This window comes from Brevibacillus sp. AF8 (genome assembly GCF_021270385.1).
GTDB lineage: Bacteria > Bacillota > Bacilli > Brevibacillales > Brevibacillaceae > Brevibacillus.
On sequence record NZ_JAGQDN010000011.1, the window covers coordinates 115,343 to 173,013 of the forward strand.

General features: G+C 48.7%; 48 protein-coding genes (2 of these 48 running past the window's edge). 9 read left to right on the top strand and 39 right to left on the bottom strand.

Annotated features, from left to right (window positions below; all coding sequences use genetic code 11):
- The 3 genes from KB186_RS16005 to KB186_RS16015 all read right to left on the bottom strand — a co-directional run.
- Positions 1–1,002: the 5' portion of an ABC-three component system protein gene (locus KB186_RS16005; protein WP_232773970.1), read on the bottom strand. The gene continues 102 nt to the left of window position 1, outside the view; 1,002 of the gene's 1,104 nt are visible here — the first part of the coding sequence; its start codon is at positions 1,000–1,002; the stop codon falls past the left edge of the window.
- Between the two features lie 186 nt (positions 1,003–1,188).
- On the bottom strand, positions 1,189–2,622 hold the full coding sequence (gene rlmD / locus KB186_RS16010) for a 23S rRNA (uracil(1939)-C(5))-methyltransferase RlmD (RefSeq protein ID WP_232773971.1): 1,434 nt from the start codon (positions 2,620–2,622) through the stop codon (positions 1,189–1,191).
- A gap of 118 nt (positions 2,623–2,740) precedes the next feature.
- Positions 2,741–3,631, bottom strand: a complete 891-nt coding sequence (locus KB186_RS16015; RefSeq protein WP_221866834.1) for a diacylglycerol kinase — start codon at positions 3,629–3,631, stop codon at positions 2,741–2,743.
- 142 nt (positions 3,632–3,773) lie between these two features.
- Between KB186_RS16015 and KB186_RS16020 the strand changes: the two genes are divergently transcribed.
- The gene (locus tag KB186_RS16020) at positions 3,774–4,748 is read left to right on the top strand and encodes an ROK family glucokinase (protein WP_232773972.1); all 975 of its coding nucleotides are present in this window, start codon (positions 3,774–3,776) and stop codon (positions 4,746–4,748) included.
- 72 nt (positions 4,749–4,820) lie between these two features.
- On the opposite strand, the gene KB186_RS16025 is transcribed toward KB186_RS16020, so the two are convergent.
- The 5 genes from KB186_RS16025 to KB186_RS16045 form a co-directional block, all read right to left on the bottom strand.
- Entirely contained in the window at positions 4,821–5,723 is a 903-nt protein-coding gene (locus KB186_RS16025) for a DMT family transporter (RefSeq protein ID WP_232773973.1), read from the bottom strand.
- A 68-nt stretch (positions 5,724–5,791) separates the two neighbouring features.
- Positions 5,792–6,973, bottom strand: a complete 1,182-nt coding sequence (locus KB186_RS16030) for an ABC transporter permease (protein WP_173610603.1) — start codon at positions 6,971–6,973, stop codon at positions 5,792–5,794.
- Complete coding sequence (locus KB186_RS16035; protein ID WP_173610604.1) at positions 6,973–7,701, bottom strand: ABC transporter ATP-binding protein; 729 nt, start codon at positions 7,699–7,701, stop codon at positions 6,973–6,975. The genes KB186_RS16030 and KB186_RS16035 overlap by 1 nt, the downstream gene beginning before the upstream one ends.
- A 27-nt stretch (positions 7,702–7,728) precedes the next feature.
- A complete protein-coding gene (locus KB186_RS16040; RefSeq protein WP_173610605.1) occupies positions 7,729–8,199 on the bottom strand; it encodes a hypothetical protein in 471 nt (156 codons plus the stop codon).
- A gap of 111 nt (positions 8,200–8,310) precedes the next feature.
- Entirely contained in the window at positions 8,311–8,649 is a 339-nt protein-coding gene (locus tag KB186_RS16045; RefSeq protein ID WP_221866830.1) for a hypothetical protein, read from the bottom strand.
- 224 nt (positions 8,650–8,873) lie between these two features.
- Here KB186_RS16045 and KB186_RS16050 point away from each other — a divergent pair, with 224 nt between their 5' ends.
- A complete protein-coding gene (locus KB186_RS16050; RefSeq protein ID WP_232773974.1) occupies positions 8,874–10,634 on the top strand; it encodes an RNA polymerase sigma factor in 1,761 nt (586 codons plus the stop codon).
- 53 nt (positions 10,635–10,687) lie between these two features.
- Here the strand turns inward: KB186_RS16050 and KB186_RS16055 are convergent, their stop codons facing one another.
- The 6 genes from KB186_RS16055 to asd form a co-directional block, all read right to left on the bottom strand.
- On the bottom strand, positions 10,688–12,346 hold the full coding sequence (locus tag KB186_RS16055) for a YcdB/YcdC domain-containing protein (RefSeq protein WP_232773975.1): 1,659 nt from the start codon (positions 12,344–12,346) through the stop codon (positions 10,688–10,690).
- A gap of 19 nt (positions 12,347–12,365) precedes the next feature.
- On the bottom strand, positions 12,366–13,937 hold the full coding sequence (locus tag KB186_RS16060) for a YcdB/YcdC domain-containing protein (RefSeq protein ID WP_232773976.1): 1,572 nt from the start codon (positions 13,935–13,937) through the stop codon (positions 12,366–12,368).
- Between the two features lie 133 nt (positions 13,938–14,070).
- On the bottom strand, positions 14,071–15,507 hold the full coding sequence (gene gatB, locus KB186_RS16065; RefSeq protein ID WP_016741203.1) for an Asp-tRNA(Asn)/Glu-tRNA(Gln) amidotransferase subunit GatB: 1,437 nt from the start codon (positions 15,505–15,507) through the stop codon (positions 14,071–14,073).
- A 4-nt stretch (positions 15,508–15,511) separates the two neighbouring features.
- A complete protein-coding gene (gatA, locus tag KB186_RS16070; protein WP_173610611.1) occupies positions 15,512–16,984 on the bottom strand; it encodes an Asp-tRNA(Asn)/Glu-tRNA(Gln) amidotransferase subunit GatA in 1,473 nt (490 codons plus the stop codon).
- 32 nt (positions 16,985–17,016) lie between these two features.
- On the bottom strand, positions 17,017–17,307 hold the full coding sequence (gene gatC / locus KB186_RS16075) for an Asp-tRNA(Asn)/Glu-tRNA(Gln) amidotransferase subunit GatC (RefSeq protein ID WP_007717539.1): 291 nt from the start codon (positions 17,305–17,307) through the stop codon (positions 17,017–17,019).
- Between the two features lie 719 nt (positions 17,308–18,026).
- Positions 18,027–18,872, bottom strand: coding sequence for an archaetidylserine decarboxylase (gene asd, locus KB186_RS16080; RefSeq protein WP_173610612.1), 846 nt, complete (start codon positions 18,870–18,872; stop codon positions 18,027–18,029).
- A gap of 156 nt (positions 18,873–19,028) precedes the next feature.
- Here asd and KB186_RS16085 point away from each other — a divergent pair, with 156 nt between their 5' ends.
- On the top strand, positions 19,029–19,949 hold the full coding sequence (locus KB186_RS16085; RefSeq protein WP_173610613.1) for a diguanylate cyclase domain-containing protein: 921 nt from the start codon (positions 19,029–19,031) through the stop codon (positions 19,947–19,949).
- Here KB186_RS16085 and KB186_RS16090 read toward each other — a convergent pair whose 3' ends face one another.
- From KB186_RS16090 to KB186_RS16120, 7 genes are all read right to left on the bottom strand, one after another.
- On the bottom strand, positions 19,950–20,855 hold the full coding sequence (locus KB186_RS16090; RefSeq protein WP_232773977.1) for an MraY family glycosyltransferase: 906 nt from the start codon (positions 20,853–20,855) through the stop codon (positions 19,950–19,952). It abuts the gene before it with no gap.
- 155 nt (positions 20,856–21,010) lie between these two features.
- Positions 21,011–22,558 carry an L-glutamate gamma-semialdehyde dehydrogenase gene (gene pruA / locus KB186_RS16095; protein WP_047072228.1) on the bottom strand — a complete coding sequence of 516 codons (1,548 nt, stop codon included), beginning with the start codon at positions 22,556–22,558 and terminating at the stop codon, positions 21,011–21,013.
- Positions 22,559–22,833: 275 nt separating this feature from the next.
- Entirely contained in the window at positions 22,834–23,901 is a 1,068-nt protein-coding gene (locus tag KB186_RS16100; RefSeq protein ID WP_221866826.1) for a CamS family sex pheromone protein, read from the bottom strand.
- Positions 23,902–23,942: 41 nt separating this feature from the next.
- Positions 23,943–24,872 carry a WD40/YVTN/BNR-like repeat-containing protein gene (locus KB186_RS16105; protein WP_173610615.1) on the bottom strand — a complete coding sequence of 310 codons (930 nt, stop codon included), beginning with the start codon at positions 24,870–24,872 and terminating at the stop codon, positions 23,943–23,945.
- A 20-nt stretch (positions 24,873–24,892) separates the two neighbouring features.
- Positions 24,893–26,908: an NAD-dependent DNA ligase LigA gene (ligA, locus tag KB186_RS16110; RefSeq protein WP_232773978.1), complete on the bottom strand. Its 2,016-nt coding sequence runs from the start codon at positions 26,906–26,908 to the stop codon at positions 24,893–24,895.
- 48 nt (positions 26,909–26,956) lie between these two features.
- Complete coding sequence (pcrA, locus tag KB186_RS16115) at positions 26,957–29,302, bottom strand: DNA helicase PcrA (RefSeq protein ID WP_221866825.1); 2,346 nt, start codon at positions 29,300–29,302, stop codon at positions 26,957–26,959.
- Between the two features lie 101 nt (positions 29,303–29,403).
- Positions 29,404–30,204 carry a VanW family protein gene (locus tag KB186_RS16120; protein WP_173610618.1) on the bottom strand — a complete coding sequence of 267 codons (801 nt, stop codon included), beginning with the start codon at positions 30,202–30,204 and terminating at the stop codon, positions 29,404–29,406.
- 195 nt (positions 30,205–30,399) lie between these two features.
- Between KB186_RS16120 and KB186_RS16125 the strand changes: the two genes are divergently transcribed.
- Positions 30,400–31,449, top strand: a complete 1,050-nt coding sequence (locus KB186_RS16125) for a DUF418 domain-containing protein (protein WP_173610755.1) — start codon at positions 30,400–30,402, stop codon at positions 31,447–31,449.
- 54 nt (positions 31,450–31,503) lie between these two features.
- Here the strand turns inward: KB186_RS16125 and mglC are convergent, their stop codons facing one another.
- The 9 genes from mglC to KB186_RS16170 all read right to left on the bottom strand — a co-directional run bounded on the left by mglC (position 31,504) and on the right by KB186_RS16170 (position 42,732).
- On the bottom strand, positions 31,504–32,523 hold the full coding sequence (gene mglC / locus KB186_RS16130; RefSeq protein WP_232773979.1) for a galactose/methyl galactoside ABC transporter permease MglC: 1,020 nt from the start codon (positions 32,521–32,523) through the stop codon (positions 31,504–31,506).
- Between the two features lie 18 nt (positions 32,524–32,541).
- Positions 32,542–34,059 carry a sugar ABC transporter ATP-binding protein gene (locus KB186_RS16135; RefSeq protein WP_232773980.1) on the bottom strand — a complete coding sequence of 506 codons (1,518 nt, stop codon included), beginning with the start codon at positions 34,057–34,059 and terminating at the stop codon, positions 32,542–32,544.
- A gap of 83 nt (positions 34,060–34,142) precedes the next feature.
- Positions 34,143–35,189: a galactose ABC transporter substrate-binding protein gene (locus KB186_RS16140; RefSeq protein ID WP_232773981.1), complete on the bottom strand. Its 1,047-nt coding sequence runs from the start codon at positions 35,187–35,189 to the stop codon at positions 34,143–34,145.
- 125 nt (positions 35,190–35,314) lie between these two features.
- Positions 35,315–36,286 (bottom strand): substrate-binding domain-containing protein, encoded by a 972-nt coding sequence (locus tag KB186_RS16145; RefSeq protein ID WP_232773982.1) that lies wholly within the window; start codon positions 36,284–36,286, stop codon positions 35,315–35,317.
- An 8-nt stretch (positions 36,287–36,294) separates the two neighbouring features.
- Positions 36,295–38,058, bottom strand: coding sequence for a cache domain-containing sensor histidine kinase (locus tag KB186_RS16150; protein ID WP_232773983.1), 1,764 nt, complete (start codon positions 38,056–38,058; stop codon positions 36,295–36,297).
- Positions 38,059–38,061: 3 nt separating this feature from the next.
- A complete protein-coding gene (locus tag KB186_RS16155) occupies positions 38,062–39,666 on the bottom strand; it encodes a response regulator (protein WP_232773984.1) in 1,605 nt (534 codons plus the stop codon).
- Positions 39,667–39,736: 70 nt separating this feature from the next.
- Positions 39,737–40,222, bottom strand: a complete 486-nt coding sequence (locus KB186_RS16160) for a tetratricopeptide repeat protein (protein WP_232773985.1) — start codon at positions 40,220–40,222, stop codon at positions 39,737–39,739.
- Between the two features lie 80 nt (positions 40,223–40,302).
- Entirely contained in the window at positions 40,303–41,541 is a 1,239-nt protein-coding gene (locus KB186_RS16165) for a PqqD family protein (RefSeq protein WP_232773986.1), read from the bottom strand.
- A gap of 36 nt (positions 41,542–41,577) precedes the next feature.
- Complete coding sequence (locus KB186_RS16170; RefSeq protein WP_232773987.1) at positions 41,578–42,732, bottom strand: HesA/MoeB/ThiF family protein; 1,155 nt, start codon at positions 42,730–42,732, stop codon at positions 41,578–41,580.
- 501 nt (positions 42,733–43,233) lie between these two features.
- On the opposite strand from KB186_RS16170, the gene KB186_RS16175 reads away from it, so the two are divergent.
- The gene (locus KB186_RS16175) at positions 43,234–43,791 is read left to right on the top strand and encodes an RNA polymerase sigma factor (RefSeq protein WP_172141814.1); all 558 of its coding nucleotides are present in this window, start codon (positions 43,234–43,236) and stop codon (positions 43,789–43,791) included.
- Complete coding sequence (locus KB186_RS16180) at positions 43,788–45,497, top strand: DUF4179 domain-containing protein (protein WP_173610627.1); 1,710 nt, start codon at positions 43,788–43,790, stop codon at positions 45,495–45,497. The genes KB186_RS16175 and KB186_RS16180 overlap by 4 nt, the downstream gene beginning before the upstream one ends.
- A gap of 61 nt (positions 45,498–45,558) precedes the next feature.
- Here KB186_RS16180 and pcrB read toward each other — a convergent pair whose 3' ends face one another.
- The 3 genes from pcrB to KB186_RS16195 form a co-directional block, all read right to left on the bottom strand.
- Positions 45,559–46,254: a heptaprenylglyceryl phosphate synthase gene (gene pcrB, locus KB186_RS16185; protein ID WP_173610628.1), complete on the bottom strand. Its 696-nt coding sequence runs from the start codon at positions 46,252–46,254 to the stop codon at positions 45,559–45,561.
- A gap of 17 nt (positions 46,255–46,271) precedes the next feature.
- Positions 46,272–46,562: a YerC/YecD family TrpR-related protein gene (locus KB186_RS16190; RefSeq protein ID WP_007717484.1), complete on the bottom strand. Its 291-nt coding sequence runs from the start codon at positions 46,560–46,562 to the stop codon at positions 46,272–46,274.
- Between the two features lie 120 nt (positions 46,563–46,682).
- Entirely contained in the window at positions 46,683–47,738 is a 1,056-nt protein-coding gene (locus KB186_RS16195; protein ID WP_173610629.1) for a DUF3048 domain-containing protein, read from the bottom strand.
- Between the two features lie 179 nt (positions 47,739–47,917).
- Here KB186_RS16195 and KB186_RS16200 point away from each other — a divergent pair, with 179 nt between their 5' ends.
- From KB186_RS16200 to KB186_RS16210, 3 genes are all read left to right on the top strand, one after another.
- Positions 47,918–48,619 carry a response regulator transcription factor gene (locus KB186_RS16200; RefSeq protein ID WP_173610630.1) on the top strand — a complete coding sequence of 234 codons (702 nt, stop codon included), beginning with the start codon at positions 47,918–47,920 and terminating at the stop codon, positions 48,617–48,619.
- Positions 48,616–50,025 (top strand): sensor histidine kinase, encoded by a 1,410-nt coding sequence (locus KB186_RS16205; RefSeq protein WP_173610631.1) that lies wholly within the window; start codon positions 48,616–48,618, stop codon positions 50,023–50,025. Before KB186_RS16200 ends, KB186_RS16205 begins: the two co-directional genes overlap by 4 nt.
- A gap of 279 nt (positions 50,026–50,304) precedes the next feature.
- The gene (locus KB186_RS16210; RefSeq protein ID WP_173610632.1) at positions 50,305–51,804 is read left to right on the top strand and encodes an IMP dehydrogenase; all 1,500 of its coding nucleotides are present in this window, start codon (positions 50,305–50,307) and stop codon (positions 51,802–51,804) included.
- 46 nt (positions 51,805–51,850) lie between these two features.
- Here the strand turns inward: KB186_RS16210 and KB186_RS16215 are convergent, their stop codons facing one another.
- The 6 genes from KB186_RS16215 to KB186_RS16240 all read right to left on the bottom strand — a co-directional run.
- Positions 51,851–52,942: a GerAB/ArcD/ProY family transporter gene (locus KB186_RS16215; protein ID WP_173610633.1), complete on the bottom strand. Its 1,092-nt coding sequence runs from the start codon at positions 52,940–52,942 to the stop codon at positions 51,851–51,853.
- A 36-nt stretch (positions 52,943–52,978) separates the two neighbouring features.
- On the bottom strand, positions 52,979–53,212 hold the full coding sequence (locus tag KB186_RS16220) for a hypothetical protein (protein ID WP_173610634.1): 234 nt from the start codon (positions 53,210–53,212) through the stop codon (positions 52,979–52,981).
- A gap of 68 nt (positions 53,213–53,280) precedes the next feature.
- Positions 53,281–54,483: a Ger(x)C family spore germination protein gene (locus KB186_RS16225; RefSeq protein WP_221866810.1), complete on the bottom strand. Its 1,203-nt coding sequence runs from the start codon at positions 54,481–54,483 to the stop codon at positions 53,281–53,283.
- A gap of 16 nt (positions 54,484–54,499) precedes the next feature.
- Complete coding sequence (locus tag KB186_RS16230) at positions 54,500–56,011, bottom strand: spore germination protein (protein ID WP_173610636.1); 1,512 nt, start codon at positions 56,009–56,011, stop codon at positions 54,500–54,502.
- A 137-nt stretch (positions 56,012–56,148) separates the two neighbouring features.
- Positions 56,149–57,123, bottom strand: coding sequence for an aldo/keto reductase (locus KB186_RS16235; protein ID WP_221866809.1), 975 nt, complete (start codon positions 57,121–57,123; stop codon positions 56,149–56,151).
- A gap of 75 nt (positions 57,124–57,198) precedes the next feature.
- Positions 57,199–57,671 carry the 3' portion of a sigma-70 family RNA polymerase sigma factor gene (locus KB186_RS16240; protein WP_173610638.1) on the bottom strand. Its footprint extends 334 nt past the window's final position, so only the last 473 of its 807 coding nucleotides appear in the window; its start codon lies beyond the right edge, outside the window — the gene reads right to left on this strand; the stop codon is at positions 57,199–57,201.

A 57,671-nucleotide genomic window follows, 5' to 3' on the forward strand; every position in this document is an offset into this window, starting at 1 on the left:
AAGATTTCTGGCAACCTTGCAAGCCTCCTTAACTCTTTCAAATCCATCAGGATGTTGAGACTCAATAACATCGATAATCCCGTCATAGACTTCTTGTTTTAAATCCTCAAAAGCATTTACACCGGGTGGAAGAGTATCTCTCTCAAACTTCATCAAAGACTCAGCAGAGTAAAAACATTTTCGCTGCCTATTAAAATGACTAATATATTTAAAATGAACTGATAGTTGAGAAATATCATCGATAGAAGACTTATGGTTGTCAGAATATGCTTCGAGTAATTTCTTAACGTAAAGTAATTCATTAGGAGAGATTCTGTCTGGAGGCTCAACAGGTTCAGGGCGTGTTTTATGAATGCCTCCGAATCTATAGTAGTAGTATTTAGTTTTTGAATGTTGTTCGATTAATTCTTGTGGATCTATATCATCAAAGATTGAAAAGTCAAAGTTCTCAACATAAGTGAGGAACTCACCAACTAACTCTATATTTTTCCCGCTTGTTATTTGTTTCCGACATTTATCATTCCATTCTTCAATTAACCCTTCTTTTAATTTCTCGGGATTATCAATAAAGTTGGAAAGTTTTGTCGAAATACCTTTAGGTGTTACGAAATAATACTTTCTCGGCACCGGGTATTCTTTTATAAAAGTGTAGTAACACAATTTTCCAAGCTCAATCCAAACCGTACTGGGAGATAAAGAAGCGTTATAGTGTTTACATTGGTAATTATCCCAAATTAAATCCATGCCTTTATCCTCACTTACATAAGCAATAACATCTCTGCCCATATCCCCCGCTCCGCCACACCTTCTTACTTTTACATATTTATGTTTTAAATAGCCACATGACCATTCTCTAACAAGGTCTTCAAAATCAGTGTCAGAAATAACCTGGAGTCTTTTGATAGGTTCAATAGGTTTCCCCAACAATAAATCAGTATTCGACAATTTGACTTTGACTACTGGTTCATCAATTTCAATTATATTTCTCTCTAATTCTATCAATGTGACCACCCGCACCTAATCATTTGATATCCAAATAATAACATAAAAGTAATCTGCTATAATGACAAATTGGAAGTTTTGCTTTTAGTATTTGAAACACGAGAATAATAGATAAGATTAAATACTATGTACGCACAAAGTTGAAATCAACTACAGCCACTTAAAAAGGGGCATAGCCTTATTTGGCTAGCCCCTTCTTTCCATCAATACAACACTCTCCACATGCCCCGTATGCGGAAACATATCCACCGGCTGCACTTCCTTCACCTCATACCTCTCAGCAAGCACCTTCAAATCCCTCGCCAACGTAGAAGGATTACAAGAAACATAAACCACTCTCTCCGGCTGCATCTCCAAAATCGTCGTCAACAACGCCTCATCACAGCCTTTGCGCGGCGGGTCAACGACAATCACATCCGCCCGTATGCCCTTCTCTTTCCAAGCAGGAATGACAACCTCCGCAGGACCTGCCTCAAACGTCGCATTCTCCACGCCATTCAACTGCGCATTTCGATTCGCATCCGCAATCGCTTCCGGCACAATCTCTACACCGTACACATGCTTTGACTTCTGCGCCAAAAACAGAGAAATCGTCCCAATACCGCAATACGCATCAATAACCGTCTCCGTACCAGTCGCACCCGCATACTCCAACGTCTTGTTATACAGCACCTCTGTCTGAGCAGGATTGACCTGATAAAACGAACGCGCCGAAATGGCAAACTTGATCGGACCGATATAATCGTAAATCACATCGCTGCCCCATAGCGTCACGGTCTTTTTGCCAAAAATAACATTGGTCTTGTCCGGGTTGATGTTCTGCACGATACTCGTCACGCCTGCGACTTGTGCACGAATCGCTTCCATTAGCTCATCGCGCTGCGGAATCTGCTCCTCCGTCGTCACGAGCACAACCATGACTTCCCCCGTCTTGACGCCAACCTTAACAACAACATGACGTAGCAAGCCTGAATGGCGCACCTCGTCATATGCCGTGATTTTCAGCTTGGTCGCCGCCTGCTTCACGGCTGCCACTGCTTCATCATTCACCTGATGTTGAATGAGGCATTCGTTCATGTCGATGATCGAGTGGGATTTCTCCGCGTAAAAACCGCCGACCAAAGCCCCGTTTTCCTCGCCGATTGGTACCTGTGCTTTGTTGCGATAACGCCACGGATCACTCATGCCAAGTGTCGGATGAACGGTAATCGCGCCTTCCCCTTCGACTTGGAAACCTCCAATGCGCCGCAGGTTGTCCCGCACGATTTGCTGCTTGTGTCGCAGCTGCTCCTCGTATGCGAGATGCTGCAACGAACATCCTCCGCAACGGTCGTACAGCGGACAGGGCGGCTGGAAGCGATGGGTACTTGCTTCTACTACTTCCGTCATCTTTGCAAAGCCGAAGTTTTTCTTCACATGATCGACACGCGCATGAACCCGCTCTCCTGCAAGTGCGCCATCCACGAACAGCGTATATCCTTCAATCCGGCCGACTCCTGCTCCTTCGTGGTTCAGTCCGGTTATCTCCACTTCCACGGTTTGTCCGACACGTACAGGGACGTCCAGCTCCACTTTGGCTGTCGGGTGCGGACCACGCCGCTTCTTTGTTGTCTTCGCCACTATCTATTGCTCCTTTTATCTTGCTCTATAGGTTTTCGTTTTCGCTCCAGGAAACATGCAGGGATGCACTGCGAAAAGCGGCATCCCCACGGCTATTGCTATTCATTTTACTATCTTCTTACGGGACGAACAACTCGATATGCCCCGGCAATGCTTCCACCACGCAAGGCAGCTGTCCGCCCAGCTCACCGTCCAGATTGAGCTGAACCTTCTCTCCGCCCGGCGAAGTGGCTTTGATATAATCTGCCTGGAAATACAGGATGTTCGGGTCCTTTAGGTGCTCGCCTCGAACCGCCTGTGTCGCCAAGCGAATAAACTCCGCGATATTCGTCTTTTTCACAACGATGACATCCAGCTTGCCGTCTGACAAGTCCGCATCTGGGGCAAGCCAGTCGAACCCGCCTACGGATCGGCTATTGGCGATGAGGAACACCATGATTTCTTCATCCAACAGCACCTCTTTGCGGCTCTCCAGACGAACACGGATCGGGTGTAGCGACGGCAGCTTCTCCAAGCCTTTGACGTAATACGCCATTTGTCCGATCAGCGTTTTCAGCTTGCTCGGGACCTCGTAGGTCAGGTTCGTCAGCGACCCGCCACCCGCGATATTCATAAAATAGCGGTTGTTGATGCGCCCCAGGTCAATGCGTTTCTTCTTGCCCTTGGCGACAATCTCCGTTGCACGCGTGATCGATTTTGGTATACCGACCGCCCGGGCAAAATCATTGCTCGTTCCGCAGGGGATTATTCCAAGAGATGGACGCGCTTTATGCTCTGCCATCCCATTGACTACTTCGTATATGGTTCCATCTCCGCCAGCTGCCAGGATGACGTCAAAACCGCGAGCTACTGCACGAGCAGCTTCTTCTGTCGCATCATCTTCCCCTCTGGTCGCATAGCATGAAGTTTCATATCCGGCCGATTCCATTAAATCGAGGATTTCCGGCAACCGCCGACGCACGATCTCCCGGCCGGAGCTTGGATTGTAGATTAATCTGGCTCGTTTCAAGGCAGATCCCTTCTTCCTTCCCTCGCTCACGGGGGTACTCTCTTCCATCATATCCTGTATAGCCATTTTTGGGAATCGCTATGCTCCATATAGCGTGATAAGATAGAAAAAGATGGAAAACAAGGAGATAGGGGAGACGCTTGTGAAGAAGATCATCGTGGGAGTAGATGTGGGTGGCACTGCAATCAAGATGGCTTTGATTACGCCAGACGGCGAGCTGGTTACAAAAATGCAAGAACCTACGCCTGTTGCAGACGGCGAGGATGGCATTTTGCAAAAAATCGTAGACATGTCTCATGATCTTCTTGCGCAGCATGACTATTCTCTTCCACAAGTCTGCGGAATCGGTGTAGGCGTACCCGGCCCCGTTGATGGTGGGAAGGGGATCGTCTTTCAAGCGGTGAATCTTCACTGGCGCCAACCCGTTTTACTAAAAGAAAAATTGGAAGCCCTTACAGGGTTGCCAGTCGCGGTCGACAACGATGCCAATGTCGCAGCCCTCGGGGAAATGTGGCAAGGAGCAGGCCAAGGTGCACACGACCTCGTTCTCATTACACTCGGCACAGGTGTAGGTGGAGGCGTCATCTTGAATGGAAAGGTCATCCATGGCATTAACGGTGTGGGCGGCGAAATCGGTCACATCACCATGACTCCGGATAGCGGTGCCCCCTGCAATTGCGGCAAAACAGGTTGTCTCGAAACATACACGTCTGCGACTGCCATCATTCGTGAAGGGCGTTTTGCCGCTGCGAACGGATCAAGCCCGGCGCTTGCCGCTGTACTCGCCACCAAAGGAAACATTGCAGCGAAAGATGTCCTCGAGGCAGCCGTAGCAGGAGACGCAGCTGCTCTCGCGATTATCGATCAAGTGGCGCTCTATCTCGGCCTCGCTCTTTCTCATTTGGCGAATGTGCTCAATCCCGCGAAGTTTATGATTGGTGGAGGCGTGGCCGCGGCAGGTGACTTCCTCTTTTCCCGAATCCGCGAATCATTCAAACGCTTTGTTCCATTCACCTACGTCGTCGAGTCCACAGAGATCGTTCCGGCCAAACTCGGCAATGATGCGGGTGTGTACGGTGCGGGCTGGCTAATCCGCTCACAGATGCACGAATCCTGATCGGTCCACATAAAAAGAATGGACGCTCCTGCACGTGAAGCCTCACAGCAAGAGCGTCTTTTTGGTATGACCTTATGAGGAAGCCTGCTTGTGTGCCAGCTCTGGCTCTCCGCCTTTCCCCGAAACAATCAGCGCAGCACCGACGAGCACTGCACATCCTCCCAACAATTGGAGAGGACTAAACGCTTCGCCAAACAACAACGCCGAAAACCCAAAAGTGACAACAGGCTCCAGTGTGCTTAGTACCGACGCTTTGGTTGAGCCAATCAGTTGCAAGCCGCGGAAGAAAAAACTGATGGCGACCACCGTAGAAAAAACGACGATCCCCAGCAGTGCCCACCACCCTTGTGCCGCAAAAGACAGGTCAACACCTCCGTCTTTTAGCGTAATGAAAAAGGTGGAAATGGCAGCAAACAGGGCGATGTACGCAGACGTTACATAAGACGAAACGCCTTTTACCACTCGATTCCCTACCACAATATAAACGGAATAAAACAACGCCGCAGCAAGAGCCAACAATACGCCAATCGGCTGAATCCCGCCAAATGACAAACCAAGCACCAGTCCAAGACCGACGAGTGTAATCAGCATGGCGATGACGGTCTTTTTCGTCAACCGCTCCTTCTCGACGAAGTAGCTCAGTATAGCAACAAACACAGGAAATGTGTACAGAAGCAAGGCCGCCATGGAGGTCGGGATGTACTGTACCGCAGAGAAAAAGCTAAGGGATTGCAGCGTGTACAAAATCCCGCCGAGACAAAACATCGCCAGCACCTGTCTTTTGTCCAAGCGAAGCGACTCCTTGCGCCAGAGCAACAAACCAAAAAACAGGGCAGTCGCCAATAAAAATCGCAAAAACAAAAGCGTCGAAACAGACACACCCGCTTCGTAGGCGTACACAGCAAAAATAGACATGACGCCAAAGCCAGCAGCCGATCCGAAAATATATAAGACTCCGACATACAGCGGATTCACAACATTTCACCAGCTTTCTCGAAATGACAGCGACGAGTGACGCGACAGGTCTGGGAAAAATTTTACGATCAGTGCTTTAACCCCGCTCCTTCTCTGCGGAATATGCGCGACGCGAGAAAAATAGTGAAAACCACATAGACAAGCAAGGAACCAATCCCCAGAAGCGCATGCATCGGGTCGACCTTGCCATAAAACACTTCCTTGGACAATGCGACACCGTTGAAAACAGGCATCACGTAGTAATGCGTGGGGATGTCGACCGGACTGATTGGCATCAACATGTACGACGGGACCATCGCCAAAAATATGACCGCACTCATGTACGTCTGCCCCTCTTTAAAAGACTTGGCAATCGTACTCAAAAGAAGTTCCAACCCTGCAAAGAGCGCCGCCAACAACAAAATGGTCACGATAAGCACCAACAAAGTGACAGGCGAGAAGAAGGCGAGTGTAAAATGATCTCCTTCCGTCCCCATTGGTCCAAGACGCATGGCCAGTGTGACAGAAATCAGTGACGCTACTGCCCCCATGGTACTCATGATCATCACAGCCAACAGCTTTGCCGTGAGGATGTGCTGGGCTGCAATCGGTGCCGTCAACAGCGATTCGAGCGTTCCCCGCTCTTTCTCACCAGCGACGAGATCATTCGCTGCGGCCATTCCCGCGGATGCGAGCGAGACAACCAACATCAACGGAATGATGCCCGCCAGCATCCCCCCCGACTTCCTTTCCTCAGAGGCTGTATTTTGAAAGGTGGAGACAATCGGTTGAATCGTCTGCTCGGACAAACCTGCTTGGTTCAACCTTTTCGCTACGACGTCTTTGCTGTAAGCCTCTACTGTCTGCTCGATCAGCGTACGGGCATAGACAGATTTTTGATTGGTCGAGTCATAGTCAACCGATAACTGCGCTGTTTTTCCCGCCGTGATCTCTTCATCGAAGCCAGCAGGAATTGTCAAAATAGCGCGTAGCTGACCTGCTTGCAGTGCCAGTTTCGGATCGGGCGGCTCCAGGATTTGAACAGCAGGATTTTTTTGCAAAACAGCAATCAATGAAGATGATCCTTGTACAGCTATCGGGATGTACTCCCTTGCCTCTTTTTCCACATTACTATACGACGTCCCGAGCAAAAAGAAGACGAACGGAATGACGAGCAATGGCACCAGGAGCGTTCCTATCCACGCCTTGCGATCGCGAAACAAGTCCATTAGCTCTTTTTTGAATACGGTCCACACGACATGTGAGCCCATCAGCCCTCGCTCCCTTCCACGACAGCCATGAAAATGTCGTCCAGATCCTCTGTCCCAAACTGCTCGCGCAGCGCATCCAATCCCCCGGCGAACCGCAGCTTACCCTTGTGCATGAGCGCAACTCTTTTGCACAGCTTGTTAATCTCGCCCATGTTGTGACTGGAAAACAGAATCGTCTTCCCCTCTTCCTGCAACTTTCTGACCATTCTTCGAAAGATTGTGGCAGCCGTTACATCCAATCCTGTCGTCGGTTCATCCAACAAAATGACATCGGGATCATGTACGAGCGTCCGGGCAATCGCTACCTTTTGCTTCATTCCCCGGGAAAAGGCATCCACTCGCCTGTCTAAAAAAACGTCCATCTCAAGCAGCCGACTCAGACTGTCAATCCGCTCCTCAATCCTCGCTTGCTCCAAACCGTATAGACGACCGAAATACGCGATATTTTCCCGCGCTGTCAAACGGCTGTAAAGACCCACATCTCCCCCGAACAAAATGCCGATTCTGCGGCGCACTTCAAGCGGTTGCTGTCGAACGGAAAACCCACTAATCTCGATGTCTCCCTCGGTCGGGGTCAAAACCGTCGCCATCATGCGCATCGTCGTTGTCTTACCCGCACCGTTTTCGCCGAGAAGTCCGTATACCTCGCCTGCCTCGACCCGAAACGATACATGTTGGACCGCTGCGATCTCCTTGAATCGCTTGCTGACATCCTTGACTTCAATCAACAGCAGCCCCTCCTCTCCCGTATTTTCCTAGAATCGTACCTTCAGCAAGTACGACGCCCGCTTTTCTCCCGTAAACGTCACCTGTACGACACCCGTCCGCCCGCGCAAAACTCGCGGTATAACGCCCGTGACATGAAATTCCCTTCGCTTCTCATCGACTCGCGCGATAGACACGGAGCCTGGGGGCGAAAAGACCTTGTCGCCTTCCAGTGTGTAAAACGAAAGGGTGATTTCCCCCGCTTGCCCGTGGGCTTCTCCCGAAAACCGGATGATCTCCATCATTCCTGACACCGCTGACACTCCCGTGAGGTCAAAAAGCGGGTGACGCAGATTCGCAAGCGTCTGTCCTTTTTTCCAGTCCTGCAAAAACGCGTCAAACTCCTGCACAGCAACCATCCACGCCGTCGAGGATGTCGTAGTCGTAGGGACATGCGAAGACATTGTACCAAACACAAGCGAAGAAGACGTCATCACCAGTGGCAACCAAATAGAAAACATGCTAATTCCCTCCAATAATTGGTTGCTCTTAGCATGCCCTCATAAAAGTTACCCGTATGTGCCTTTGGCGAATCAGAATCTTTTGACTTCAAGAACGGTAACTCTCGTATCCTACAGCGGATACCGCTCTTTCCATTTGGTCAGGGAAAAGCCTTCAAACAGCGCGACGAAAGCTTCCGTATCGTTAATATAATGACGGGTTTCTTTTACCTCTGGATGCTTTTCAAGAAACAGAGTCGCTACTAAATGGCTGACAGGAACACCTTCTGCCTCTTGATCGTAAATGCCCCGCTCAGCAAGCACTTTGCCAAAATAACGCACGTAGGTGACGGTTATTGTTTTTTCTTGACCGTTTTCTTGCCACGTAGCAATGGAACGATCAAATGTATCAGACGGTGAACCACCTTTTCCAGGTGCCACACTTTCTCCTGCAACAGAAATGAGCTTCATGTACTTCCATCCTCCTTTTTCTTCTTGTACGTTCATTATAGGGGAGAGTGGAAATTGTTACAAATTGCTTTGTCATCTGCCATTGGAGAATCCCTTCGTTTACTTGTCTGATACACTAAATAGAACGGTTAAAAAACTCCAAAATTTTTTTCGCATCCCGTGTCAGAAAATCCGTGAACCCGAAGTCTACACAGTATATCAACAAATCACGAGGAGTTATTGCGATGGATCACTTGATAATCAGCCCCAAGACTCATGAGGAACACACCCAGATAGAAGACGAAACTTTGGTAGAACAGGCAAAAGCCGGAGATCAGGAGGCGTTTAGCGAGCTGGTCAGGCGTCATCGCTCCAAAGTATACGGCTATGCTCGGTCGTACACACAAGAAGCCTTTCTTGCCGAAGACATCGTTCAGGATGCTCTCATTCGCGCCTTTTTGCACCTGGGAACATTGGTGGACAGCCGACGTTTCCTTCCTTGGCTGCATCGGATTGTACGCAATCAGGCGTACACACGGCTTTCGAAGGGTTCGCAAAAAAGAGAAACCCTCTTCTCGAGTCTGGGCAAACAAACGCCTGAGCAGGAACCGACTGACTGGGAGGACCTCGATAGTATTCTGCACAGACTGGGACGGTCTTGGTCACACTCTGCGCAGAACACCAATCCCGAAGAGGTCATGGTGCGGCGTGAACTGTTTGAGACGATCAGGAGCCTGCTGTACTGCCTCAATCCTCGGGAGAGACGCATTGTGGAATCTCATTTTTTTGATCATTTGGCCCCTCAGGAGATTGCCCACATGTTCCAGATGTCCCAGGCGAATGTCTACCAAGTGCTATCGCGTTCTCGCAAAAAACTGATTCAAGAAAAAACTCGTGTCGTTGTTGATCAATACGTGAAGACGAGAAAGGTTGCGGGGAATATGAAACAAGCCGTATTGAAAAAACCAGAAGCATTCACGATGCCTACTTGGATTACTTGCGCAGCGGCACTATACGGATTGGTAGAATCGACCGAACGCAAAATGTCTTTGCCGATGATACTTGGCCTGAGCGGCCATGCCTTTCGCCTGACAATCGTGCCTGAAAATATCCACATTGCGGGCCCGACGATGTTTCACTTTCAACGGGTCTTACAGCAGGGTTTGAAAAACATGGGCTTTGAATCTCGTGCCGTCACCTCGTATCATCTTTCCTGCGAACCAAGCATGAATGCCAATCAAGTTGCTCCCTCACTATTGAGCCAAGAGGCCCGCGAAAAACGCCAGCTGTCTGTCCTCTTGCCGGAAGCGTTGGAACTGGTTCACCGCTCCATCGACAAAGGGCATCCTGTGCTTGCTTGGGACCTGTTCATGCCAGAGTTCGGATTAATCTACGGCTATGATGATGAAAAAAGAATGTTTTACGCAGGAGACAACTGCCGAAACGACAGTACCATTCCTTATGAAAACTTGGGGCGGGGTATCATCGAGGAGTTGTTTGTCCTTGCCATCGACCGTGCGTTTCCGATCGACCAACGCACGATGCTCGCAAATGCTCTCCACACTGCACTCGTTCATTATCGTGGAGAAGAACCGCAGGACGCGAGCTGCGTCAATGGTTTAGCGGCCTATGCTGCTTGGCAGGAAGCCTATGAAAAGGGAACGGTTGAGCCGAATGGCAACGCGTATACGACCGTGGTGAACGGGGATGCACGTCGCTACGCCTCTCTTTTCTGGAGCGAAATCGTTGATACGTGGACAGATTCTGTGTTTGATGAGGTTCGTCCGCTGATGAAAGAAGCGGCTAGCTTGTACGGGGCGATTGCCGATGACTTTGACACGTTAAGCAAGCTCTTTCCGTTCCCGGCTGGAGGCGAGCCGAACGATGCGGAGCAGGGCAAGCAGGCAGTTGCGTTGTTGCAGGCGATTGAGCGAAATGAGCGTGCTGCCGTATCGGTACTGGAACAAATACAGGCGGAACTCACTGCAAATCAGGCATCCACATAAAAGGGATAGAAAAAAGAACGCAGTCAGAAAAGCTGCGTTCTTTTTCGTTCGAATTATTCCTCGTATTCGCCCCATTCAAGTGTGCCTTTTACAGCATCTACGTAAGGCCAGCTCTTGCTCTTGTCAACCGTATAGACAAGGGTGAGAAAAGGAGCTTGTTTGCCTTTGTAGGTTGGCCAGAAGTAGGACAGCTTTACAGGGAGATTTTTGGCTACGATTTCAGCAGCTTGCTGCTCCGTTACGGATGGCTTCAAGATGGGAAGAGTACCCTCTTTTTCCGGCAAATTCACAATGAAAGTAAATACTTGTCCACTCTCTATATCAACCTTCATCCAATAGTAACGGTCGAACACAGGCAACCCATCGTGCAATTCATAAAAAATGAAGGTATACGTTCCTGTTCCTGTGTACTCCTCCTCTTCACCCTCTCCTTCATTCAACTCGATCATCCAATCAGCCAATTTCGGCTGTTTATATGGATCAAATATCTCAACCTGCCATTCAGTAGAGGATTTAGCAGCATATGGCTCGATGAAGGAAATTGCTTTTTTCAAGGCTTCTTCTTTCGATAAGGGAACAGGCAAGCTTTTTGTTTCCATAAAAATATCCGCACTAGTGACCGCTCCCGTAGAAGCATCCACCGAAATGGACACGTCTTCATACCCAAACTCATCGCTCCAGGAATGTATGATCTCACCATCAACTTCTCCTGTGTAGTATTCTGTGAACATCACCTTCGTATCCACGTCAAACAAGCCCGCGACGACTTTTTCTCCATCTGCCCTGCTTTTGACAATAAGCGGCTCTCCTTTTGGCGATAGCGTAATATTCTTCAGGTTGCCAGGATTTCTTTTTCCATTCCCGGCTAATTCAGTTCCATGAGTGAAGTCAATCTGCTTTCCTGTCACGGCATCGATGTAAGCGTTATTCATCCATAAGTATTGCATGCCCGGCTTGGCATCTTTCCCTTCCAGCATATAGCCCAACTCAAGACGATCAGGTGTGAAAAACTGCTTTTTGACAGCTTCAGGTGTCAGTGCCGTTTTCGGATCGGGGACCTTGGTCTCTTTCAAATCAAGTAGCTCACTGGATACACCCAAGATATGACCAGCATAATCCGTCGACACATATATGCCCATCCTATTCCCCAATATCTCCAGCCCATTTAGTTCAACTGGATAATAAACGGAGCGGTATATTGTTGAGTTATCAGTCAAATCTTCGGAGTCTTCCTTGTTAACAGCTTTGGATAATGTAGGCGAGCCTACTTGTTTTCTTTTGTCTGCACCTAATAACTCAAGCACTGCTTTTTCTGCCCGTTGCAAAATAATCTCGTCTGTCGCAATTTCCCCTTGTTTCCAAATATGCAAACTGGCGCTGTACATGATCAACTCACCTGTTTTTCTGTCAAAGACAACAATGGCACTCATGTCATTGGATTCGGGACTTTCCAGATTGAGGTTTAACAGATTTTCATCCATCTCACTTTTCACAATCGTTCGTTTCGTCAACGTTTTCAATGCAGGCTCCAGCTTTTCTAAAGCAGCTACGATCTGAGTGGACCGCTCCGGGAGCTTTTCCTCACTTTTTGTAACAGATGCAATGTGGCTAGGATGGATTTCAGGACTTGCAGCCAAGGCTGTTCCACTTGTTGCTGGCAACATCATTGCTATTGTCAATGCGATTGCTGTGCGTTTTCCATTTCGTTTCATTAAATCTCCTCCTTCTTTCTTAATCCTCGTACTCTCCCCATTTAAACGATCCGTTTACGGCATCGACGGTTGGCCAGCCTTTGCTGGTATCGAGCTTGTAAACGAGAATGGGTGCATTCTTCTCTCCTGACCTCGGCCAGATATAGGTCAACTTGACCGGTACCTGTTTGGAAACAATATCTGCTGCCTGTTGGGCCGTTACAGATGGTTTGAGCACAGGATATTTACGATCCTCTGCTGGAACTGATGCCACGAATTCAACGACTTTTCCCTTATTTGGATCAATTGCTACTCCGTAGGAATACTCCATGAGTGGTATCCCATTTTGTTTTTCGAGAAATAAAAAGCCATACTGCTCAACGGATTTCTTGTCCTCTTGTTTGATTTCCTCATACATCTCGACTTGCCACTCGGCTTTTTTAGCATAAGGCTCCAGGAACGTAATCGCCTTTTGCAAGGATTGCTCCTTTGTTAGGGGCACTGAGAGATTTTCGATATGTGCCCAATTTACGTATCCGCCGATATCGCCAGTCACTTCGTTCACCACAATAGATGCCCGATTATAATCGATAGTGTTCGACCAGTCATAAGTGATTTCACCCTGCTGTTCGTCTTTTCGATAGGTTGTATACAGCTTCTTGGTATCAACCCCAAACAAGTTCTCTAAAATTTGCTGATCCGTTGCGCCTTTTGCAATGAATGGCTTTCCTTGGGGTTTCAAAGAGATGTCCTTGATATCAGATGCATGGAGATTTCCATCCCCTTCGTCTGCTCCCCATTCCATTTCGATCTGCTTTCCCGTCAATGCATCAAATATTGGTGACGTCCTCATGGTGTATTCAATACCGGGTTTCCCATCCATTCCTTCCCATACATAGCCATAACGAAGGCGTTCGGGCGTAAATATTTGCTTCTGGATCTCTTCTTTTGCCACAGCTTTTTTCGGATCAGCAACCTGTATCCCCGTCAAATCGAGCGGTTGAAAAGATAGGCTTAACAAATGCCCGCCTGAATCCATTTCCACATCGATACCAAAGCGCGTTTCGTCTATTTCCAGACCATTTAGCAGAATCGGAAAGTACACATTCGGGTATATAAACAACTCTTCTTCACCGTATACCGTTTTCGACAATTGAGGCGCATCTGTCATTTTTCGCTTCTTTTCTCCGAACAACTCTTTCACAGCTTTCTCAGCCTTTTGCACGATGGCTTCGTCTGTTACTTTTTCATTCTCTTCCCAAATGAATGGGGAAGCCTCGTAACCAAGTAATTCACCGCTATGGCGATCAAAAAGCAGATATGCACTCATTTCAGTATCGTCAGGATGGCTCATATACAAATCCACTTGATTTTCATCGTAATCAGAAATAACGACCTCTCGGAACGTCAGAGCTTTTAAGGCAGGCTCCAGCTTCTCCAGCGCAGCGACAATCTCTAGTGCACGAGCAGGCAGCTTGACTTGTTCTTTGGATGGGTTTTCAGCATTTTTCAAAATCAATTCCGGACTTGCAGCAAATGCTTGGGCACCCGTTCCCAGCAGCATGGTTGTCACTGCAAAAGCAGCCGTCGCACTTTTCCAATTTGGTGTCATGAACATTTCTCCTAATCAATTATGATGATAGCTATGCATTCTATCTTACTTTTTTCCCACTATTTAGCATAGATCCCCGCACAAAAAAACAGCACTTTCCCTTTACAGAGAAAGTGCTGTCGTATGTTTTGCCCTACAGGCTGTTCAATACTTCCTGAATCAACTTGTTTACCATTCCCGGGTTTGCCTTACCTTTGGTTTGCTTCATGACTTGGCCTACAAAGAAAGCAGCTGCTTTTTCGTTTCCGGACTTGAAGTCTGCCACGGCTTGCGGGTTGGAATTGACCGCATCAACGACGATTTGACGCAGAGCGCCTTCATCACTGATTTGGACGAGTCCTTTTTCTTCGACGATCTGCTTCGGCTCTTTGCCGGTCTCGACCATCTCTTTGAAGACGGTTTTGGCGATTTTGGAGGAAATGGTTCCGTCCTCGATCAGCTTGATCATCTCACCCAAGCCTTTTGGTGTCATTTTTACATCAGCAAACACCAGGTTGTTGGCGTTGAGGTGTGCCAACAGGTCAACCATCAGCCAGTTTGCTACTGACTTCGGCTCTGCTCCTGTTTTCACAGTCTCATCAAAGAAATCAGCCGTCTCTTTGGAGATCGTAATGACTCCGGCATCATCCTTAGACAAGCCAAACTCGTTCACATAGCGAGCCTGACGAGCATCTGGCAGCTCTGGAATGGTTGCGCGAACCGCTTCAATCCACTCCTCGGAAATCTGCATGCGAACCAGATCCGGGTCTGGGAAGTAACGATAGTCGTGCGCTTCCTCTTTGGAACGCATCGTCAACGTCTTCTTGTTTGCTTCATCCCAACGGCGCGTTTCCTGAACGACCTTGCCACCGGAAGAAACTACCTCCGTTTGACGCTGCACCTCGTACTCCAAGCCCATTTGCACGTTGCGGAAGGAGTTCATGTTTTTCAACTCAGCCTTGGTTCCGAATTCTTCTTGACCATACGGGCGGATGGAAACGTTGGCATCGCAACGCAGGGAGCCTTGTTCCATGCGAACGTCAGATACTTCGGTGTACTGGATGATCGCTTTCAGCTTTTCCAGATACGCACGTGCTTCCTCCGGTGTGCGGATGTCCGGCTCGGAAACAATCTCGACGAGCGGTACCCCGACACGGTTGAAGTCTACCAGAGACTCTCCGCCAAAATCGCTGTGCGTCAGCTTGCCCGCATCCTCTTCCAAATGCAGACGAGTGATCCCAATGCGCTTCGTCTCACCGTTTACTTCGATGTCGATCCAGCCATTGTAGCCGATCGGTTGGTCAAACTGCGAGATTTGGTACGCTTTTGGCGAGTCTGGATAAAAGTAGTTCTTGCGGTCGAACTTGGTCTCGCGGGAAATCTCGCAGTTGAGGGCGAGCGCTGCTTTCATCGCGAACTCTACCGCTTGCTTGTTCGTTACAGGCAGTACACCTGGATGTCCCAAGCAGATCGGGCATGTATGTGTATTCGGCGGTGCACCAAATTCAGTCGGGCAGCCGCAAAAGATTTTACTGTTGGTCGATAGCTCGGCGTGAACCTCCAAGCCGATGACGGTTTCGTACTTGCTCATGCTCTTACCCCCTCACCCATTCCGGTTTGCGACCGTAGAAGCCTGCTGTTTGCTCATACGCATGGGCTACGCGCAATACGGTGGATTCGTCAAATGCACGACCTACGATCTGCAAACCGATCGGCAGACCGTTTTTGGAGAATCCGCACGGCACACTGATTGCTGGCAGACCAGCCAGGTTTACAGGAACGGTACAAATATCCTCCAGATACATTTTCACCGGATCATCTACGTTTTCGCCTACTTTGAAAGCCGTAGAAGGCGTGGTTGGATGCAGGATGACATCGTAGTCAGCAAAAATGTTGTTGAAGTCCTGGATGATCAAGGTACGCACCTGCTGCGCCTTTTTGTAGTAAGCATCGTAATAACCAGACGAGAGCGCGTAGGTTCCGAGCATGATGCGGCGCTTCACTTCTGGGCCAAAGCCTTGGCTGCGAGATTCCTTGTACAGCTCGATCAGGTTTGCCGCATTATCTGCACGCACACCATAGCGAACGCCGTCAAAACGAGCCAGGTTGGACGAAGCTTCAGACGAAGACAAGAGGTAGTAAGCTGGCACTGCATATTCTGTGTGCGGCATGGAAACCTCGCTCCATGTAGCACCCATGCTCTCCAACTGCTTCAATGCTGCCAGAACCGCATCGCGAACCTCAGGGTCAATCCCTTCTCCGATCAACTCTTTCGGTACCCCGATACGCAGTCCTTTTACATCTCCAGTCAATGCAGACAAGTAATCCGGTACGTCCACATTGGCAGAGGTAGAGTCGTATTCATCATGTCCCGCAATCGCTTGCAACACATAGGCAGAATCCTCAACGTTTTTCGTCACAGGCCCGATTTGATCCAGTGAGGACGCGAAAGCAACCAGCCCGAAACGGGATACGCGTCCATACGTAGGCTTCAAGCCGACAACGCCACAAAAAGCAGCAGGCTGACGGATGGAACCGCCTGTATCAGAACCAAGGGTGAAATAAAAATGACGCGCAGCCATTGCCGCCGCTGAGCCACCGGAGGAGCCGCCCGGAACGTAGTCGGTGTTCCACGGGTTTTTGGCTGGGAAAAAGCCGGAATTTTCGTTGGAGCCGCCCATCGCAAACTCGTCCATGTTCAGCTTCGCGACGATGACTGCATCGGCTTCCTTCACCTTTTTGGAAACAGTCCCGTCATGGACAGGATCGTAATTCGCCAAAAATTTGCTCGCGCAAGTCGTGCGAACGTCTTTTGTAACCAGGTTGTCCTTTAATCCGGCAGGCAAGCCGTAGAGAAGACCCAGCTCCTCATTTCCCTTGACCAGACGCTCGTCCAATTGGCGGGCATGAGCCAAGGCTCCCTCTTCATCTACATGCAGGACGGATTTGATTTCTTCGTCATGCTCCTTGATGCTAGCGATGGAAGCCTGCACCAGATCCGTTACCGAAATCTCTTTTGCGCGCAGCGCGCTATGTATCTCAGACAATCGCTTGTCAAACAGCGACACAGTGGGTTCCTCCCTTCTCATTATCCAGTAGGTTATTCGAATACAGCCGGTACTTTAAACTGCCCGTCTTCGTGATCTGGTGCGTTTTTCAGCACGTCTTCACGTGGCAGGGACGGTCTGTTTACGTCTTCGCGCATGACGTTTTTCACGTCTGTAGCATGACTGGTTGGCTCAATATTGGATGTATCGAGCTCATTGAGTTTGGCTGCAAAATCAAGAATCGCATTCAGGTCTTTTGTGTACCGCTCCGCTTCTTCCTCAGTGAGCTGCAAACGGGCCAAATTAGCTACATGTTCCACTTCTTTGCGAGTAATGGCACTCATTCTTTCCACCTCCGAATCGTATCACATAACTTTGATCTTACTTGAAAAGAGCAGGTTCAGTCAATTTTCACAGGGATTTCGACGGAGAAAACAAATAATGTTTTCGGCAAAAAAATATTGATCGATTATTAACCAGTAAAAACACTCTGTCCGGCTGTTGAGGTGGGGAGGAAACAGGAGAAAACGCTCAGCTTCTAGGTCCACCCGCTGGGAGATTGACTGCCCGGCTCCATGTAAAAAAGCGAAACCCGCGTCCAAAGTCGTCCTTTCAGGGGGTGTCTCAGGGGTGGACGCTAAGGGCTTGTTTCTCTTTTTTTCATTGCGCCTCGGTCGGTGTCCCTAAGATCTTCGCTTATTTCTCCTGTTTCCTCGACGAGCTATCAGTTTGATTCGATTTTTTAATGCCGTAATAGATGGAAGAAAGTAATCAGTTACGACAGAGAAGAATATTTCCAGGCGTAGCGACTTGTGAAGTCCTACCCAGCGCAGAAGGGATTAGCGGGAAGTAGAAACGCAACGTGCCCGAGCTACGAAGCGGCTACCACTTTTGCGTTTCCCTGCGAATCCCTTCGGAGCGGACAGCCTCAACCCCCAGCGGGACGGAGCCTGGAGCCTAGTCTGGAAATATTCTTCTCCCCACCGCAGCCACATCCATTAGAAGACTAAGAAAAAACAAGTCCAAGGCATTTGCCCTGGACCGTGATCTCTTCAGTCGTTCGTTATTCCGCCTTCTTTGTCGCGAGCGCCTGCCCCATCAAGAGAGACTTCCCTTTTTCAACGCCTGTTGCCCATTCGAGCTCGTTGGACTCCAACAGCAAAATGACGGTCGAACCAAATTCGAACCAGCCCAGCTCCGAGCCTTTCTCATAACGAGGTGTCCCAGCAATCTTCTCGTGGGTTTGTCGACCGTGCTTGATATTCGTCGTCGCTGTGTTGTAGCAGACCTTCACGCTGCCTACAAACAAGGCTCCTACTTTAACCAAAGCCATATCGCCCAGGCTATCTGTTTTGATGTGAGTTACCAAGCGTTCATTCCGAGCAAACAAACGGTCTACATTTTCAATCCCGAGCTTGTTGACGGGATAGAGTCTGCCTGGCATATAGCAGTAACTGCTCAAATCGCCTGTTACTGGCATATGAATCCGGTGGTAGTCCCTTGGACTCAAATAAATGGTGATAAATTTACCACCATAATAACGCTTGGCCTCTTCCTCCGAACCGCCCAACAACTCACTTACACTGAAATCTTTTCCCTTTGCTTGAATCAAGGTGCCCTCGCAAATATCACCCAACTGCGAAACAGTTCCATCCACCGGGCTCACGATAGTGTCTGGCCCAGGTGCAATCGGTCTCGCTGCGGGCTTCAGGCGTCGGGAAAAGAACTCCTTCAGCGTGCGGTATTCTGACGCTGGCTTTTCTATGATCGACGTATCAATTTGATAGTGCTTTATGTATCGTTGAATGGCTAATCGACTAAAGGGAGTAGCGGTAATTTTGCCCATAGTCCGGGACATCGCGTTTTGTGGCAAGCGATGGATGAGACCTGGGAGCAGCTTTTTGCCCATAAGAAATGCTCCTTCGTAAAACAACAATACCCTTACTTTACCACTTCTGCTAACAGCCAGTAAACCCCGCACTATTACCAGAGGTTCATCATTTTCTTCGACAGTCTTGCTATACTATAATCATTCTAAGAAGCCACTTATCAGGAGATATCGGTTATGGTGAAGAAACTCGATATTACTACACTTATCAGTCAGCATGGTGATATCCTAACCAGTCTATTCGATCATATGTCGGACATGTTCTTTCTCATGGCTGTCGAACAAGATGTGGACGGGGAGTATCAGTTTCGCTATGTATTGATGAATCCATCGGCGATGCACGTCGCCCAATTGAGCGAGGAAGCATACGGAAAAAAGTTTGAGGACGTCTATCCTCATGAAAAAGCCAGCTTATTACAGCACATGTACACACAAGCAGTAAAAAGCGGGAGTCCGATCCATTTTACTGCGAATGGTGACATCATTGGCGAATCCATTCTATCTCCTGTCTACGATAGCCATGGCGTATGCACGCATGTCTTTTCCATTACCCGGGATGTTACCGAGCGAACAAACCTGGAGTCACAGCTAGCCTACATGGCGTATCATGATGTGCTCACGGGATTGCCAAACAGGCGGCTCCTCTCCGAAAAACTCCAGCAAGCTCTACGTGCTGCCCAATCAAAAGAGGAAATAGTCGCTGCCCTCTATCTGGACTGTGACCGCTTTAAAGAAATCAACGACACATGGGGTCATGACACAGGCGATCTGTTTTTGCAAATGCTGGCTACTCGCCTCAAGTCATCTGTTCGGGATGGAGATATCGTCGCACGTCTGGGTGGAGACGAGTTTGTCATCGTCCTGACCGGCATTCACTCCGAACGTCAGGTTGAAAAAATTGCGAACCGTATCCTGCTTGCAACGCAAGAGCCATGGATGATCGAGGACCGGACCATACCGTTTTCGACAAGCATAGGCATTGCCCTCTATCCAGCATCTGCAAGCGAAGCCGAACAACTGCTGAGCAATGCAGACAAAGCACTTTATCAGGCCAAAAAGACAGGGCGGAATCGTTTCTTTTTCTTTAACCCTATTTGATTATTGGCTGTAAAACAAAAACACGGCCAAGACGGAAAACAGCAAGCTCACCACATACAGAATGATAACCGTCTGCTTCGTAGACAACCCCCGGGACATGAGCCGATGATGAACATGTCGGCGATCCGCTTGGTACATGGGGGAACCCGCCAAAAGCCGACTGATGATGACCTGTACAGTGTCTATGACGGGCAAGCCTACTGCCAGTACCGTCACGACTAATGAAATGATTGTAGCCCCTTTCATCGTTCCTTCCAATGAGATCACGCCGAGAGCGAATCCCAAAAACATCGAACCTGCATCACCCATAAAAATTTTCGCCGGATAAAAATTAAAGCGTAGAAAAGCGAGTGCAGCACCTGCCAGTGCAACTGCCAATAATGCCGTTAATTCTTGACCTTTGAGCATCGACAAAAAGAACAAGGTCACTGCTGAGATTGCGGTAGCACCGGCAGCAAGCCCGTCGACTCCATCCAAAAAATTCACCATATTGATCAAACCGACGATCCACAGCACGGTCATCAGCAGGGAAACAAGGATTGGAAATGAGATATACGTCCCATCCTCTCCCCCCAGCCACATCAAATTGATTCCCCGAAAGCGAATATCCATGAGAAAGGTCATCGTCGCGACCAGTAACTGCACCATCAGCTTCGGCAGTGCCGGAAATTCTTTTTTTTGCGACTTAAACGTATCGTCTACCCATCCAATGGCCACTAACACGGCCCCTCCAACTGCCAAAACTGCAACGGATTTTTGCGCCCCTGCAAAAAAAGTTGACACTAACAAGAGACCGACAAACATCGCCAAACCACCAGATAATGGGATCGGCCTGCTATGTCCCTTTCTCCCCTTTGGCATATCCAGCAGCTTTGTTTTCCAAGCCAGCCAATTTGCTACTGGCATCAACAAATACACAACAAAAAACGAGGAGAGTCCTGACACGATATAAGTAAACAGCTACCCTCACCTGCTTTGCCCTTCATTTTGTCTTTAGTGTGGACAAAATGGGAACAAAAAAGCCGCCTCTGTAAAAGAGGCAGCCTTTTTTATTGCGTAGCTTACAGTTTTTCGGACACCATTTTTGCTTGTGTGAAGAGCAGGAGGTAGTCTGGTCCACCCGCTTTGGAGTCTGTACCGGACATGTTGAAGCCTCCGAATGGATGTACACCCACCAAAGCGCCTGTGCACTTGCGGTTGAAGTACAGGTTACCTACGTGGAACTCTTCGCGAGCGCGCTCCAGGTTCTCACGGTTGCGGCTGATGACAGCGCCAGTCAAGCCGTACTCAGTGTTGTTCGCGATTTCCATTGCATGATCAAAATCGTTGGCTTTGCAGAACGCTACCACTGGGCCAAAGATCTCTTCTTGCATGATGCGAGCTTGTGGATCTACATCTGCAAATACAGTTGGCATGATGAAGTAGCCGGATTCTGGACCTTTTTCGCCACCAGCAACCAGTTTGCCTTCTGTTTTACCAATCTCGATGTACTCGAGGATTTTGTTGTATGCTTTCTCGTCAACCACAGGACCTGTGTAGAAATCGTTGGTTCTGATGTCGCCCACAGTCAGTTGTTTTGTCAGTTCTACTACGCGGCCCAGTACTTGGTCGTACACGTCTTGGTGAACGATTGCACGGGAGCAAGCGGAACATTTTTGACCGGAGAAGCCAAATGCAGAAGCCACGATGGACTGTGCAGCCAACTCGATATCGCAGTCGTTGTCAACAACGATGGAGTCTTTACCGCCCATTTCAGCAACCAGACGCTTCATCCATTTTTGACCTGGACGATGTTTCGCAGCCAGTTCGTTGATGCGCAGACCTACGTCACGGGAGCCTGTGAAACTGATGAAACGAGTCAGGTTGTGCTCTACGAGGTAATCCCCGATTTGGCTACCGGAACCTGGTACGAAGTTTACAACACCAGCTGGTACGCCAGCGTCTTCGAGAATCTCCATGAATTTCGCAGCGATTACTGGAGTGGTAGAAGCAGGCTTCAACACAACGGTGTTACCCGCTACAAGAGCTGCTGTCGTCATACCAACCATGATCGCAAGAGGGAAGTTCCAAGGTGGGATAACGATACCTACACCAAGTGGAACGTAGTACAATTCGTTATCCTCATCAGGGATACGAGGCAGATCATGGCGCTGGGACAGCTTATCCATTTGACGGCCATAGTATTCCATGAAGTCGATTGCTTCTGCTGTGTCAGCGTCAGCTTCTGCCCAGCTTTTTCCTGCTTCTTTTACGAGCCAAGCAGAGAACTCATGCTTACGGCGACGCAGGATTGCTGCTGCTTTATACAGATAGCGGGAACGTGCTTGTGCAGGGACCTTTTTCCATGTTTCGAAGGTGCTAGCAGCTGTTTGGATCGCTTTTTCAGCCAATGCTTGGTCAGCCTGGGAAACAACGCCCACTACTTGTTCTTTATTAGAAGGGTTGAAGGAGTTGGATTTCTTTTCAGTTGTGATGCGTTCTCCGCCGATGATAAGCGGATACTCACGGCCAAGCTCACTTTCTACCTTAGCGAGCGCTTCTTCAAATGCCTTTTTATTTTCTGGCAGACTAAAATTGGTAAACGCCTCGTTTTTGAATTCCACTTGCATCTGTGACGCCTCCTTATCGATATCTTCCATGTTCGGATCACTCATAAAACATATGCAAGGATCATACCAACAAAACCATTAAAGGCTCGACTCTATTAGTGTTTGCATTTTTGCAGAAAAATCACCGACAAGATTCAAGAACTATCCCGAACACTTTTGTGCATACACCGTTCAACATTTCACACATCTGTTCAATCCACTATCTTTTGTGTACAAAAAAAACACCCGATCTCCTCACCTTCTCAGGTGATCATTCGGGTGTTTTATGCTTTTCCTTATTGTCTGTAAATATGCATATACGGCTCTCCACTTGTCGGCCGAATGTAGAGCGACAATGGTTTATTCATCGACTGTACGTACAGGTTGACGTGAACGCTTTTGTCGAAGAGCTGATTAATGCTTCCTGCTGCAAATTGCGTAAACTGCAAAACCTCTGTTCTGGAGTCATACTCTGCCGTGGCTGTAATCGTAATTTCAGTGAGCTTGCCGTCCATGAAACGTCCCAGACCAGTCATCCCGATATATTCAGGGAAATAGCCCTTGGATTGGCGCATCAGCTTGTCGTACTGCAACGACTGCTCTGGGTATTTCTGCTCAACCTCCGGACTCGGGAACAGGAAATATTCCTCTTCGATCGGCAGCCACTTGGATATCGTTGCTTCATTCGCCCCTACTGTTCCTGACATGATGAAGTGCCCCGGCACCAGAGTAGAATTCGCCTCCGGTACTTGATACATCAAAACCAGGATCGGAACTTCCGGACTAGTTGCACGTACAGACTGCACGATACGAGCTGCAAGCTGCTGACCTTTTGCTTGCAGTTCTTGTGTCGTGTACACCTTGTCCTGACCGGTTGCATCCTGATAGTTCGGCGAAAGCGACAAGCCTAACACCATGCCAGCCAGGCTCTTATCCTTCTTGCTCAGGTAATCATGCTCCAGTACGTGCACGAGAATCCCGTTTTTCTTTTTCCCGTTGGCCCCAGCCGTCTTTTCCTGTGCGATCCACTGAGTAACTTGCTCTTTTTTGACCACTTGACCTTCTTGGAAATAATAATCGGACGTCGGGTATGTCTCCCGAGCAAACTCCATCAAGCCTAATTCAAGGTGACTGAAATCGACGCGATATTTCGTATCAGCAAGCATTCCTCGTGTCTGGTTTGGCTGGTACGGGGTAATGCTGCCGTAGTAATCCTCGGATACTTCCACTACCTCCGACAAGGACGGTGTAGTAGGCTCAGGAGCTTTGTCCTTGCCCCCAGGTATCAACGAGCAGCCAGTCAATGCCATCACAAGAAGTACAGCTGTCAAGAACCTGCATCCTGTCAAAAACTTCACTTTCATAGATTACTCCTTTTCGTATCCAAAGGTGGGCGATGTACAAATCATTCGTTCCACTTGACCCATCGATTGTCTTCGAGCTTGTAGATCAATGCCGATTCGCCAATTCCCACCCATTTTGTATCCTCGCCACCTGAAGCAATGACAATCAGCTTTTCCGGTGAGCGAGCATCAAGCAAACGCCATTCGCCCTTGATTTTCTCGTAGATACCTTTTTCGGTTGCGACAGCGAGAGTGCCAGTTCGTCTGTTAATGGCTAGCGAATAGATCTGCTGTGCTCCGGGAATCTCCTCTGTCTTCCACTGCCCCTCTTCATTATAGAGCAAGCTGAATTGGGCCGCTACATAGAGTCGGTCTTGTTCGGGATCAAAGTCCATGGCAAATACTTCCTGATCCATCGGCTGCCACAGACTCCATGATTGGGCCCCGTCCGTCGACTGATAGATGCCTTCACCCGAGACAAAGGCAAACAGACGCACTTCGTCTCCTTGGCGATTCCCTACAAAGCTGCTGATATTCGCTGGCTCTGGCAACCCCTTGTTGACAGAAGTCCACTTTTTACCACCATCTGTTGAATGAAGAACCCCATCAATCCCGCCGACAAATATTTGCTTCGGATCATCCGGGTCCACAAACCAACCTTCGATCGCATACTGCTCTAAATCTGTCGAGAGAGATCCCCACGTTCCACCGCCAGCTGAGCTATACAACCCTGCATTCGTACCAACCCATATTTGACGAGCATCATCGGTCATCATCAGATTGTGAATGGTTGCTCCCAATTCCAATACGTCCTGATAGGTCAAGTTCCCTTGTAGAGCAGCAGCTGTGACTGTTGGAGGAGTCGTATTAATTTGTTTACCACTGCCAGTACTGCTGTTACTTCCACAGCCAACCAATTGCAGCATGGCTATTACACCGATTCCCCATTTCAGGAAGCTATTCATGCTCTTCACGTCCCTTCCCTTACTCATCCGTTGTCGCCACCGTTTTCTTAGGCGTTGCTCTCCAATACTTGCAGGAAGCCTGCTTCGTCCATTACAGCCACGCCTAGTTTTTCTGCCTTCTCCAGCTTGGAGCCGGCTTTTTCACCTGCAATCACCAGGTCTGTCTTTTTGCTGACGCTGCCTGTTACCTTGCCACCCAAGCGCGCAATCGCTTCCTCTGCCTCCTGCCGCGACATTTGCGTCAAGGTGCCGGTCAAAACGATTGTTTTGCCTGAGAATGGGAGGTCTTCGCCACTCTCAATGCGGATTCCTTTGTACTCCATGTTTACTCCGGCCGCTCGCAGTCTCTCAATAACTGCCTGCGCCTGCGGCTGTGCGAAGTAGTTCACAAGACTCGCAGCCATTTTCGGCCCGATCTCATCGATTTGCGTAATCTCTTCTTCGGATGCCCGCATGATGGCATCGATATTGCCAAAATGCTCCGCGAGAACACGTGCCGCCTTGGCTCCAACCAAGCGAATGCCCAGACCGAACAATACGCGCTCCAGCGAGTTCTCCTTGCTTGCTTCAATTGCCGCAAGCAAATTATCTACGGACTTTTCACCCATGCGCTCCATGCCCAGCAGAGCATCACGCTGCTGGTGCAAATAATACAGGTCAGCGACACTGTGGATAATACCGTCGCGATACAGCTGAGCCACGACCTTTTCTCCCAAGCCGTCAATGTTCATGGCCGTCCGGGACACGAAATGAATCATGCCTTCACGGATCAGTGCGGGACACATTGGATTGATGCAGCGCAGAGCCACTTCTTCCTCCAAGCGTACCAGCTCGCTCCCGCATTCTGGACAATGCGTTGGCATGGCAAACGGTACTTCATTTCCAGTACGACGCTCTGGCAAGACCGCGATAATTTCCGGGATAATGTCCCCTGCTTTCTTGACGACAACATGATCACCGATAAGGAGGCCTTTTTCCCGAATGATGTCTTCGTTGTGCAAGGAAGCGCGCTTCACGGTCGTACCTGCCAAACTGACTGGCTTCAATAAAGCAGTCGGGGTGACATTCCCTGTACGCCCCACAGATACTTCAATACCTTCGAGAATCGTAACCGCTTCTTCGGCAGGGAACTTGTATGCGATGGCCCAACGTGGACTTTTCGCAGTAAAACCAAGCTCCTCCTGCTGAGCGTAACTGTCGACCTTGATCACCATGCCGTCGATTTCATAAGGCAAATGAGGACGCTTCTCTGTCCAACTGGCAATAAAAGCGAGCAGTTCATCGACGTCGTCAAATACACGTCGCTCCTGATTCACCATGAAACCTAGCGTCTCCAGCAAATCAAGCCCTTCACTGTGCGATTCCACTGTCTCCCCTTGCAAATCGCCAATGCCGTAAATAAACGTATCCAGTTGACGGGATGCGGCAATTTTCGGATCGAGCTGTCGGAGCGAGCCTGCTGCGGAATTGCGCGGATTGGCAAATAACGCTTCTCCTCGCTCCTCGCGCTCTTTATTCAGCTTTTCAAATGCTCCCTTGGACATGTAAGCCTCACCGCGAACCTCAAGGGTTAACGGCTTCGTCAATCGCAAAGGAATGGAACGAATCGTTTTCAGGTTTTGTGTGATGTCTTCGCCTGTTGTTCCGTCTCCACGTGTAGCCCCGCGGACGAACAGCCCATTTTCATAATGAAGCGACACGGCCAGACCATCAATTTTCAGTTCAGCTACATATCGGACAGCCTGACTGCCAACGGCCTGACGAACCCGGCGGTCAAAGTCCCTGATGTCCTCCTCATTAAAGGCGTTGCCGAGACTGAGCATCGGTGTCTTATGAACTACCTTTTCAAAGAAGGGCAGCGGCTCTCCCCCTACACGCAAGGAAGGGGAATCAGGTGACTGCAAATCAGGGAAGCTGGTTTCAAGCTCCTTTAGCTCCCGCATCAATTGATCGTATTCCTGGTCAGAAATCTCAGGTCGATCCTCTTCATGGTAAAGACGATTATGCCGCTCAATTCGTTTCGCTAATTCTTTAATTTTTGTTTCCGCCGTCAATCGATCCATTTCGTTCATCCTTTACTTTTGCGATTGGCCTGTATTTGCATTTGCATATTATCCTTTTTGAATAGGAGCGAACTTCGCTAACAGCTTTTTAATGCCAGTCGGGCTTGGGAAAGCAATGTCGAGCTCCATGTCGTCGCCCGTTCCTTTTACTTTGACGACCGTACCGTTGCCCCATTTGCCATGCGCCACTCTGTCGCCAACCTTCCAATCAACGCCTGCTCCTTGACCGTGTCCAGGCAGTTTTTCACCCGCCGGACGAGTAAATGTAGCAGGTGTACTGCTTGCGGTTCGCTGACCCATGCCAAATTTCGGAGCAGAGCCTGCTTGTGAGGAGGACGCTCCAAACGGTCTCGCTCCCGCATCACGTCCGAATGCACTGCCATCACGCTGTCCAAATGCACTGCTGCGTCCACCACCGAAGCCTCTGTCCGCTGTCGCTGGATTTCCTTCCAACAGCTCAGCCGGAATTTCTTGCAGGAAGCGAGACGGCGCATTCACATTGGTCCGTCCAAACAGCGTCCGCATACGGGCACATGTCATGTACAGGCGTTCCTCCGCCCGTGTAATTCCCACGTAAGCCAGACGGCGCTCTTCCTCCATTTCGGCATCGTCAAACAAAGAGCGGCTATGCGGGAAGACACCTTCCTCGCAACCTACCAGGAACACCACAGGGAACTCCAGCCCTTTGGCGCTGTGCAAGGTCATTAATACAACCTGTCCCTCTGCCGATACTTCCTCCTGGGCACCATCATCTCCCAAGGAATCGATGTCTGCTACCAGCGCGAGGTCGGTCAGGAACGCAAGCAAGCTCTTGTCTTCATTTTTGCGCTCGAACTCCTGGGTTACAGACAGGAACTCCTCGATATTCTCCAGACGAGCCTGTGCTTCCAGCGTCTTTTCTTCTTTTAATGAATCGCGGTATCCAGAGCGCTTCAGCACTTCTTCCACCAGCTCAGTCACACTCAAGTAATCGGTCATTTGCATCAGATTCGAGATGAGATCATTAAAGGAAAGAATTGCATTCGTGGTGCGTGAAGGCAGCCCCATGTAAGCCGTCTCCTGAATCGCTTGGAAAAGGGACTGACCATTTGCGTTCGCATACGCTTGTAGCTTGTCTACCGTCGTATCCCCGATATTACGCTTCGGTACGTTGATAATGCGCTGCAAGCTGATATCGTCATCCGGATTGGAGATGAGACGCAAATAAGCCAAGATGTCCTTGATCTCTTTGCGATCGTAGAACTTGGTTCCGCCGACGATGGTGTACGGCATATTCGACTTGATGAAAACTTCCTCGACCACACGAGACTGTGCATTCGTCCGATACAAGACTGCGAACTTGTCGTAGCGCTTATACTGTGCCATCTGCTTGCGAATCGTATCGACAATAAAATACGCCTCGTCGTGCTCGGAATCACCCTGGAAGCACATGATCTTGTCGCCGCCTGGATTCTCTGTCCAGAGCTTCTTCTCCTTGCGCAGCTTGTTGTTGGCAATGACCTGGTTTGCCGCCTGCAAAATCGTTTTGGTGGAGCGATAGTTTTGCTCGAGCTTGATGAGCTTGGCTTCGGGATAGTCTTTTTCAAAGTTTAAAATGATCGAGATATCTGCACCGCGCCATTTATAAATACTTTGGTCAGCATCCCCCACGCAGCATACATTTCGATACTTGTCAGCCAGCATGGAAATCAAAAGGTATTGCGCGCGGTTTGTATCCTGATACTCGTCAACGTGTATATAACGGAATTTCTTTTGATAAAACTCCAATACTTCCGGCACTTCTTTAAACAGACGAACTGTCGTCATGATCAGATCATCGAAGTCCAGCGACTGGTTATTTCTCAGCTTTTTCTGATAAGCCGTGTAAACCTTTGCTGCCACTTGTGCAAATGGATCGCCCGCTAGACGCGTATAGGTTTCTGGATCGGTCAGCTCGTTTTTCGCTCCGCTGATCGCAGCTAAAATCGAACGCGGCTCATACTGCTTCGGATCGATGTTCAATTCTTTTAAACATTGCTTGACGACAGACAACTGGTCACCCGCATCTAAAATGGAAAAGCTGCGATTGATCCCCAGTCGGTCGATATCCCTGCGCAAAATCCGCACACACAAGGAGTGAAACGTCGACAGCCATGCATCCTGCGCTGCCGCTCCGCCAATAATTGCCGCCACACGGTTTTGCATCTCCCGCGCTGCTTTGTTGGTGAAGGTGATCGCCAAAATGCTCCAAGGCGCTACCTGTTTGGCACTGATCAGGTATGCAATACGCTGTGTCAGTACCTTGGTCTTGCCACTACCCGCACCGGCCAAAATCAAGACGGGGCCTTCTGTTGTAAGGACTGCTTCCCGCTGCTCAGGGTTCAGGCCTGCTGTGATACGATCTGCATAAGACATATGTATAAATCCACCTTTCCACGTTCCCTAGACGAAAGCATATGTTCCTATTTTCGCACAGATCGCAGTGGAGTTCCAGTTCGTATCCCGAACAGGAAACATCATCCTTTGGGCAGCAATGGCTCATACATCAAATAAGCCCGATTCTCCGTCAGCCATTCCTGTTCCAACCATTCTCCTTCCAGCGTGTAAACATCCCGATACAATTCATTTTTCCGTTCATACCCTCCCCAAATCGAAGGATAGATCTCATGTTCTTTCTCGAAAATGACATACGTCCGTGTCGGTGGCATGTCTGAACGCCATTCGCCTGCCAAATGTGTATCGGTCAGGTAGACATGCAGTTGAAAGGGCTGTTGCGTCCGGTTGGCGATTTGCAAATCCAGATAATTATAGAAACAAGTGGCTCCACTTCCAAAAGGCTGTGTCCGATTCGAATCGGGAAAAACATCGTAGCTATGACGATGCCGTTCCGTGACTGTCAAGGGCGTATGCAAGGCCATCCAGTACAGTAGATTCGAGATCTGACAAAGCCCTCCGCCAACTCCGGCCGTGACTCGTCCCTGCGATAGCAGCATACCCTCTACATAGCCTTTGCTACGGGTCGGCTTGCCAATCTGCTTCCAATACGAAAAGGTTTCCCCGGGATGGATGATCAATCCGTTCAATCGTTCAATTGCCAGCCGCAAATTGATCACTTTGTTGTGCTGCATCCACATTTCCACGTTCTGCAATGGGCGTAACAAAATCGTTTGATGAGAATAATGGACATAACGGAACCATTCGCTTCTTTTCTCATGAGCGAACCTCGTTCGACCAAATGTCCATTGTACATATCTTTTCCAACGAAAAAAGGTCATGCCTGCTGCCAGACGCCACTTCCCCCGTGCGATCGGTTTCATTGTGCACCCCGACTTCCTGATTATTACAATAGACGCAGGAATTCAGGATGAAGTTGCGGTCGAATACGGGAGATCCGCTCACTTCTTACACTTTTGTAAGCGAGACGTAAGCAAATGCCATTTCTCCTCCATCCCCGGATGAGCTAGGATAGGAAAAGTGCGCGATCGGACGGCGAACAACGAGAGAAGGAAGTGATGGGATTGAGCGAAAACGCACCTACCATGAACCAACGAATTGATACATTAGATACCGTACGGGGCTTTGCCTTAATGGGCATTCTCCTCGTCAACATTGTGGCATTGCTGTATGCGCAAACACCTGAGATCGGAAGTGTGGACCACTGGCTGTTCCAGTTTTTCAATTTCTTTGTGGAATCTCGCTTCTTCGTGATCTTTTCCTTCTTGTTTGGCGTAGGCTTCTATATTTTCATCAGTCGGGCAAAAGAAAAAGGGGCCAATAGCACTGTTTTGTTCATTCGGCGTCTGATTGCGCTACTCGCTCTTGGCTTTGTGCATAAAATGTTTCACCCTGGTGAAGCACTTTTCATCTACGCTATCTTCGGTTTCATCTTACTGCCCTTTTATCGATTGAAGGCGCGAACCAATCTGATTATCGGCCTTATTCTGTCTATCGCTGTCTGCTCTATTGGCTTCAAAGCGCTTTTGGTGCTTCCCTTGTTTATTCTGGGACTTGCTGTCGGGCAGTACGGAGTCTTTCAGGACATTCCGAGATTTATGCCTGTGATTAAAAAAGTGCAGGGCGTGACCCTCGTCCTTTCGTTAATCGGCTTGTTTATCCAATACCGACTGACTCCGACTGATCTAGCAATGAGTGGGGCGAATCTGGTTGTAGACGATACCGTGTCAGAAGAAGCCCTCCAGCAGTTGATGAACTACACGATTGCCTTGACCTCTACTGGTCTTGTCATGGCTGCCTTTTACACGACTACCTTGATTCGGCTGCTGCAAAATAAAACCGTTCAGACCGTCCTCTCTCCGCTGACCAGCTACGGTCGCATGGCTTTGACAAACTACGTCGGACAAACCGTATTGATCCTTGTGGGAGGCTATTTGTTCGATTGGTTTGGCAATCTCGGCTACCTGCAAACGACATTGATCTGCCTTGGTATCTACGTGGTGCAAATGGTATCAAGCGTACTCTGGCTATCTGCCTTCCGCATGGGGCCACTGGAGTGGGTATGGCGATTATTTACGTATATGAAAATCACACCGTTGCGAAAATAAACAAGCAAAGACCCCAGAAAAGCTGCCTTGGTTGACAGCCGACTGGGGTCTCTATTATTTTTTCGCCAAGTATTTACGAATGTCAAAAGCAACGGCTGCCACAATGATGAGTCCTTTGATGATGAGCTGCCAATACGGGCTGACTCCGATAAACGTAAGACCGTAGTTGATGACACCAAAAATAAGGACACCCGCAAGCACTCCTGGAACGGTACCAATTCCGCCAGACGTCGAGACTCCACCTACCACACAGGCTGCAATGGCGTCCAGCTCGTACATGTTGCCGTAGTTGTTCGTCGCGCCACCTGTCCGGGCTGCCTCCAGAACACCACCGAGTCCATACAGGGCACCAGCAATGGCATAAATGATCATGAGGTTGAAAGCAACGTTGATCCCGGAAACAGTTGCGGCCTGCATGTTGCCCCCGATGGCGTACATGTTTTTACCAAGCCGTGTTTTGTTGAAGATCACCCAGACGATGAACGCAACCATGATCGCAATGATGACGATATACGGAATCGAATACGGGCCACTCGGGCCGATGTACCCTGTCCCAAGCTGATTGAAGTCACTCCGCAGTCCGGCTATTGGCTGCGATTGATTGGGCTCCATATCAAAATAGATAGAGTTGAACCCGTATACAATGACCATCATGCCCAGCGTGGCGATAAAAGGGGGCACACTAAAGCGGGACACAATGATGCCGTTGATCAGGCCAACCAGCAAACCCGAAGCAATTGCAATGATAATAGGGATAAGCAACGGCAAATCGGGTAAATCGGGGAAAAATCTCCGCGGATAGTCTTGAGTTTGCAGCATCGAGGCGGAGATGACAGCCGTCAATCCGACCACTCGCCCCGCGGAAAGATCCGTTCCGCCCGTAATAAGAACAAACGCAGCACCCAAAGCAATAATGGCACGAGTTGAGGATTGGATCAAAATATCCCGAAGCGTTGTAATGGAAAGAAAATTGGGATCGTAAATCGCTATTCCCGCTATTAACAAAACCAGAACGATATAGATGGCGTTTTGCGTAACAAAGCCATGCACCTGTTTAGCAGACAATTGAGACATGCCTGTTCCCCTCCTTTCTCATGCAAGATGCTTGGTAGCCAGCCGCATAATTTCTTCTTCCGTTGCCGCTGTACCTGACAAAAAACCGGAGAGCTTACCCTCGCACATAACCATGATCCGATCTGACATGCCAAGCAACTCCGGCATTTCCGAGGAAATCATGATGATGCCTTTTCCCTGGCTCGCCAGCTCCGCGATGATGGCGTAGATTTCGTATTTGGCGCCGACATCGACTCCACGCGTAGGTTCGTCCAGCAATAAAATATCCGGATCAGTCAAAAGCCACCGCGCCAAGAGAACCTTTTGCTGATTGCCTCCTGACAGGTTTTTGATCAGTGCTTTCATCGAAGGAGTCTTGACGCGGAGCATCTCGATGCTTCGGCTGACATCTGCTCTTCGCTTGCGCTCATTGAGGAGCAGAAAAGGTGTTTGATAACTGGCCAAATTCGCAATGACCGTATTTTCCAGAATCGATAAGACAGGAATGATGCCGGTGACTCTCCGCTCCTCCGTCAAGAGCGCCATTTTGTACTTTTTCGCATCCTTCGGTGATTTGATCCGTACCTCCTGACCGTTGATCGACACTTTTCCTGCTGACACTGCCCGCAATCCAAACAATGCCTCAATCAGCTCTGTTCGTTGTGCGCCCACGAGTCCGCCTATGCCCAAAATTTCGCCTTTGCGCAATTCAAACGACACATGCTGAAAGGACTGCGAAAATGGGGAGGTCAGTCCCTCTACCTTCAAAATGGGTTCCCCTGGTGTATTGGATCGACTTGGGAAACGCTGAGTCAGGTCCCGTCCGACCATCTTGGAGATGATCAGGTCTGTCGTCAGCTCAACTGCCCGCCATGTTCCAATGAGCTTGCCATCACGCATAATCGTCACGTCATCCGCGATCCGTAAAATTTCTTCCATCTTGTGTGAAATATAGATGATGGCGACGCCTCTGCTCTTCAGTTCGCGGATGATCGCAAATAGCTGCTCCACCTCGTTTCCTGTCAGTGAAGACGTCGGCTCGTCCATAATAATCACTTTGGATTGGTAGGAGACAGCTTTGGCAATTTCAAGCGACTGTACCTTGGATACAGACAAGTCACGGACAACAGCGTGCGGATTTAGGTCCATTCCCAAATCAGCAAACAGCTTCTCCGTATCTGAAAGCATTTTTTTCTCATCCACGAACGGAAAAGGACCGATTCTTTTGACCGGAAAACGTCCCAGCCATATGTTTTCCATGACATTGCGAAAGGGCACCGGATGCAGCTCTTGATGAATCATGGAGATGCCATGTGCCAGCGCGTCCTTTGAGCTGCTCATCGTCACCTGCTCCTGGTTTAAGACGATTTCTCCCGCATCTGGCCGATAAATTCCGAAGAGACACTTCATCAGGGTCGATTTGCCCGCTCCATTCTCTCCCATCAGTGCATGGACTGTTCCGGGACGGACTTTTAGCGTGACATCATCGAGTGCCTTGACCCCTGGAAATTCTTTATGAATGTGGTTCATTTCCAACAAAAACCCCTGCTGGCCCATGTGAATGCCCTCCTTCTTGCAAAATCATCCCCATCACCGAAACAGGAGAGTCGGATTCGTCTCTTCACCGACTCTCCTGCTTTTTATTTCGCCTCGTTCATGTTCTCCTTGGTGATTTTTTTGTAGGGCACCCACACGTACTTGCCGTCCGTAATGTCAAAGCCTGTGGAGTCTTTCGTAGGCGTTTCACCCTTCGCCAAAGACGCCGCAATACTAAGAGTGGCTTTTCCTTGGTTATTCGCATCGTTGAGAACCGTTCCGAGCAAGGTACCCGCCTCTAGCTCCTTTAGCGCGGGCGCTGTGGCATCCACGCCAACAACGGGCATGTACTTGCCATTCGCAAAATAGCCGGATGCCTTCAGCGCTTCGATTGCCCCCAGTGCCATATCGTCGTTGTTGGCAAGAACAGCTTCGATCTTGTCACCGGAAGCTGCGAGGAAGGCTGCCATCTTTTCTTGTCCTTTTACACGATCCCACATGGCCGTATCTTCCGCGACCTTTTCTACTTTAATCCCTGCATCTTCAATTGCCTTCACCGAAAACTTCGTCCGCAACTCCGCATCCTGATGCCCCGGCTCGCCTTTTAACATGACGTATTGGAGGACACCATCCTTGTTTTTATCTGCTTCCGGATTGGCCTTCCAGTAATCGACGATCAGCTGCCCAGAGATCGTGCCGGATTCCTCCGCTTTCGCTCCCACGTAGTAGACCTTATCCCACTTCTGCATATCCTCTGGCATCGGCTCACGGTTGAAGAAGACGACAGGAATATTGGCTTGCTTCGCTTTGTCGATAAGGACGCCAGCAGCTGTGCGATCCACCGGATTGATGGCGAGGGCATTTACCTTTTTGTTAATGAACAAATCCACTTTGTCATTTTGCGTAGGCTGGGCATTTTGGCTGTCTACAATGTCTACTTCAGCTTTGCCCTCTGCGGCTTTCGAAATCGCATTGCGCACTCCTGTCATGAACGTATCATCGAACTTGTAGATCGCGACTCCGACTTTGGGATTCCCCGCAGGAGCCGTCCCTCCCCCCGACGCTGCCGGCTGCGAACCGCCCGATTGTGAGCATCCAACCACTGAGAGTGTAACAACGGCTACCATTGTAGTGGCAATCAGCTTTCTCATTCGATAATCCCCCTTTATCCCCTATGTTTACATCTGATATATACCAAATGTAAGCGTTTTCCTGAATGTGTTCCATCGAAAATCCTGCGCATTTTTATCAAAATTCTCATCTGTTTTTCGGTGGTCTATTTAACGAAGGGGAAGAGGAGCTTTTGATTCTCCGACCAGAACATATTCTCCCGATCGATTACTTTTGTTCCCGTGTCGACCAGACTGGGCACTGCTTCTCCGTTGCTCGCTTCGACTGCGTACTTGACGCCGAGATATCCCATCGATAGCGGCTTCTGGATGATCGTCGCGGAAATAATTCCTTCCTGCAAATACTCGAGCACTTCCGGCGGACTGTCGATTGCTACGATTTTGACTTTGTCCCGCAGTCCACTGTTTTCCATTTCCTCGGCCACACCGATCGCTGTACTGGCATCGAGTGCAATCACTCCCTTCAACTGCGGATGCTTGCGGATCAGTTCGCGCGTCCACTCACTGATCTGCTTTTTATCTGAGGGAACATTTTCGTTGGCAACCAATTCAATCTCTATTTCCCGTGGGAGCAAGTCGAGGACGCCCTGTTCTCTTTGCTTGGCATTTGCCTTTGATCTATCTGTGCCGAGCAATGCGATTTGTCCTTTCTTTTCAATCAAGAACACCATTTTTTCGAATGCCTTCATGCCCATGTCGTAATTATCCGTCCCAATGTAGCTTTTCACGGCTGAATCTTTTCCGACTGTGTCGAGTACAAGGATCGGGATGGCCCGCTCTCTTGTCAGCTTGATGGCTTCACGCAAAACTTGCTCGTCACTAGGTGCCACCACGATTGTCTCGGAGCCATCTGCGATTGCCTGCTGCACCAGCTCCAATTGCCTCTGGGCATCCTCCTCGTAGTCCGGCGCGTAGAAATTCAGGTTTCGCTCATATTCCTTGGCAGCCATCTCCGCCCCGAGCTTGACCGTTCGCCAATAATCGCCATGCTTCATACGGACGATCAACGCCACTGTCTTTTTCTTGTCTACTTCCCCATTCGTTAGCGGGGCACTACACGAGTAAAAAAGCGTCACCGCTGCCAAAACGACCAGTCCGTATACGCTCAATCGTTTCACCGCTGTCCTCATAAACGATCTCGCCCCTCTGCAACCTGACGCGGAATCCATACAGACACAACGGTCCCCTCTTCCTGTTCGCTCTCGATTTCCAAACCGTACTGTTCGCCGAAGGTCAAGCGTATGCGCTCTTGCACGTTTTGAATTCCAACCCCCGAGCCTTCTTCGCTTTTGTAAAAGCCAGCTTTTACTTGTGTAAGAACATCTGGGGACATGCCCAAGCCATTGTCGCTTACCTGAAGTAACACCTTGCCGTCGATGAGTGCTGCAAATATGCGAATCCGTCCCGGATCAGCCAAATGCTCAATCCCGTGGTAGATTGCGTTTTCTACAATCGGCTGGAGCAGTAATTTCAGGGTCAGGCAGTTGAGCACCTCATCCTCATTCTCGACCACGATCTCGTACTCAAATTTTTGCTTGTACCTCATTTTTTGAATAATGAGATAATGTCGCACGTGCTCAAGCTCTTCGCGCACCGTGATAATGTTCTTGCCTCTGCTCAGGCTAATCCGAAACAACTTTGACAACGAAGTGATCGTGGTGATGACATCCTCATTTTTTCCGTTGCCGACCATTCTGACCACAGAGTTCAACGTGTTGTACAGAAAATGCGGATTGATCTGTGCCTGTAGCACCTCCAACTCGCTTTTTCGTTTGGCTTCCTGTTCCCGAATGATCTGGTGCATCAATTCCCTGACCTTCGCGACCATCAGATGAAAACGCAAGGAAAGCTGTTCGACCTCATGGCTTCCCCGGATCGGTTCACTCTCTGAAAAGTCTCCCTGCTCCACCTTTTCCATGGATTGCTCCAGCAGCTTGATCGGTCGTGATATTTTCGCAGAGAGATAGTGCAGCACGAGCAACACAATGACAATCACAAAGATGAGCAGCCAAAAAATGAAGCGGCTGATTTCTTTTTTGGTCGTGACAATCTCGTCCATGTAGGAGACCCCAATGATTTTCCAGCCTAGCTGATCGATCGTCTTGATGGTGATCAAGCGCGTTTCGTCGGGTGTCTCTTCTACATAGCTGCCGTAAGAATGCTTCAGCGGCAAAGAACGGTTTTCATTTTTCAATCCGGCGTAAATCAACTGCTGCTGCGGATGGTAGACGATGTTCCCGACCAAATCGATGATGTAGACATACCCCTTTTTCCCCAAGCCCACCCTCTGGCACAGGTCATCGATCTCCTTGAAATTCACATCGACCAAAAGTACGGCAGGTATTTCTCCATCAGGTCCGTGGAGAAGAATTTCCCGACTCATTGAGACAACCCAGGTATACTCCCCTTTAAACAAGTTCTGGATATGCGGGAGCGAAAAGTTCAGGTTCGTCGGGTCCTCGATCGCCTTCTGGAACCAGCTTTGTTCGGTCAAACGCGTGTTTTTCCTCAGTACCTTGGAAGGAGTTGTGGCCAATAGCGTTCCGTCTCGTGTAAAAACCGCGATAGAGACGATGTCCTTTCTCGTTTCTACTATGGTCTCAAGCTGTTCGCTCAGCTTGTATGCCGTGAGCCCCTTGCTTCTTCTGATCTTGTCATCGACGAGTTCGAAAATTTGCGTCATCCCGTTCAAATAGCTGTCCAGATTGTATTTCACCTGCTCCAGGATTTGCTGCGTGTGCAAATAGGCGTTTTGTTCTGCCGTCTGCGCAAATTTTCCGTACAGCATCACCCCGACAAACAGCATGACGAGTACCGTCACGAGTGTAAAGGAAGTGGTAATGATAAATTGAATGCCTTTGACCTTGATCACCGTGAGCAATCTTTTCATGGGTTAACCTTCCTGCTCGCTCTGACTTCGGTACTCTTTAGCAGACATACCTGTATACTTGCGAAAACTGAAACTAAAATAATTGGGATCGGTATATCCTACTTTCTCCGCGATTTCAAAGGACTTCAAATCGGTTGTCCGCAAAAGCTCCTTGGCCTTTTCCATGCGCAACGACAAGAGATAGGACACAAAGGTGGTTTTCGTCTCTTTCTTGAAAATACCGCTAAAATAACCGAGGCTGATGTGCAGATGCTCGCACACCTTATGGATGGATATGTCGGGAGAATGGTAATGTGCGTGGGTGAAATCCAATGCCTGCGTGATCAATCGCCTGTATGTCGTTTGCCGTCCGCTTGCGATATTCGCCATGAGGCGCTCACAAATATCTGTTATCTGTTCTCGGGCATCCTCCATACCGGTAAAGGTCGTCATAACCTGCAACAGATAACGTTGGCCTCCAAACAGTTGATCCATGTCGACTTCGGCACGATGGGCAGTCTTCAAAATGGTCGTCATAATCTCCAACAAATAAATTCGGTAGTCCTCAATGGATACGGGTACACCCGCCACTTGAGCAAACAATTCATCAATCACGGTCCGAAGCTCCGTACTCGTCCCCATTTTGATGCACCGAACCAATTCATGCTCCCTTCTCTCATCGAGGCGTATCTGCTCACTCGCTTGCTTTTCCACGTCATTGATCACAATCATCCTGTTGCAGCCGAGGATGCTTTTGTAATCGAGTGCCTGCATAGCGTTCTCATACGAGTAAGGGAGTGCCGCTGCATCAGTCACGACGTTGCCGATTCCGATTGTTACCGTGATGCTCATATATTTTTCAATCGTTCGCCTGATTTCTTCTGCGATATTTTGTGTTCGCACTTCCATTCGCTGCGTGTCGTCTGCTTTTGTTCGCATGAGCAGCACTACCTGATCTTCATGGAGAAAAACGATGCCCGCCTGTTTGCCTGCGTTCAGCTGCTCTTCCGCAATATTTTTCACAGCGAGAAGAAACAGCTGCTGCTCCTCCCGCTTGGGCTGGTCTATACAAATGACCGTCACGAGGTATTCGGGACTCCTGAGCTCTATCCCGTATTCGCATGCTTTTGAAAAAACATCGTGCTGTACGAGTTGACGACTCAGCAAAGATGATAAAAAAACTTCCCGCAACACCGGCAAGCTTTTTCGATAGCTATCGCGCAGCAACTGAACGTTTTCCCGATGGGCCGCCTCTTCGTCCATCCGTCGCTTGACCTTGTCCAGCGCTTCCATCAGTTCGCTCGCTGAAAACGGCTTGAGCACATATTCATCAATTTGCAGCTTCACGGCCTTTTGCGCGTACTCGAACTCATCAAACCCAGTCAAGATAATGATGCGAATGGCAGGGTAATCGCGCCCGATGGACTCCGCCAGCTGAAGTCCGTTCATAAAGGGCATCTTGATGTCGGTTACGACGACGTCCGGTCGCAGCCTCTCTACCAGTTCCAATGCCTCTCTGCCGTTTTCTGCTTTGGCAACCACCTCGTATCCGTGGCTATGCCAGTCAATTTCTTGGCTAACCCCTTCCCTTACATCTTCTTCGTCATCTACCAATATCAGCTTATACATAGGCACCTCCCGCTGTTGTACTTGTACAACGGGAGGCGATTGTTTTCCTGCAAATGGAATTAGTATGGCGCTACCAAGTCTTATTCAGATCATCTGCATAGAACAGAATCGCTTTTTGATAGGCCAAAATTGTAGGATCGCTTGAGGTTTCTGCGAGGTTTTTCAGGAGGAGGTTCATGGCTTCGTGATGCTTCCCGAGATTGTAATACGCCATGGAAAGAAAAATCGGAAAGGAACGGTCGCAGGGGAACTGTTGCATCCCTTTTTCAAGCGTAGCTGCTGCCTGTTCGTATTGTCCCAGCGTGCGATACGTACTGCCCAAACCAAGTAATGCCCCTTGCAGGTCGTCTTCGACAGACAGTCCGAGCTCAATCGCTTTTTCGTAAAAGGGAACGGCTTCCTTCTCCAATCCGGCTGCATCGTGGCACCACGCACACTGATAATGAGCGACAGGATCAGTCGGGGATTGACTAACGAGCTGAAGGGCAAGCTGGATCGCTTCGTCCAGATGCCCTTCCTTTCGCAGATGAATGATAGTTTGGATCATCGGGTTCATGTGAGCACTTCCTTTGCCTGGGTATCTCTCTTCCCCCTTAGCGTAACAGGGCAGCTTGGCAAGGTGAAGACACAAATTAGTTATGCGCCCTGCAAGGATTTTGTCCGCTCTCTTTCGCTTCTCCTTTGTCGGTACGCTCTCATCCATGACCAGACCAAAATGAGAAACGGAACCAGAACCAACAGGATCAACAGGATGCCGTCCCAAAACTCCCACGAGTGAAGCGGAGCGTTTTTCATGTCGTCAGCGATGATCCAAATGAAATCAACCGCCATGCGCAGCTGATACTGGACAAAAAACCAGATGCCCCACACCGATCCAATCAAGTAGACCCAGCTATACCAACGGATGACCCTTTTCTCATGGTCAGCTACGTACTCCCATTCCTCCTGCTCATCCTGCGTCAAGGAACGGAATTTCCCTTTCAAAAACATACGTGTATTCACCATCAAATTGGAGCATTGGAACTTGGTTGCCAACACGTAGTACAAGTCGGTCTGCATGAAAACCATAAACTGAAAGGCCAAAGCCATGAGAAGAATGACATTCAGCATGCGAATGAATGCTTCCATGAAGGGCACAAGCGTCAGCCAGCCTTGATCATTGGCAAACAACAAAATCACACCGATACCCATAAACATCGCATCCCAGGACATCCCCGCCAAAAACGCCCTGTATCTGCGCTGTGGCTCAACGAGAACAATATTGGACATATTTGTCTCTGCTACAGCAAAAACAAGTCGATGCCCCAAACCGATACGACTGCCGATCCCCAATGATCGGGCCGCCATCAAGTGGGCCATCTCATGGAAAAACAGAAAAACCCATGTGGCCACGAAAGAAACCACTACCGAAACCGTCACGGAAGAAGAAACAAAAATATCGGAATAGACGGGGATATACTTGCCCGTAAACAAACAAATGAAAAGACCCGTGAAAAATAAGATACCGTATAATCCAAAGGCAACACGATTAAAGAAAAACTGACCCGTCCCTTGCTTGATCCAGGAGAAATGATCCACTACCGGTACTGGCTCGTTGACAACCTCTCCATCTGCCATGTAGACAAATTGATAGGAAGCGATTAAATCCTGCGCAAAGTCAAGCACATCCACCGGTTCACCCAACTGTTCTTCCATGATCGTCGCGACTTCATTGACGCTCTTCCCTTCATCCAGCATATCGATAATCTCGACACCAATGGCCGGAAGCACAATAAAATTGCTGATATCCGTTCGTCCAATGAGGATCTCTTCCTCGTTTTCCGCCCGACGCGCAAGCGGGTGCATCTTGAGAATGCTATCTCCGGAGATATTCAATTGACAGACACCTTCCTCTCTTACAGGAACGATTCCTTACTTTGCGAGCACTTCATTTCTCTTGATGTGAAAAATCGGCTCCATTCCGCTGCCGCTTCCACAAGTCGGACAATCGGCTTCATTTCGCTCCCACTCAAAAAACACGCTCTTCTCCAACGTGTTGAAGTCGAAAATGATAAATTTGCCCGCTGATTGGACCGGAGCAATTCCCGTCAAATACCTGATTGCATCGGAAGCCATCATTCCTGTAATCATCATGGTGTTGGGTGCAATGGTGGCAGTAGGCAAAATAAAGTTGGTATCGAGTAGCCTTTGAATCAACTGCGGATAGTCCTCGATCTGCGCAGAACGATGCAAATGCATGCAGTCGATACAGCCTGTCTTGCCCGGTTCTACCATGAAGAACTGACCTTCGATGAGGTTGAATCCCCCGGCAATGAACGGGATTTGCAGCTTGGTGCAGGCATGATTCACCCATCTCTGCAAAAAGAAAAAGGGCTGATCGGCTGCGAGCATCACGAGGTCACTACCGGCAATAACCCGCTCTACGTCTTCGCTGGACGTGATTTGCATCGTCTCCGTTTCAATCGTTACCTCAGAATGAAGCCTTCCGATGAAATCACGTGCCGCTTCTACCTTCAAGCGACCAAGATCATTTTCGTTAAAGACCATCTGCCTGTTCAAATTGCTGAGCTCTACTCTATCAAAATCCACGAGCTTGATATGCTGGATTCCCGCGCCTACCAGATTGACCAGTAGCGTAGAGCCAAAGGCACCCATCCCTAAGATCGTCACTTTTTTTCTACTTACCTGTTCCTGTAGCTCACTTGGACTTTGATTGAGATCGGTAAACAAGGAGAAATAACGGATATTCGCTTTATATCTTTCCTTTTGTTCCGAAGTCAAAACAGAAGCCTCTTCCTTCGCCTGATCCATTATGAAACCCAAACCACTCAGTGATTCCACTGCTTCCACTATTTCTTCATACGTAATTTCGGGGTAATCCACAACCAATAATGTATGTATTTCACCGATAGTACGAGTGCCATCCATCAGTTTGATCATTTTGCGGATGGACCCATTCTCGTCTTCCAATTCGAATGTATAGCCAGGAGCCTCTCCCAAGCGGAGCATCTGCTCTGTCACTTCATAGACGGGATGCACTGGTTTAAATAAAGGACGACGTTCCATACAAAACACCTCCCAATAGTGGGGTTCGCTAACCCGGCTGTTTTAGATGAAAAAAGGGAATAGCTCGTGTGCTATTCCCCCCTCTTCTTAAGAGAATTAAGCTGCTACTGCAGTAGTGCGAACGCTTTCAACTTTTTTCGCTTGGATTTTCATGGATAGTTCCTCCTCTCTATGATTGAAAATTAAGACAACTTCATTATATTTCATGAATTTACATAAATCTACAAATATTAGCAAAAAATTATATATTTTGGTAATATTCTACTATTTATTTCGTAAGCAATAGTATTTTCCTTCCATTTTCTATTAAAAATCCTAAAATTCCTTCTTTCAGGAAAGAATTCTCTATTCTTTTTTGGAAAATACCCCTTATTTTGGGACACTTTCATTTTGGGATTCGTAGTACTAGGATGTAATAAGAAAATTTAACCAAGATCACTTTTGTTTGATCAAAAAAGGAAAAGCTGCGCAGCGAGCCTTTTTTGCTTAGGAGGAGCACAAATGGAGGAAGATCGAGTGATCATCGGACGGGTCTTGCAAGGAAACAAAGACGCTTACTCCGAGATCATTGCCAGATACCACGGAAAAGTAAGTTCCATACTTCGTAAAATGCTGGGACATACACCGGATGCACAAGATATCGTGCAGGAAATTTTCATTAAGACGTACTACCATTTACCAGAATATAAGACAAACTACGATTTTTCTGCATGGTTGTACCGGATTGCGGCCAACCACTGTCTGGACGAGCTGCGTAAACGTAAACGCAAGCTTACACTCAGCTCGAATGAAGAGATAGAGCCAGTGGATAGCCACACGCCGGAGGTTGCCTTTTTGAATAAGGAGGGGCAGCGCTTGTTGCGTCAAAGGATGATGTCCGTCGAAGAAAAGTATCGGATCGTCCTCGAAATGCGCTACTTCGAATCATTGAGTTGTGAAGAAATCAGTCATCGACTGTCGATTCCGTCGAGTACTGTGCGGACGCGCCTGTCTCGTGGAAAGGACAAACTAAGGGAAGCCATTGGGCATGCAGGGCAAGGGGGGGACTTTCATCTATGAAATGCTTAGATAAAGGACAAATTGCTTTGTATCTATACGATCTTCTTGAACCAGAGGAAGCCGAGGTCATAGCAGCCCATTTGGAAGAGTGCCCTCATTGTCAATTGAAGTTGAAGTATGAGCTGAACGAGCTGGAAGATCCAGAGGAATCGCTAGCAACAGATGAGCCATCCCATGCTGTCATCCATGCCATTATGGCGAATCTGCCCCCTTACCCTATACACGTTCTGAAACGCTCAGAGAGACAAAACATACAGAAGAAAATTGATTGGAAGAAAAGGAGTCTGGATATCGTGAAAAAAGCAACCATCGCCGTCGCAGGAATGGCAGCAGTCGTCTATTTTGGAACACTGACTTCACCATCCTTTGCGACTTATGTAAATAACTTGTATGCCTCTACCATAAAATCAGATCCGCAGCAGACAGAGAGTAGCTTGTTTTCAGCAGAAGCGTCCGAGGACGCCCTCATCCAGCGTGGACTTGAAAGAGGATATAACAAGAAGCTTGATTTGAAAGCCGTCGACAACGGAATGACGCTGGAAGTAAAAGAAGTTATGGCAGATACGAGGGATGTCCGAATTATTTTCGGCTTCAAGGATAAGAATGGCAAGCAGCTTGAAAAGTTGTTCCGGAATTTGCCAGTGGGGGATGAAGATAAACTGAACGAAACCTATGAAATAAAAATCACAGACGAAGAGGGAAACGTTCTTGATACAATTGATAAGTACCATCTTAAATATAACAAGAAGGAAAGCATCGGGGAAAAAGATGAGTACTTGATGGTCAGCCGACCGATTAGCCGATACTTTACAGATGTCAGCAAGATTCCTGACAAACTAAACATCGAGCTTCGCATCAAGAAGCTGGACAAAGTTGACGGAAATTGGAGCGTGACCATCCCTGTTGATATTTCCAAAGCTAAAAAGGAAACGAGAATTGTTACGATTAACGAGCATTTTACCGCTCCCAATGGCGAAGTGATTAATCTGAAGCAAGTGATGGTGACACCTGGCCAAACTGAATTCGTTATCGAGAATATGGAAGGAAGCGGTAGTTCCCCATCCTTAACTTATGAAGTGGTGGACGATAAGGGGGCTGTACTCGCAGCTTGGAGCACTCTGGACCTAGTGAGTGAATTTGGGGAAGAGCCGAATCCATTTTTCAAAAATGTAAGCAGGGAATATTTCGTTCGTGCAACCGATGACAAAAATATTTACTTCATCACCTTTCATTCCTTGCCAACGGATAAAAATCTAACCTTTAGAGTCGGTGATAATTACGATCAGCTGCCTTCGAATTTTAAGCAAAAGCTGTCCATTGAGACACTAAAAACCACTCCTGTAACGATAAAGCATGAAGGAAGCACACTAACCTTCTCAAACTTTGCTTCAGAAGAGATAACGAAAACAAACCCAATCACTTCTGAAAAACACAAAAAGCTGCGTAGTACCATACAGCTAGAGGCAACTTTGGCACCGGGTGTGATCTTTTTAGACTCCTGGGAGGGTGCTGATGACAAGGGCAAAGAATACGATTTTAATTTCATAGGCTCTACAACAAAAGACAAAAAAGGGAATTTTATCATGAAAGGTACACTCGTAGATGAGATGGACGTCATCCCAAAAGAGTTGACGCTTACGATCGAGGAACAAGTGAACGGAGCAAAAGATATGGATTGGAGCGTAGCACTTCCACTGAAGAACTAACGCAAAAATAAAACCACCCTCCCAATGAAACTGTAACAGCTCATGGGAGTGGTGGTCTTTTTTAGTTTTGGGTTCCTTTTACAGCCTTCACAGTAGAAAGCGCAGCAGCGAGATCATCATAAACGACATTCCCTACAACAACCGTATTAGCAATCGCAGCCATTTCAGCCGCTTGCTCCGAGTTACGAATCCCGCCGCCATAAAAGAGGTGGGCTTCGCCCGCGCCTGCCTTGGCTGCCTTTACGATTGCCGGATCGCCGTATGTACCGCTGTACTCCATGTAGACAATCGGCAAACGACAAATGTTCGTCGCTACCTGCGCGTACGCTTTGGCCTGCGAGGCATCCGCAATCGGACGTGCTTTCGTCAGCTGTGCTACGCCCGCGTCTGGATTAGCGATGATATATCCTTCTGTAATGATCTCATCCCAATGAATATAAGCGCCAAACGCTTGAAGCCCCGATACATGTGGAGCAAAAATCCAGTCTGGATCGCCAGCGTTCAATACGAGCGGGATCAAGTACGAATCAAATCCCGGCACAACTGCATCCAGCGAGGAAATCTCCAAGACAGCCGGTACTGCGTAACGACGCAATCGCGACATCAATTCGAGCGTATTGTCATAGGTCACACCGTACGTGCCGCCCACAATGATCGCATCTGTTCCGGACTCGCATATTGCCTCCAAGGCCTCGTCATCGATTGTTTTATCCGGGTCTAGTTTAAATGTATGGCGCCAGCCACGATAGTCAATCAACGTTGCCTGCCTCCTAGCTATTTTCCGATCCGCTCAAGCGCCATCTGGTATCCGTCATTTCCATAGTTCAAACAGCGTTTGACGCGGGAAATAGTCGCCGTACTTGCGCCGGTCTCTGCTTCAATTTGATTGTAAGTAAAGCCTTTACGGAGCATTCTCGCCACTTCCAGGCGCTGTGCGAGCGACTGCATTTCGTTCACTGTGCACAGATCGTCAAAAAATTGATAGCACTCTTCCATTGTTTCCAGGGAAAGAACAGCTTCAAACAATTGCTCGAGCCCTTTTCCTTTTAATTTTTCCAATTGCATGTCTGTCACCTCTGTTATATAGTCCGTCTTTTCGAGCGGTTTCTCACTGTACAATTTTTAAGCACTAAAGCTTCAACAATTATCTTAGAAGAAACCGCCTTCATCCGCAACCCCTAATCCTTACTGGAACTTGAGGGACTTCGACAGACCCGGTGAGTTCGACAATATGGACACCCAAGTATTCCCGGGCAAAAGCGGTACTTCTTGCGTCAAAGCCGCATCCTCATAGGCACGGATGACTCCATTGCTTCGCTTCCATTTGATCTTGCGCGCTTTTCCTTGCTGGAACAAATAACCGTCCCCCGGACCGATTACATCGACTGAAAGACGCCCTTCTTTATCCAGCACGCGGTGTTTGGCTGAGATGACCAACAGATTGGTCGTGGACAACTGTTTCTTGTCGCTCAAGTCCAAATGCGGCTTGCCTGCCGTGAAGCGCATGTATTTCTTTTGCTCGGCATCATATGTAAAAGCAGCTTTATTCAATGAGTGGAAGGTCAGATCCACCTGTGTAGCAGGCTCGCCTTCCTTGATCTCGGCATTCTCCGGCAAGAACGTGAAGTGAGGTACCTCTGCCGTTTGACGCATCCCTTTATCCTGCATCGCTTTTTCCAGGAGCTCTGGCTTGGTGTACAGGTTATGTGGCGCTTTGCGGAATTTTTCTCGCCAAAAGTATTGACCGTTCGGGATTTCATCCAGATGACTGAGGTCTTTTCGCGCCAAGGTTTCCAGCGCATCCGGACTGCCTCCCGCGTGAACGAGGACCGCATCAAACCCAGTCCCGATCTGGATAAAATAAGGGCGGATACTGCGGACAGGTCCGATTATTTCCGGTTTTTGGCTTTGGAATATCGCAAGAAAGCGGGTCATTTCCCCTTCTGACAATACCTCATAAATCATGTCTGCTTTGTTGATGCCTGTTTGTGGACGTGCGGGTGGAGCGTTGTTGATCATCACCATGATCGGGCGTTTGCTCCCCAGGTTTTCGTGACTGCCAAGTCCTGTCATCGGTGCCTTATACGCATATTCGATGGGCTGATTCGTTTCCGGTGGCGTTTGCACAATCGGATCAGGTATCTGTGGACTAGGCTGGGTGTCCACTGGCTTTTGACCGCAAGCTGTCGTTAAGAGCATGAAGGCTAGTACCATGAGAGACGATTTGACTGTTCGTTTCATATGAATCGCTCCTTTCCATCTCTCGTTGTCTTTTTTTCCCTGTTTCTTTTTCCAGAAGGATACATGGGAATCCTGCTTCCACACGTTTTCCACGATTCTCATACGTCCATGCCACACATCTCTTTTCGGGCTATGCTACAATACTGATATAAAACAGATGCAAAGCGAGGCCGAAAGCTATGAATACCCCCTACCTCGTCTATCTGGTGGACGATGAAACGAACCTGTTGGAGCTCTTGCAGTCGTATTTGCAAAGTGCCGGATTGCAGGTGAAAGCGTTTTCTAGCGGCAAGGACGTCTTGCCGTTACTTGATCAAGAAACACAGCCACATTTGTGGATATTGGACATCATGATGCCCGACATCGACGGCTATGAGCTCTTGCGTCTTATCCGCGAAAAGTCGAATGTACCCATCATCTTCATCTCCGCTCGCGATCAGGATGTCGATAAAATCATCGGATTGGAATTAGGCAGCGACGACTACTTGGCGAAGCCATTTCTCCCTCGCGAACTGGTCATCCGCGCGAAAAAGCTGCTCCAGCGTACCTATGAGAAGCCTGGTGCCGCTGCTTCCTCAACCCAAACTTTCCAAGATTGGGTAACCGTCGATCCTTATATCATCTCAGAAAAAGGCAGACAAGTAAAAGAAGGCGACGAGCTCATTGATTTAACCACCAAAGAATTCGAGCTCATCATCTACCTATTGCACAATCAAGGTCTGGCCTTGAATCGTGAGCAGATTCTAACCTCCATCTGGGGGGAAGACTACATCGGCTCAGACAGGGCTGTCGATGACTTGGTCAAGCGCATCCGCAAGAAAATGCCCAAGTTTCCATTGGAGACGGTCTATGGCTTCGGCTACCGAATGACGCGTATATGAGCAAATTCCGGCTAAAAAACCTGCCGATTTCCAGGCAAATCCTTATTTTGTTCATGATCCTGACAAGCGTCCTCGGGGTTGGCCTGGGCATCGGGTATCCGATGGCTGTCAAACAGTATCTGGTGTCCAACACTTACTCGCTCTTGGAAGAAGAGTTTTACACTTTATCGCAGCATATCTCCTTCAATGAGCATAATGAGCTGCTGCCTGTTCCGGCTGCGGCCCCTTACTTTTTACAGCTCTTGCTCCAGCGCTATGAGTACTCCTTTGATATGATCGTCTATGCTGAGAACGGACGAGAGCTGGGCAGCCGAAGCAATGGCCGCATTCCGTATGAGGATGCCAGGGAGTTGTTCCAGCAAGCCGCCTCGTACCCAAGCAACAAGCTCCAGCATGGTTCGCTGGACCGTGGAGCCGAGAACTATTTGTTTGTCAGCAAAAAAATGGATTACCACGGCTTCCCCTACTACATGGTGCTCTTCTCCAAGGAGCAGGAGCTCAACCAGATCAATTCGATTTTGACTCGTCAGTTTTTGCTGGTGTTTGGTCTGCTGCTGCTCGTAAGCTGGCTTTTGGCCGTGTGGTTTAGCGGGTATTTGAGCAGACCGCTCCGCACACTGGAGGAGCTGTGCAAAAAGATCGCTCGTCGGCAGTTTGATATCCCGCTTGCGATGGATCGCGGGGACGAGATCGGACAACTCGCCCGCTCATTCGATATGATGAAAAACCAACTGAAGGAATACGACGAGTCGCAGCAGCATTTTGTCCAAAATATTTCCCATGAGCTCAAAACACCGATCATGGCGATTCAAGGATACACGCAAGGACTCATCGAAGGCGTCTTTCAAGGCCCGCAGGCAGAAAAAGGGCTTTCCATCATCATGGAGGAGAGCAAGCGCCTCGAAAAGGTTGTCGGTCAGCTCTTGTATATCACGAAGATCGAGTCTGTCTCTCAAATGATGCAAGTCGACCGGGTCGACCTGTCAGAGATGATGCACCTGTTGAAGCAACGGCTCTCTGTGCTCAATCCACAAATCGAGTGGGAGTTAAATCTGGCAGACGACTTGATCGTGGAGGGAGACGGCGAGCAATTGAGCACTGCGTTAGTCAATATCATGGAAAATCAACTGCGCTACGCCAAAAGCCGACTAACCATCACAGGGAGACATGCAGGAAAAAGCGTCGTCGTCACGATTTCCAATGATGGCCCCCCCATTGAGGAGGCGCTGCTGCCGAATTTGTTCCAGCGTTTCCGCAAAGGAAAGTCGGGCAAGCATGGACTTGGACTCGCGATTGCCCGTGCCGTATTGGAAGCACATAAAGGGACGATTGATGCCCGCAACGATCCAGATGGGCCTTGCTTTACGATGATCGTACCTGTTGAGTTTAAAGGCAGATTGAACTGATAAGAGGGGGCTTTGTCCTCTCTTTTCTATTCTAAAGGAGACATTCGATAAAAGCGCAGGAAGATACCGTGACAAATCTGAGCTTCTCATCGTTCCCGATTTCTACATAGGCTTCGTCAAAGACATGAAAGCCTGTGTTCACAATTTTAGTAAAGAAATTACTCCTGCTAACGATTCCCTATTGACGTTGTCGAACTTCACGGTTACCATGGTAAAAATTTCTCTAATAAAGAGGCAGTTCAAAAAATGGAGACTAACTTCACCTAGGAGGAGAGAATCGTGGCTTTTTATTACACAGAACCATCTCGGACGTTTAATGAGTTTTTGCTGTTGCCAAATCTCACCACAAAAGAATGCACACCGAATAATGTAGACTTATCCACTCCGATTACTAAGTATAAAAAAGGTGAAAAGCCTGCCATCTCACTAAACATACCGTTCTCATCCGCAGTCATGCAAGCAGTTTCCGACCATCATATGGCGGTCGCATTGGCTAGATGTGGCGGTATTTCGTTTATTTTTGGCTCCCAATCCATCGAGAGCCAAGCGACCATGGTTCGCAAAGCAAAGGGCTATAAGGCTGGTTTCGTCGTTAGCCGCTCCAACCTGACACCAAGCCATACGCTGAAAGACATTTTGGAATTGAAAGAGGCGACAGGCCACTCCACCGTTGCCATTACGGAAGACGGTACGGCAAAAGGCAAGCTGCTCGGAATCGTAACGGGTCGCGACTATCGCATCAGCCGTGACTCTCAGGACAAACTCGTCAGCGACATCATGACACCATTCTCGAAGCTGATCTATGGCAAATCCGGCATCACGCTTTCCGAAGCCAACGACCTGATCTGGGAGCACAAGCTCAACTGCTTGCCAATCGTAGACGAAAACCAAAATCTCGACTTCCTTGTTTTCCGCAAGGACTACGATTCCCGCAAAAACAATCCACTGTCCCTCTTGGACGCGAACAAGAGCTATATCGTAGGTGCCGGTATCAATACAAAGGACTACAAAGAGCGCGTCCCTGCGTTGGTGGAAGCAGGCGTTGATATTCTGGTCATCGACTCCTCCGACGGCTTCAGCGAATGGCAGCGTGAGACGGTTCAATATGTAAAAGAAAACTTCAATGTTCCGATCGGTGCAGGGAACGTCGTCGATAAGGAAGGCTTCCGCTACCTCGTGGAATCTGGCGCAGATTTCATCAAAGTAGGGATTGGCGGCGGCTCCATCTGCATTACCCGCGAACAAAAGGGAATCGGACGTGGCCAAGCCTCTTCCCTGATTGAAGTGGCAGCAGCTCGCGACGAATACTTCAAGGAAACAGGCATTTACGTTCCACTCTGCTCCGATGGCGGAATCGTACACGACTACCACGTGACACTGGCTTTGGCTATGGGTGCAGACTTTGTCATGCTGGGCCGTTACTTCGCTCGCTTCGACGAAAGCCCGACCAAAAAAGTGAAGATCGGCAACAACTTCGTGAAAGAATACTGGGGAGAAGGCTCCAACCGCGCTCGCAACTGGCAACGCTACGACACTGGCGGCAAAAGCAGTCTCGTCTTTGAAGAAGGCGTAGACTCCTACGTACCATACGCGGGAAGCCTGCGCGAGAACATGGACCGTACCTTGAGCAAAATCAAATCGACCATGTGCAATTGCGGGTCGCTCTCCATCTCAGAGCTTCAGCAAAAAGCTCGGATCACCGTCATCTCTGCTACCAGCTTGGTAGAAGGCGGCGCACATGACGTAATCTTGAAAGAAAGCAGCATGGCTGCAGAGTAAGATAATCGACGCATAATCACAAAAAACCAGTCTGCAGCTCACAGTGCTAGCAGGCTGGTTTTTTTCTTAGGGCACCCACACTCAGTAAGAGAACGGGCAAGAACAAACCGTACGTCAAGGAATACGGCATCCAAATTTCTGAAACGAAAGTATCAAAATAAGCGCGGTTAGGCATCGTCGCCAATGCTACCACAATCATGATCATCCCCAGTGGCAGTGTCAATTGGCGGTAATCTCGCAACCCAACTGTATACGCGATTCCACAGCTTGTCGCATAATAGCAAACGGTAATTTTGACAAAGAGCGTGATAAACCAGATGACGGCCATCAACACTTCTATTCGCTCCAAAAAATTACCGATACTGATTTTTTGCGCAAGTGTGTAGCTTGGGTAGGCGAGCAGCACAGTAATATCGGCGCCTAAAACCAAGATTGCCACAGAAGTAATCATCGCCAGGCAGAAATTTGTGAAAAGGATGCCTAAGATATAGGCTTTGGCCGCTCGCGCTGGCCGTTTTACCAAGGGAAACATCACAATCAGAATGACCGTTTCCAGCAAATAACCCATGTATCGGAAGTTCCCCCCGATAACTGGAGCGATTCCATGCGCAAGCACAGGCTTCACATTTTCAATTTTGATCTGGGGGGAGATAAATGCAATCAAGACAAAAAAAAGCAACAGAAAATACGGAAACAACAGCTCACCCACCCTAGAAAAGGCTTCTGGCCCACTGCGGACTCCCATTACGATGATCCCCAAAAAAAGGACAAGAATAATTTCAATCGGGGTCTCCTGCATAATCTGCGTCGTGACAAAATCGCCAATCTCCATCAGCATGAGCGAAGCGTCGATGAAGAAGTAGGTGATGAACAAAACAGCCACCGCTTTCCCCATCCACTTCCCCAATATTTCCTCGCTGTACTGATAGATCGACTTGTTCGGATACCGCATACTCAGCGAAACATACAAGTAGGTTAAAAGAAAGCCTTCCCCCCACCCGATGAGGGCGGAGATCCAGGCATCTTGTTTGGCAGCGGTAGCAGTAAGGGATGGTACGTACAAAATCGCATCACCAATCCCGAAAAGCGCCACGAGTATCATGAATTGCCTTGCGCTAATATGACCGTTGTCTATCAATTCCTCTCGCTCCCCGCCTCGCTGCTGGCTACTGCTTCATTCCACAGTTCCCAAAATGAAGTCGCTGAATGGTTTATAGACAAATGTGATCCAGTCCAACGGGTTCGGAATATTCGCCTTAAGCGATTCGGCTATCCCAAGTCCCGTTCCAACTACAAGCAAAATGAAGAAAACCAGCATTTCCTTTTTCATCGCGTTCCTTCTCAAATAAGGCACCTCAAAGAGGGCAATGAGCAGGCTGATCAGCAAAATCAATATAACGGTCCACATGCTATGCCGTGCACCTACTTTTTCGCAGGATTACCTTTACCATTTCCATGGATGGAAAAAGTTATGCTCTACTCCTTTTTCATGAAAGGAATAAACGAATTGCCCACTTTTCCTGACCGCCTGATCTTCACATCTGTTTTGATCTTCACTTTCAGGTTGGCGAATTGAGAATCCCAATCCTCTTTCACCTTTTCCCACCCTTTGGGGTCATTTTGGTAGATCGACTGCCCAAATCCAAAAACATCTGATCTGTATTGCTTTTGCGCTTTATGGATGGCGCGCAAGGTTTTGTCTCTGATCTGCTTTTCTACGTCAGCTTCCAATTTGTAGATGGTTTTGGGATCGGACAAATCGTTGCTGCATGCTACCTCGCCCACATTGCCTTCTGCGGAAATACTCACTTCCACCTGTGGTTTGCCTTTTTCCACCTTGCCGCTGACAGTTGTTTTGCTTCGGATGATCTCAATGACAATTTTATTGTTTTTATCACAAGGAATTTCTTCTACGGTACTGTCCACTCTGTCTGTGATGTAGCTGAATCCGATGCTTTCCTCTTCGTTAAACCAACCCCGCAGCTTGTCTCCTTTGAAGACACCGATTTCGTGATACCTCAACAGCGATGACTGGCTTTCCTTTTGGGAATTGGCCCCAGAAGTCCCCATATGTACCTTCCCTTTCAAATTAACGCCTACCAACACTGGCTCGATCCCGTCCCGTAGCAAATCCGCAATAAATTCATCCAATTGAATGGAGACAATCGATCCCCAGGCACTCTCTGCTGTTTCCAAGCTTTTATAGAGCTTCGTCGCCGGGATTTTTTCCAGTGGATCGATCATGCTGAGAATTTGCAGGGCTGTCGCGTCCTTGGCCAAAATGACATAAAAATCAGGCCGGACCTCATGATCGCGAAACAACAAATCCAGCACTTCCTTTGCCCCTTCTTTTGCTATCTGCTCCCCCAAAACCAGCACTTGGATATGGGAAAAGTAAAGCCTTCTCGGGGTTACCGTTGTCATTTTCCGGATTCCCTCAAAAATGCTAGATGCCCGCATGCTGTAAGTCGCAACAGATGATTGGTTCATCCCCCCGCCCTCCTTTGACGCTACCCCTCCCGGATTGACGATTTGAGCGGAAATCACGTACTCTCCGTCAATCTTGTCGATACCAGTTCCCATGACGATTGCCAAATCATTTAATTCTCTGCGGTTCCAGCAGCCTGTCAATAAAACGAGAAGAGTCAGAGTCAGGAAGAACACCCCTTTTTGTTTCATACCGTCTCCACCTCGTCTATATTTTACTTTTTCGTTCTCTGACGCTGTTTTTCTGGCGCAAAAAATGAGGACGCGTATGCATCATCCAGATCGGAATCCGAAGCAGCGTATCCTTTTGATCGGCCAGATTCACGGGGGCCAGCGGAGCCATATACGGGACACCAAACGAGCGCAAGGTGCTTAGGTGAATGCACAAGGCGATCATCCCCACAAATATGCCGATAAAACCAAAGCTGGCGGCAAGTGCTATCAAACCAAACCGCAACAGTCGAATCGGAATGGACATGGAAAAGGAAGGGAAGACAAAGCTGGTGATTGCTGTAATGGAAACGACGATGACCGTAGCGGGTGAAACCAGCCCTGCCTGCACAGCCGCTTCCCCCAGCACGAGTGCTCCCACGATGGATATTGCTGATCCAACCGCCCTCGGCATGCGCACTCCTGCCTCTCGCAACATTTCAAAGGTAAACTCCATCAACAGCGCCTCGACTGCAGCAGGGAATGGTACGCCTTCACGCTGGGCTGCTATACTCATGAGCAGGTTGGTTTGCAGCATTTCCTGATGAAAGGTGGTAATCGCAACATAAATGGATGGACCAAGCAAAGCGATAAAGAAAGAAATAAACCGCAAAATGCGCAGGATCCCAAAATCTGCACGCATGTAATAGTCCTCTGGAGACTGGAAGAATTGGACAAAGACAGCTGGTACCAACAAAACCATCGGTGTACCGTCCACCAAAATGGCAACGCGGCCTTCCAGCAGCCCGGCTGCCACCGAGTCTGGACGCTCTGTATTGTAGATGGTCGGAAACGGAGTAAAGGTATGATCCTGAATCATTTCTTCAATGTTCCCGCTCTCCAAAATACCGTCGATCTCGATCTTCCCCAACCGCTCTTTCACTTCTGCCACTACGCTGTCCTGCACGACTCCTTTTATATACATCATGGCGACTTTGGTCTGTGTCATGTCCCCAATCTGCATGGTCTCCAACCAAAGATTGCGATTATTGATCCGCCTGCGCACCAAAGCTGTATTGGTTCGGAGGTTTTCCGAAAACGCTTCTCTGGAACCCCGAACCACCGTTTGCACGGAAGTCTCCTGAACACCACGGTCTTCCCACTGCTTCGTATTTGCGATAAAGCCGTAGGAATATCCATCTACCAAAATAACGGTATCCCCCGTCAATATCGCATCATACAAGTGGTCAAAGTCATAGACCTCTTCCACTCCACCGATCGTCAGCAGGAAATCCTTCATTAGTATCAATGATCTTTCTTTGCACTCGGTTTCCGCAGGGATGTCCATCTTTTTTGCATGGAGCATAAGAGATTCCATGAAGCTGCTAATCATATTTTTATCGACCAGACCCTCGGTGTACAAAATCCCTACCACAACCTGATCGATTGCTTTCAGACGCACTTGCCGCGTCACAAGATCCGTGCTGTTGCCCAGCTCTTTCTTCACCTTTTCCAGATTTTCGTCCAACGAGCAATGAAAAAGCGCAGATTTTTTTTCTGTATCAATCATTTCGAATCACTCTTTTTCCAGTTCGGGATATGTTTACTATCCCTCATGGCTCCGAGGTCTATGCTGAAACGCAAAAAAGCCCCCTATTTTAAGGAGGCTTTGGGACTGGGCATGTTAGTCGTTAACTGTCACCATTGTTACGGCAAACGATATACGGCAAATGGTTCCCCGTATCGATACGTGTCACTCAATCGGTCCAGCTCTGCCAAGGTCGCTTCATCCAGTGTCAACGCTGCACTTTGCAAATTATCCGTGAGCTGCCCTGCATTGGTCGCCCCCACGATCACCGAAGAGACAGCCGGTTTGTGCATGAGCCAAGCCAAAGACAGCACACTGGAGGATACACCGAGCTCCGCCGCGACCTGACTGATTTTGCGTCCAAACTCCAGCTTGTCCTCACTTAACAACCGGACGAAGCGCGGCTCCTTGTCCGCCCGCGAACCAGCGGGGGCCTGTTCTACCGAGGTATATTTGCCTGTCAAAATTCCGCCAGCAAGCGGGAAGTACGGAATGATCCCCACCCCCTGGTCAAGACAAAGCGGTACGAGTTCACGCTCCGGTGTCCGATCTGCCAACGAGTAGCTGACCTGCGTTGATACGTATCGATTCAGCCCTTCCCGCTGACTGATGCCAATTGCCTTCATCAATTCCCATGCTGCATAGTTGGAGGCCCCGATGTAACGCACTTTCCCTGATCGAACCATGTCATCTAGTGCGCGGAGTGTTTCTTCCAAAGGTGTCTCTGGATCAAACGTATGAATTTGATATAAGTCCACATAATCGGTGCGCAAACGCTTCAAGCTGTTCTCCAATTCCAGCATTAGGTGATAGCGTGATGAACCTCTCTGATTCGGTCCTTCGCCTTTTACCAAACCAGCCTTCGTCGCCAAAACGACCTCGTGCCGCTTCCCTTCTAACGCAAGCCCGATGATTCGCTCCGATTCTGTTTGTGTGTAAATATTTGCCGTATCAATAAAGGTAATCCCGTTTTCGATTGCGGTATGAATGATGCTTACAGACGTTTGCTCATCCGCACGCCCTCCGAATGAGTTCGTACCTAATCCCAATGCCGATACCTTCAATCCACTGCCACCGAGCCGGTAATATTTCATATTGTGATCGACCTCTTTTCATAATAGGAGTGCTCTTTCATTATCTCCTATTTGGGTGGGGATTGAAAAATAAGATTAGGAAAGTTTATTTTTCGAAATATTCTGTATTTTTTTCATAGTTCTTGATACACACATTTGGGATACATTTAAAAAATCTGCTGTTTGCGTCTGATTGTAGCCTGCCATCCTTAGTTGCAGGACTTGCCACTCTTTTGAAGAGATTTGATTTTGCAGTTGCGCAAGCAAAGCGGTAACAAATAGCTTGTCCAGCACGTACTCTTCCACGTCTCTTCCTTCGTCCTTCAAGACGTCCATAGCGGTGGCAGCTTCATGGCTTGAGGCGGATGACTTCAAGTATGGCTCTTGTAAATACTTCACAGGTCTCCCGACATCCAGCGCTTTTTTGATCTGCTCCACATTTTCACCCAACAGTACGGACAATTCCTCTATGGTAGGGAGATATCCCAGGTCTGCTTCTATTTTACTGATGTGCTGGAGAATCGTTGTTGCCGTTCTAGTCGGCCGTACAATATTTCCGCTATCTCGCA

Coding starts and splice junctions, on each gene's coding strand:
- KB186_RS16030 (WP_173610603.1), bottom strand. CDS start 6,973: ATGGGCTCACATGTCGTGTGGACCGTATTCAAAAAAGAGCTAATGGAC.
- KB186_RS16040 (WP_173610605.1), bottom strand. CDS start 8,199: ATGTTTTCTATTTGGTTGCCACTGGTGATGACGTCTTCTTCGCTTGTG.
- KB186_RS16045 (WP_221866830.1), bottom strand. CDS start 8,649: ATGAAGCTCATTTCTGTTGCAGGAGAAAGTGTGGCACCTGGAAAAGGT.
- KB186_RS16050 (WP_232773974.1), top strand. CDS start 8,874: ATGGATCACTTGATAATCAGCCCCAAGACTCATGAGGAACACACCCAG.
- KB186_RS16055 (WP_232773975.1), bottom strand. CDS start 12,346: ATGAAACGAAATGGAAAACGCACAGCAATCGCATTGACAATAGCAATG.
- KB186_RS16060 (WP_232773976.1), bottom strand. CDS start 13,937: ATGACACCAAATTGGAAAAGTGCGACGGCTGCTTTTGCAGTGACAACC.
- gatB (WP_016741203.1), bottom strand. CDS start 15,507: ATGAGCAAGTACGAAACCGTCATCGGCTTGGAGGTTCACGCCGAGCTA.
- gatC (WP_007717539.1), bottom strand. CDS start 17,307: ATGAGTGCCATTACTCGCAAAGAAGTGGAACATGTAGCTAATTTGGCC.
- asd (WP_173610612.1), bottom strand. CDS start 18,872: ATGGGCAAAAAGCTGCTCCCAGGTCTCATCCATCGCTTGCCACAAAAC.
- KB186_RS16085 (WP_173610613.1), top strand. CDS start 19,029: ATGGTGAAGAAACTCGATATTACTACACTTATCAGTCAGCATGGTGAT.
- KB186_RS16090 (WP_232773977.1), bottom strand. CDS start 20,855: ATGCCAGTAGCAAATTGGCTGGCTTGGAAAACAAAGCTGCTGGATATG.
- pruA (WP_047072228.1), bottom strand. CDS start 22,558: ATGCAAGTGGAATTCAAAAACGAGGCGTTTACCAATTTTAGTCTGCCA.
- KB186_RS16100 (WP_221866826.1), bottom strand. CDS start 23,901: ATGAAAGTGAAGTTTTTGACAGGATGCAGGTTCTTGACAGCTGTACTT.
- KB186_RS16105 (WP_173610615.1), bottom strand. CDS start 24,872: ATGAGTAAGGGAAGGGACGTGAAGAGCATGAATAGCTTCCTGAAATGG.
- ligA (WP_232773978.1), bottom strand. CDS start 26,908: ATGGATCGATTGACGGCGGAAACAAAAATTAAAGAATTAGCGAAACGA.
- pcrA (WP_221866825.1), bottom strand. CDS start 29,302: ATGTCTTATGCAGATCGTATCACAGCAGGCCTGAACCCTGAGCAGCGG.
- KB186_RS16120 (WP_173610618.1), bottom strand. CDS start 30,204: ATGAAACCGATCGCACGGGGGAAGTGGCGTCTGGCAGCAGGCATGACC.
- KB186_RS16125 (WP_173610755.1), top strand. CDS start 30,400: ATGGGATTGAGCGAAAACGCACCTACCATGAACCAACGAATTGATACA.
- mglC (WP_232773979.1), bottom strand. CDS start 32,523: ATGTCTCAATTGTCTGCTAAACAGGTGCATGGCTTTGTTACGCAAAAC.
- KB186_RS16135 (WP_232773980.1), bottom strand. CDS start 34,059: ATGGGCCAGCAGGGGTTTTTGTTGGAAATGAACCACATTCATAAAGAA.
- KB186_RS16140 (WP_232773981.1), bottom strand. CDS start 35,189: ATGAGAAAGCTGATTGCCACTACAATGGTAGCCGTTGTTACACTCTCA.
- KB186_RS16150 (WP_232773983.1), bottom strand. CDS start 38,058: ATGAAAAGATTGCTCACGGTGATCAAGGTCAAAGGCATTCAATTTATC.
- KB186_RS16155 (WP_232773984.1), bottom strand. CDS start 39,666: ATGTATAAGCTGATATTGGTAGATGACGAAGAAGATGTAAGGGAAGGG.
- KB186_RS16160 (WP_232773985.1), bottom strand. CDS start 40,222: ATGAACCCGATGATCCAAACTATCATTCATCTGCGAAAGGAAGGGCAT.
- KB186_RS16170 (WP_232773987.1), bottom strand. CDS start 42,732: ATGGAACGTCGTCCTTTATTTAAACCAGTGCATCCCGTCTATGAAGTG.
- KB186_RS16175 (WP_172141814.1), top strand. CDS start 43,234: ATGGAGGAAGATCGAGTGATCATCGGACGGGTCTTGCAAGGAAACAAA.
- KB186_RS16180 (WP_173610627.1), top strand. CDS start 43,788: ATGAAATGCTTAGATAAAGGACAAATTGCTTTGTATCTATACGATCTT.
- KB186_RS16190 (WP_007717484.1), bottom strand. CDS start 46,562: ATGCAATTGGAAAAATTAAAAGGAAAAGGGCTCGAGCAATTGTTTGAA.
- KB186_RS16195 (WP_173610629.1), bottom strand. CDS start 47,738: ATGAAACGAACAGTCAAATCGTCTCTCATGGTACTAGCCTTCATGCTC.
- KB186_RS16200 (WP_173610630.1), top strand. CDS start 47,918: ATGAATACCCCCTACCTCGTCTATCTGGTGGACGATGAAACGAACCTG.
- KB186_RS16205 (WP_173610631.1), top strand. CDS start 48,616: ATGAGCAAATTCCGGCTAAAAAACCTGCCGATTTCCAGGCAAATCCTT.
- KB186_RS16220 (WP_173610634.1), bottom strand. CDS start 53,212: ATGTGGACCGTTATATTGATTTTGCTGATCAGCCTGCTCATTGCCCTC.
- KB186_RS16225 (WP_221866810.1), bottom strand. CDS start 54,483: ATGAAACAAAAAGGGGTGTTCTTCCTGACTCTGACTCTTCTCGTTTTA.
- KB186_RS16230 (WP_173610636.1), bottom strand. CDS start 56,011: ATGATTGATACAGAAAAAAAATCTGCGCTTTTTCATTGCTCGTTGGAC.
- KB186_RS16235 (WP_221866809.1), bottom strand. CDS start 57,123: ATGAAATATTACCGGCTCGGTGGCAGTGGATTGAAGGTATCGGCATTG.